This window comes from Cellulosimicrobium sp. SH8 (genome assembly GCF_025818875.1).
Classification (GTDB): Bacteria; Actinomycetota; Actinomycetes; order Actinomycetales; family Cellulomonadaceae; genus Cellulosimicrobium; species Cellulosimicrobium cellulans_D.
Window position 1 is genome coordinate 1 of sequence record NZ_JAMXMH010000006.1, and the last position, 56,643, is coordinate 56,643.

The following is a 56,643-nucleotide window of genomic DNA, read 5'->3' on the forward strand; positions in this document are numbered from 1 at the left end:
CGCCTTCACCGCCCAGAACGCCGCCCTTGCGGCATGATCACCACTAACCCCGTGTCAACCGTTCCTGCAGCAGTCCCTCGGTCACCTGTGGCGCTTCGAGCGCGAGGACATCCAACGTTGGCTGAACCGACACAAGAACCGTGACCCTCTCGCTCCGACGCCGTTGTCGGCGAAGCGCCAGGGGTGGGGATAGTTGGATATCCGCGGCCGTTTGGGCACGAATGTATGCCATTTGGCATAAATGCCCAGTAGATGGCGCTTCCGAGGTATGTTCCGTGGCATGACAACCACCAACGAGGCCCGCTCGAGCGGGCCTCGCCGCCGCTACAGCGTCCGCATCGGCGAGTGGAACGCGGACACTCTTCGAGACCGAGGGATCTCACAGGAACGAGCCGCCCTGGCCGCGGGCATGTCGCACCGCACCTTCTGCCGGCGGCTCGCGGGCGACGGCAGCTTCCGCATCGGCGAACTCGCGGCCCTGGCAGAGTTCGCCAGCTTCGACGCGGTAGATGCGTTGCGCCACGGTGAGGCCGAGCAGTGACGGGGCCAACGGAGGACGCACCTGAGCCCTTGTTCGACACGAAGGAAGCTGCCCGTCGTCTCGGGGTCTCTGTCACGTGGCTCCAAGACCACCGAGACGAAGTGCCCCACATCAAGATGGGCCACCTGGTCCGGTACTCGCAGGAAGGTCTTGATCGGTTCATCCAACAGAACATTGTCGAATGCCACCTCCTCGTAGCCGAGGAGCGCGAACGCCGGCGGCGGAGAGACGGCATCCTCGATCCGCGGCGACAGCCGAAGAGGCAGCCCCCTCGCTCCGGTCCCTATCTCTCGACGCAGGAGGTTGCGGCTCACCTCCGCGTAACCAGAGTCATCGTCGCCCAGTGGCTCGCCATCGGGTTACTTCCCGGCTACAAGGCGGGCAGCAAGTGGAGAGTCTCCAAGGCAGACCTGGACGAGTGGGACGAGCTCATCCGGTGGCTCGACGACGCCCCTACTGGCACGCGCCGAACGATTCTCTTGCGCACGACGATCGAGCGGGAGATCGCCGACCGGCTGGGCTACGTGCGGTCAGTCGGAGCTCTGAGGCGAAGCGGCGTAAACGTCTCGGTGTGGGTGCCGAGGCCTGCGCCCCGAGGGCCGCGATAAGATATCTCGTCACTCTCGCTCGGATGGTCCGCGGACCCAGCCGTGCGTCTCAAGACGAGTTCACCCGGGTCCTTGCTTCGCAAGCCAAGGAGTGCCTGCTACGTTCCACCCTCATGGTGCAGACCGCAGAGGAACGCTACAGAGAGCACTCCGTCTGGGAGATTCTGAAACTCAAGCGCGAGGCGCTCGAGTCCTCACGGTTCAGCACGAACGAACTCGAGCGCGATCGCCAAGCCGTCGCATCCCTCCTGGAGACGGCCGAAGCGTCTCAGCGCAACGCCCGCGCACACCTCTACGACGACCTCCTAGACGAACTTGCCAACTGGGTCAATGGGCTTGCAGCCGATGAGTCTAGCTTTGCCCAGCACATCTACCGCTTCGGTACGCCGTCCACCCTCGCAACACTTGTCCGGCAACTGCCGGGCCCTCCACCAAGGAACTTGCCCGCCTCCTACATGTCCGTGCTCGAAACCGCGGCCACCTTGCGGCAGGAAGAACTTGCCGCGCTCAAGGCCGAGGTAACCAAACTGCGCGGCCAACTCAGCATTGCCTCGACAGCACTGGAGAAATCCCAGAGCGCCGCCCAGTCGGCGAGAGACAGCGCCCGGAGCGCCGCGGATGCCGCGGGCCAGAGCGCTGATCGGCTGGAGAACGAGCTCCGAGGCGAATGGTCAAATCGCCTTGAGGCCTGGGAACTTGCGCGACTTGAGCGGGACGAAGCGGCGGACGCGTCGGCCGCGGAGCACCTTCGGATGCTCGGCCACGCGGCGCGCCTTGGCGACCGTCTCCTAGAGAACGCAACAGCTTCACTGGTCGCGAAGGACTGGGGTCAACGATCAACGCGGGAACGCCGTGCCGGCTGGCTGACTCGACTGTCGGGGCTCGTCGCCCTTGCAGGCGCTGCGATAGTTGGTGGCCTCATCGTCAGCCGGGCACTTGAGGACGGATTCGATCTAACCCTTGGCGACGGCATCTTGCGCGCAAGCCTCGTTTTGGCCATCGCGGGAATCGGTGCGGCACTGTTAGCCGAGTCGCGGCGCCACTTCCGTGAGGCAGACAGCTCCGAGGAGATTCAGCTCGCGCTGACAGCCATCGAACCGTTCTTCGCTAGCGACTCTTCGCAGCGGGAAGCAGCTCGGAAGGCGCTTGGAGACGCAGTCTTCGTTCGCAACGTTCTCTCGCGTTTCTCCCACCGCGACGCCGCGAAACATGCCGGCGTCTCCGAAGTGACCGTCTCCTCGGTAGTAGACGACCTCACGAAGACAGTCGACTCCGTCACTAAGGCCAGCAGTGTGAAGTGACTCTCACGTTCGCCTCACCCGTGGCCGCCTGGGAATCGTGCGGAACACGTCCTCGACTCGCAGCCACACGATGAGTTCGTGCTGGTTGTACGGCGGCGTGAGCGGCTTGATGACGACCATGGCGTGGGTGTCGGTCCACCGGATCGCGCGCGCCGGCAGGAGTTCCTCGTGTGTCTCCCAGAGCAGGCGGACGATCACGGGCAGGTCACCGGAGGCCGGACAGGCGCGCGCGGTGGGTCGTCGTAGTTCAGCGGGCGCCGCTCGGACCAGGGGCGGTCTTCAAGCTGTGTCGGACGTGGGGCCGACGCGGCGATCCCAGGCCGGTCGTCACGCTTGCGACGGATCAGCCGCCGTTCGTCGTCCTGCTCGCCCACGACTCGAAAGTACGCGACGATCGAACACATGTTCGAGTCGAGCTCTTCGCGCCTGGCCCCAAGACTGGTCGCTCTTGTCCCAGTCGATCTTCTTCCAACCCTCGAGCAGGCGGAACTTCGCGAGAGAAGATCCTTGCCCCGCCTGGGGGCAAGGATCTTCTCCGAAGCGCGCCTATGCCCTGCGATGCTCGCTTTCAAGTACCGCCTGGATGATTGAGACGAGCCCCTGAGAAAACTGGTCGCGCTCGATGACTATCACGTCTTCGGACGCAAGGTCTTCGCGAAGCTCCTGAACTCGACTTGCAGCCTCCGCTTCGCGATCCAGGCGTTCAAGCACCCAGCGGCGCATCAGCGCTGACGGCGCAACGCCTTGTCGATCGGCCACCTGGCGAAGTTCGGCGAGGCGATCAACGGGAATCCTCAACGAATAGACCTGCGAGGGGTCCTTTGCGACCCTTCGATTGCGGACATAGGTCCCCTCCGCAACTGGCAAAGACTCCGCGTCTTCGGCCTCCTTCGCGAGCATCTCTTTGATCGACATTTTATTCACCACCTCACTCCCTGTTGTACCTTCGAACATCTCGGCTGTCGGCTTCCCACGCCGACGCACCCCACCAAGCGCCCGTGTGCTGGACATCGTCCTTCGGGACCAGAATCACGACAAAGACTCTGTTCGCGGCTGGGCTCCGGCCGATGATGCGGATGCTCTTGCCGGACCTGCTGGCAGGGTCGGGCGCCTGGATAAGGCGCTCTGGATCGAATGCAGCCTCGGTGGCCCACTCGGGTTGGACGTCTCGCTCACCCGGCTTGCGCATGGAGCGTGCCAGATGTTCACGAGATTCCGTCCAGTCCACGTCCTCGATCGGGATGTCTGACACCTTCCAGCCAAGGAAGATGGGCTCACCCTCCCCAGCGGCCCCCGTCGGCGTGTCCATGTACTACAGCGTATTACGCCCTGGGGTGGATTGCAGTGTGTTCTAGGTCACAGTTCGGAGACGCCCTGATCTGCGTGTCCGCCATGGCGGCGGCAAGTGCGGCAGCGTCGGCGCCCGTCGGAGGGGTAGACGATCGTGTTCTCGGGCGTGTACTCGTGTCCGCGGGGGCAGCGTGTCTTTGCCCGCTGGTGGTCCGCACCGTCACGCCGATCGGTCGACCCGTGTCGGTCCCACCGGTTGTAGTGCATCCGACACATTCCCCGCCCTACGGCCAGGCGATCGCAACCGTCGGCCTTGCACGCGGCGGGGAGCGCGGCTCGCTTAGCAGACGTCGCGGCGAAGTGAGCTCGCGCGCCCGCTAGGTCGCCGTCGATCAGCCATGGGCCGGACTCGCCGGCACGGTCGACCTGCTCACGCAATCACCGACGCACGATCGACGCCGAGACGCCCAGTTCGTCCGCAAGCTGTCCGGGGGTCACTTGCTCACTCATCGCGCATCACCGGCCCGTGCCGCCACCTCGCCACTTCGCCTCGGCGAAAGCGCGAGAGACGCGGGGATGATGGCTCCGGCGGCGCGGAGACACTCCATATGCGCTCGTCGAACCGCGATCACGGCGACGTCAACCATCCAACGCGTCGCGCCGAGATCAGCGGAAGCCATTCCGTGAATCACGGGACCCCCGTCGTCCTCATAGTCGAGATGCCCGTGGATCAGATGCACCCAGGGTCGCGAGTGCGTGAACCCACTGCATGCCGCCCAGGCCGACCAGTGCAGCAATCCGGAATTGTGATCCATACCCGACGCTCTGACGATCTCGGATATGGATGTCCTCGCGGCCGCTTTCAGTGCCCGTCCATCGAACCCGAGACGCTCTCCGACTCGTAGGATCTCGTCCGAAAGCGTGTCGGCAAGTGCGATCTTTGCCCGCAGTTCATCATTCGGTGCAAACGGCACGCCGTTGAGTGCCGACCTGAGCGAACTCATGTCTCGTAACGCAAACCCTAGCGCCCGCAGTCGTCGGTTCTCGACACCGGACTCGACGGAAAGCCAAATCGCGTCGGCACTAGCCTCGATAACCGTTCGGATCAACGAGTAATGTGCAGAAATGTATACGTTGACCTCGTCGCGCGAACAGAATATCTCCCGCAGCAGGTCAAGGTTGTCGTAGGCGCTGAGGAGCGCAGACCGCACGTGCGGCGAAGGCCGCGCGGGAGCGCAGTCCTCATCGTCCGCGGCGAACTGCGAGTTGGGCATAACCTGGAATAGCCCACGCTCTGTCCGAGCCTGGTCGATGTGCGGTTGACACCAATTCAACACTTCTCGAACTGCCAGGATTGCTTCCTGATCTCGCTCTGCTCGATCGCGATGGTCAGTCACGGCATGGAGGCTACACACTCCTCCGGATGTGCGAAGCGCCCGCCCGGCTGGCGAACCGGGCGCATCGTGTTGTCAGTCCGGGGCGACGAGTGGGCGGACCCAGCGGTCGGGTGCATGCCGGGCTCCCACCCTGGTCCTCCAGGTGCACGGTCCAGTTCCTTGATCGCCTCGCGCAGCACCCAAGCCTGCGCGGCGACGGGAGCGCCACCGTTGAGACTCAGCGACAGGCCCTCGGGGCCACGACTCAGGACACCGTCGATCGCGGTCTTCGGGAACTTGGTGCGCCACTTGGAGACGTACATGTCGACCTGGATCCCAAGCCGGATCGCCTCGCGGACGCCGGCATCGACGTGCTCACTTGTGTACTCCTCAGGCATGGCCACATCCTGACGCCACCGCGTCAAGAACGCTCGGGGACGCATCCGGCGCCAGGGCGCAGCAGTCCTTGAGCTTGAGCGGGCCGCCGCACCAGCAAGGGTCGTTTCTCCTCGCGCGCGATGCAGCACTCCCGGTACGACTTCTCGCTCCCGCAGTCGCACGGGGCCGACTGCCCGAGTGAGTGCAATGTGTCACGCATGTTGGCCGCGAACTCGTCGCCAGAATCGTTGAACCGGTGGATGGTCCTCGTCGTCACGCTGTCGTGCTCGAGCCGGGTGTGGTGCAGTTCGCCCCCAACGAGCACCTTGAACTTCGACTGAGCGGTCAACGTCGAACGAGTCGCACGACTGTGCTCGGCGAGCGCAACCCAACCCTCGTCCGTGGTGGGGTGGTAGATCCCAACTGGAAGCGCCTCCACGCCCGCGAGATTGGCACTGTGCGCCGCCTCAACTCGCTCCCGAGTCGCCTCGTCCGGGTAACGCGTCCTGCCGCTCGCGAGAGCCTTCCGGTACCACCCGAGCTTATAGTCCGAGGGCCGCTGTGTAAGCGGGGACGGATGAATGAAAGGACCCACCACCTCCGACGGCCTGAACCCATCGAGCGAGGAGAACGACGTGCACGTGAAGCGCCCTCCCGTGGGCGAGAACCCGACGTGCAGAACCAGGACGTCTCCCAGGGAGTCCATCCGCTGATCGTCCAAGGCATCCCAGGACTCCTGGAGCTGATCCTGAGCGCCCTCGTTGAGGTCGTCCATGGATAGCATCGAGTCCGAGCAGTGAGCGACGTTCGCCGCCCAGAGGGCCCCGAACGACACGTCACCCTGGACCACGACAGCCCCAACGAGGTGGGGCATGGCGTACACCTTCGAAAGCCGACCGGGCGACTGAGAGTCTTGCTGTAGGACCAGGTGTCGGTGACGATCTCCGCGTGGTCCGTGCTGGTAGTGATTCCGATGAACGTCATGCTGCAAGCTCCAAGGTCGGGAACAGGTTGATGGGGGCCGCGGACGTGTAGGTCCGTGGGCCTTGGGCCGGGCCGCCGAGCGCGCAGCCGGGGATGGATGAGTTGGGGACGTAGAACCCGGCCGGCGGACGAATACCCGTCTCCTTGAACGCCGTCGTGATCTGCACCGTCCGGTCACGGATACCAGCCATCGCGGCCTTGAGATTCTCGATGTTCTGCATCGCCGAACCCGTGTTGGCGTAGATGTTGGTCGTGATCGTTTCCGGGATCAGCCCGTACTGGTTCGCGAGCTCGTTCGCCGCCTGCTCCGTCATCCCAGCGGCAACCGCCGCAGCGATGAACGCCTGCCGACCGCGCGCCATCTTGTCCCGCAGCACGTCCTGCGACGCCCCAGCCTTCTGGTCAGCCTCCACGACACCCCAAGCCGCGTCAGCAACGCCTCGAAGGGCGGCATCGTTCGCCCGACCCTCAGTCGTGTTCAGATCAAGCGTCACCGAGTTCTGTGCCACCGACTCCGAGGCCGGCGTGCTCTACCTCACGGGGACGGTCGTCCGGGAGAAGGGCGTAGGCCTGTTCCGGCAGGAGACGACGAAGGGCAAGAAGGTCACGGGCCTGTGGCTACCGGTGTGGGCCGTCGAGATGCTCGAGAAGCGGATCGTGAGCGTCCCGGCCGAGCCGCTCGGGCTCGTGTTCCCCTCGGCCGTCGACGGGCTACGCGACACGGCTGTCGTCGAGAAGCAGTGGCGGCGGTTCCGCGAGCGCCACTCGGAGTCGTCGTGGATCACGCCGCGCACGTTCCGCAAGACCGTCGCGACGGTCGTGCAGTAGGCCGCGGGCCTCGCGGCGGCCGCAGAGCAGCTCTCGCACAGCAGCGTGACGATCACCGCGCGGCACTACGTGCAGCGGCCAGAGGCAGCGACGGACCGCAGCAGCGTGCTCGAGGCGTTCTGGCGATAGCGCTGGGCTACCGCTGGATCGGGTACCCATACCGGGGACCCGGGTTGGTGCTCGTGCAGGTCAGAAGTGCCCCGTGCAGGACTTGAACCCGCGACCGAGAGATTATGAGTCTCCTGCTCTGACCAGCTGAGCTAACGGGGCGCGCGGGCGAGCATACCGCCCGTCCGGTGCGCGGACCCGGAGCGGCTACGGTGGGGACGTGTCCTGGTTCCGCCGCCCCAGCCTGCCTGACCCGGTCCGCCGCGCGCTCGACGTCCCGGCGAGCGATCGCGTGCTCGCCTCGGCCGAGCTGGCCGACGGCTCGTGGGCGGTCGCGACCCGCACCGAGCTCCTCACGAGCGACCCGACGGGCAGGGTGGTCGCACGACGCCCGTGGTCGGACGTGGACCGGGCGGGGTACGCGCCGGAGACCGCCACGATCACGGTCTCGTGGGTCGACGGCGCCCCTCCCCTGGCCCTCGCGCTCGCCGACGCGCGCCGCACGTCGCTCGCCCAGACGCTGCGCGAGCGCGTCCAGTCGTCGGTGGTGCTGTCGGAGACCGTGACGTTCGCCCCAGGGCTCACCGCCCGGGTCGCCGTACGGCGGGACGGTGACGGCGAGCTCTTCTCGCAGGTCGTCGCCGACCCGGGCGTCGACCTGACGGACCCGGAGGTCACGACCCGCGTGGACGCCGCCGAGGGGCGGGTCCGGTCGGCGTCCGGACTACCCCTCTGAGCCTGCTAGAGTTTTCCCCGGTCGCTGCGGTGCACACCGTGGCAGCCATGGTCGATCCCGCGTAGCTCAGCTGGCAGAGCATCCGACTGTTAATCGGACGGTCGTAGGTTCAAGTCCTACCGCGGGAGCCTCGAAAGCTCGGCCCCGGACCGCACAGCGGTCCGGGGCCGAGTCGTTTCTCCCGCCCGGTCCGCACGTCGACCCTGCGCGGTGGGGTGGCCGGGAATACGGGACCGTTGCCCGAGGCTTGCGTCTGTCGTGACCACGACGTCCTCCGCAGGGATCGGCCTGCGCTCCGAGCGCGGCCCCGTCCTCCTCGCGCTCATGCTGTCCACCGCGCTCGTCGCCCTCGACGCGACGATCATCGCGACGGCGTCGGCGACGATCGCGCGCGAGCTCGGTGGGTTCGCGCAGCTCCCCTGGCTCTTCTCCAGCTACCTGCTCGCGCAGGCGGTCGGGACTCCGGTCTTCGGCAGGTTGTCCGACGTCCTCGGTCGCAAGCGACTCATGCTGGCGGGGGTCGCCCTGTTCTTCCTCGGGTCGGTGCTGTGCGGGTTCGCGTGGTCGATGCCCGCGCTCGTCGCCGGCCGGGTGCTCCAGGGTCTGGGCGCCGGTGCGGTGATGCCCGTCTCCCAGACGATCGCCGCGGACATCTACACGCTCGAGGAGCGCGCGAAGGCGCAGGGCTACCTCGCGTCGGTGTGGGCGATCTCGTCCGTCGTCGGCCCGACGCTGGGCGGCGTGTTCTCGGAGTTCGTCAGCTGGCGCTGGATCTTCTTCGTCAACGTGCCGCTGTGCGCGCTGGCCGCGTGGATGCTGCACCGCCGCTACCACGAGTCCCCCCGCGAGGGTGCGCGCGAGCCCATCGACTACGTCGGCGCGGCGCTGCTCACCGCGGGCAGCACGCTCCTGCTGCTCGGTCTCCTCGAGGGCGGGTCCACGTGGGCATGGGCCTCCCCCGCCTCGGTCGCGGTCCTCGGTGCCGCGATCCTCCTGCTCGGCGTCTTCGCGGTGCGCGCACGCCGCACGCGCTACCCCGTCGTCGACCTCGCGATCCTGCGCCGGCGCGTCATCGGCGTCTCGACGGCGGTCTCGCTCCTCGTCGGGGTGATCGTCCTCGCCCTGTCCACGTACGTGCCGATCTACGCCCAGGGGGTCCTCGGCGTCGGGCCGCTCGTCGCGGGGTTCGCGCTCGCGGCGATGACGGTCGGCTGGCCGATCTCCGCCTCGAACGCCGGGCGTCTCTACCTGCGGATCGGCTTCCGCTGGACCGCCGTCATCGGGTCGGCCCTCGTCCTCGCCGGCACGTCGCTCACGCTGCTGCTGGGCGCGTCGTCGTCGGTCGTCGCGGTCGCCGCGACGACGTTCGTCGTCGGCGTCGGGATGGGGCTGACCGCCGTCCCGACGCTCATCGCCGCCCAGTCGTCGGCCGCGTTCACGGAGCGCGGCGCCGTGACGGGCACCAACATGTTCGCGCGGTCGCTCGGGTCGGCGGTCGGCGTCGCGGTCTGCGGCGCGATCATCAACGCCCGCACCACGCTCGGCGCCGACGGCACGCCCGAGGGCCCCGGCCTCATGAGCGCGATCCACGTCGTGTTCGTCCTGCTCACCGCGAGCGCCGCGGTCCTCGTCGTCCTCGCGGCCCTCATGCCGCCGGACCGGCAGGCGGCGCGCGACCGCCGGGCGACGACGACCGCCGCGACCGTGGACGCGACGGCCTGACCTCCCGGAGGGCTCAGGCGATCTCGCCTTCGCGCAGCGTGCGGCGCTCGGCCTCGACCGCGAGGAGCGCGGCGAACGCCTCCTGGTACGCGGCGAGGTCGGCCGTCGGGTCGAGGCGCTGGAGGCGGCTCTTCGCGTCGGCGACGCGGCGCGTCAGACCGAGGTCGACGAGGCCGCGCACGACGCCGGCGACGTAGCCGCCGACGACGTTCTCGCGGTCCTCGGGCAGGGGCGCGACGGCGAGCTCGGTGACGAGGCCGCGCACGGGCTCGGCGGCCTGCTCGACGACGGCCTCGACCCAGTGCCCTGCACCCAGCGTCGCCCCTTCGCGCACCCCGCCCGCGGCACGGATCGCGGCGTGGACGGCGCGCCAGGCCGGGACGGCGAACGCGTCCTCGCCGAGGTCGTCGAAGACCGGTGGCACGTGCTGGGGGTACTGCAGGACGGCGGCGAGCGCGAGACGCTCGCGGCGCGCCACGGGGTCGCGCGGGTCGGGTGCGGGGAGCGTCGGGACGGTGGGCTCGGGCTCCGTGCCCTCGCCGCCGGGGCGGGCGCCGTCGGGCCGCGACGTGCGGACCGGCCCGGGTGCGCTGCCGCGCTTGGCCGCCGCGGCGACCTCGCGCCGGACGCGCTCGGCGTCCATGCCGATCCAGCCCGCGAGCATGCGCGCGTACTCGGGGCGCAGCGCGGCGTCGCGGATCCCGGCGACGACGGGGGCCGCGGCGCGCAGCGCGCCGACGCGGCCCTCGGCGGTGTCGAGGTCGAAGGTCGCGAGGGTCGTGCGGATGACGAACTCGAAGAGCGGCTGGCGCCCGTCGACGAGGGCGCGCACGGCGTCGGGGCCGCGCGCCATGCGCAGCTCGCACGGGTCCATGCCGCTCGGCTCGACGGCCACGAACGTCTGGGCGTAGAAGCGCTGGTCCTCGCCGAACGCGCGCACCGCGGCCTTCTGACCCGCCGCGTCGCCGTCGAACGTGAACACGACCTCTCCGCCGACGGACGCGCCCGACGCGAGCTGCATGCCGCCCCCGGCGGTCGTATCACCGAGGAGGCGGCGCACGATGCGCGCGTGGTCCGAGCCGAACGCGGTGCCGCACGTCGCGACGGCGGTCGTCACGCCGGACAGGTGCGCGGCCATGACGTCGGTGTACCCCTCGACGACGACGACGCGCTTCTGCTTGGCGATCTCCCGCTTGGCGAGGTCGATGCCGTAGAGCACGTGCGACTTCTTGTAGAGCGAGGTCTCGGGCGTGTTGAGGTACTTGGGCCCCTGGTCCTCGTCGTAGAGGCGGCGCGCGCCGAACCCGACGATCTCGCCGGTGACGTCGCGGATGGGCCACACGAGGCGCCCGCGGAACCGGTCGTAGATGCCGCGCTGGCCCTGGCTCATGAGGCCGGAGGCGACGAGCTCGGGCTGCGTGAAGCCACGCCCCTGGAGGTGCCGTTGCAGGTTGTCCCAGCCGGTGGGCGCGTACCCGACGCCGAAGTGCTCGGCGTCCGTGCGGTCGAAGCTGCGCTCGGCGAGGAACGCGCGGGCCGCCTGCGCGCCGGACGCGAAGAGCTGCTCGGAGAAGTACTGGGCGGCGACACGGTGCGCCTCGAGCAGCCGCTGGCGCCGGCCCGGCTCCTCCCGCGGGCGCTGCGGCCCGCCCGAGTCCTCGTAGCGGAGCTGGATCCCGACGCGGTCCGCGAGGTACTCGACCGCCTCGACGAACGTCAGGCCGTCGATCTTCTGGACGAACGAGATGACGTCGCCGCCCTCGCCGCACCCGAAGCAGTGCCAGCGCCCCACACCGGGCCGCACGTGGAAGGACGGCGAGCGCTCGTCGTGGAAGGGGCACAGCCCCTTGAGCGAGCCGACGCCCGCGGTCTTGAGGGTGACGTGCGCGGAGACGATCTCGTCGATCCGTGCGCGGTCGCGGACGGCTTCCACGTCCTCGCGTCGAATCAGGCCAGCCACGGAGCGAGTCTATGCGCCCGGGCGGTGCCTCGGGGGTGGCTCGACGGCGTCGTCGGTCACCCGGGGTACGCCGTCGCGCCCGCCCCGACGAGCGCGTCGCGCGACGCGGCGCAGCGCCGCGCGTACGCCCCGGGCGTGGACCCGGTCGCGCGCGCGAAGTCGGTACCGAGGTGCGCCTGGTCGTAGTAGCCGACGGCGCTAGCGAGCGCCGCGAGGTCCTGGTCAGGGTCGGCGGCGAGCAGGTCGGCCGCGAGGTGCACGCGGTGGCGCTGCAGGGCCCACTTGGGGCTCACGCCGACGTACGTGGCGAAGAGCCGCTGGAGCGAGCGTGCGGAGGTCCCGACGACGGCGGCGAGGTCGGCGACGCCCGCGCCGGGCCCGAGGTCCCCGGCCACGAGAGCGGCGAACGCGCGGGCGACGCGATCGAGGTCGCGTGCCGTCCGCGCGTCGCGGACGCGGTCGGCGCGCGCCCGCAGCAGCGGCTCGACGCCGCGTGCGGCCTCCTCGTCCCGGCCAGCGACGGCGAGGGCGAGCGCGGCGGCGCCGGTGCGGTCCGCCGTCGGGCCGAGGAACGCGGCGGCGGGGACCTGCACGCCCGGGCGCACGGCGTCCGCGTGCCCGAGCAGCACCCGGAACGCGCCGGGTCGCAGCTTGGTCCCGACGACGGCCCCGGCACCGGTCAGGGTGCGCTCGAACAGTCCCGGTGGGATGCCGTGAGCCACGTAGCCGGACTCCTCCGCGACCACGTTGGCGACCGGGTGCGGCACCAGGACCTGCGTGAACGACTCCCCCGGCGGCAGGTCCCAGCGCACGACCCAGTGCCGCTCGACGAGGTCCGCGAGGTCCGGCGCCGCCTCGATGCGCACGAGCTCGAACCCGCGCCGCGCGGCGGTGGGGTCGACGAGCCCCCGCAGCGACGTCGTCGGGCCGCGTCGAGGCTCGGATCGCGCGTCGGCACGGCCGTCGGGTTCGAACACCTGTCGCATTCCTCCAAGACTGGCACGGGCTGCCGACACGAGCATGGTGGGACGGCCCGCACGTCGCGGGCGACCACGACGAGGAGGACACCATGGAGATGTCGGCACTGCACCCCAACGTCACCGTGAGCGGCGCGCGCGAGGCGATCGCGTACTACGAGGCGGCGCTCGGCGCCGAGGTGATCGACACGATCACGGCGGGAGACACGATCATCCACTCCGACCTGCGGCTGGTCTCCCCCGCCGGGACGTCCACGTTCACGGTCGCGGAGGCGTTCCCGCCCGACTCCGTCGCGCCCGAGGTCGGGTCGCCGACGCACGCGTCGTTCACGATCCCGGTCGAGGACGCCGACGCCTCGTACGCGCGGGCGATCTCGGCGGGCGGGTCGAGCATCGCGGAGCCCGCGGACTGGTTCGAGGGTTTCCGGCAGGCCGCGGTCCGCGACCCGTTCGGGCACCGCTGGTTCTTCGTGACCGTCGCGGACTCCGTGACGGTCGCGGACGTGCAGCGCGCCAGCGACGCCTGGATGGCCGAGCAGGGCTGAGCCGGCCCTCCGACCCGACCGCGTCGCGCCCGTCGGCCTCAGGCCGGCGGGCGCACGAGGCGTGCGTGGAACTGCATCGCGGAGACGTCGGTCAGCGAGGCGACCTGGTCGACGACGACGCGCAGCCGGGCCGCGTCGTCGGCCGCGACCTCCCAGTCCGCCGCGAACGACGGCTCGAGCGCGACGGGCGCGCGGTCGGAGAAGACGTGCACGAGGTCGGCGATGACCTCGCGCTGGCGCTGGTAGAGCGGCTCCTGCTCGCGCGGCGCCATGACGTAGGCGACCGCGACACCCTTGAGCACGAGGATCTCCGCGACCGTCTCGTCCGGGACCACGAGCCGCGCGGCGTACCGGGTGAGCGGCCCGTCACCGTAGAGGGCGCGTGTCGCGTCCTGCGCCGCGCCGGTGAACCGGCCGATGAGCTGGCTCGTCGCGTCCTTGAGCGCGGCGAGCGCGCGGCGCGACCCGTCGAACCCGGTGACCAGGTGTCCCGTGCCCTGGAGGCGCGTGATCGCGGCGTCGAGCGCCGCCTCGTCGTACGCGGTGCCGTACCAGGAGTGGACGGCGCGCACGACGCGTGCGCGCTCGTCGGGGTCGTCGAGGACGGCGAGCTCGATGCGTCCGCCCACGATCGCGTCCTCGACGTCGTGCACCGAGTACGACACGTCGTCCGCGAGGTCCATGACCTGCGCCTCGAGGCACTTCACCTGGCTCGGTGCGCCGGCGCGCAGCCAGTCGAACACGGGTCGGTCGTCCTCGTAGACGCCGAACTTGTGCGTCGGGCGGCCGTCCGCGCGCAGCGGCGCCTCCCCCGCGCCCCAGGGGTACTTCACGCTCGCGTCGAGGCTCGCGCGCGTGAGGTTGAGCCCGTACGACCGCCCGTCCTCGTCGACGACCTTGGGGTCGAGACGCGTGAGGAGGCGCAGCGTCTGCGCGTTGCCCTCGAACCCGCCGACGTCGACCGCGAGGTCCGCGAGCGCCCGCTCCCCGTTGTGCCCGAACGGCGGGTGCCCCAGGTCGTGCGCGAGGCACGCGGTGTCGACGATGTCCGGGTCGCAGCCGAGCGCCTTGCCGATCTCGCGCCCCACCTGCGCGACCTCCAGCGTGTGCGTGAGGCGCGTGCGGACGAAGTCGTCGCTGCCCGGCCCGAGCACCTGCGTCTTGGCGCCGAGCCGCCGCAGCGCGGAGGAGTGCACGAGGCGCGCGCGGTCACGCTCGAACGGCGTGCGCGCGCGGGACTTCGCGGACTCGACGAACCACCGCTCGGTGTCGGCGTCCGAGTACGACGCCGTGCCCTCCTCGCCGCGCGCCGGGCGCGGGCCGGTCCCCACGACCGCGGGGTCGAACGCCTCCTGCTCGAACGTCTGCACGGGCCCAGCGTAACGACGCCCGTGGGGCGTGGCGGGACCCGGGTGACGGGGATGCACCTTCGGTGTGCCGGGGGCTCGTCGCGCCGAGAAGGGAGTCCTTGCCCTCGATCCGAGCCGCTCAGGGGCAAGAAGTCCCTTCTCGGCGGCGCGCTGCCGGGCTGGGGCGTAGCCTCGCGCACATGGGTGCAGCGCACGCGCTCGAGCTGCGGGCCGTCACCGTCGACGGCCTGGTCGAGGTCGTCCCGTACGTGGACGGCCGCTCGCTCGTCGACCTCGTCGGACGGCACGAGTCGGCGTCCGGGTACTCCCCCGCCGGCGCGTACGGCGGGCTGGTCCCCGCGTTCTTCCGGTACGGCGACGCCGCGCACCAGTGGTACGGGCGTGGCCGGACACCGGCGGGCGGGCACGCGTGGGTGCTCGCGTGCGACTGCCACGAGGCGGGGTGCTGGCCGTTCGAGGTGACCGTCGCCGCCGACGCGACGACGGTCACCTGGCGTGACCTCACGCAGCCGTTCCGGCCCGAGTGGGACTATTCCGCGCTCGGCACGTTCACGTTCGACCGTGCCCGGTACGACGATGCGGTGCGCCAGGTCGCGCACCTCTTCGCCTGACCCGCCGGAGCACCGGGCGACCCCCCTGCGGCCGCCCGGACACGCGGCTCAGCCCAGCCGCCACACCCCGCCGGCCGGGCCGTCGCCCGCGAGCCGGGCGCCGCCGTCGTGCCGGGCGAGCTCCAGCGTGCCGTGCAGCCGCTCCGCCTCCCCGCGGCCCACGAGCGCCGGGTGCAGCGTGACGCCGTCCCACGGCGCGCGGGTGAGCGCGACGAGCACGCGCTCCTCGGGCGTCTCGCGCAGGTAGACGAGAGCGTCGTCGTCCACGTGCACCCAGCGCAGGCCGCCGTGCCGCAGCGCCTCCGAGCCGCGTCGCACGGCGATCAGCGCGCGGTACAGGTCGAACGTCGCGGCGTCCCAGCGCCCGGAGCCTGCGCCCGTCGTGCCCGCGTCGTCCCACGGCATGGTCGCGCGCCCGTGCTCCCCGTTCAGACCGGTGAGCCCCACCTCGTCGCCCGCGAAGATCACCGGCGTGCCGGGGTAGGTGAGCAGGAGCGTCGCCGCGACCTCGACCATCTCCCGCGAGCCGACGATCGAGCGCAGGCGCGGGGTGTCGTGCGAGCCCAGCATGTTCCACTGCGACGCCGTGACGCGCCACGGCAGCACGGCGTCGAACTCGCGCATGGTCGCGACGACGTCGCGGCCGCCGCGCCGGGGCGTGCGCACCGGCAGTCCCAGATACGGCACGGGCGAGTCCGCCGGGGACAGCCACGTCCAGGCAGGGCGCGTGAACGCCGAGTAGTTCATGTTCGCGTGCCAGCCGTCGCCCGCGAGGTCGCCCGACGCGTCGTGGAAGTGCTCCGCGACGAGCGCGGCCTCGGGGTTCGCGGCTCGCATGGTCGCGCGCAGCCGCCGCGCGACCTCGAGCGTGCGGTCCTCGGCACCGAACCGGCCGGTCATGTTCGCGACGTCGATGCGCCAGCCGTCGAGGCCGAACGGCTCGCCCAGGTAGCGGCCGACCACGGAGCCCGGGCCGTCGATCATCCGCGCCCCGAGCTCGGCAGAGCCGTACGACAGCTTGGGCAGCGACGCGTGCTCGAGCCAGCCCACGTACCCGGGCTCGCCGTCGGTCCAGTAGTAGAAGTCGCGCTCCGGCGCGCCGGGGTCGGCGAGCGCCCGCGCGAACCACTCGTGCCCGGCGCCGGTGTGGTTGGTCGTGAGGTCGCCCATGACGCGCAGCCCGCGCGCGTGCGCGGCGCGGATCAGCGAGGCGTAGGCGGCGTCGCCGCCGAGCAGCGGGTCGACGTGGTCGAACGTGCTCGCGTCGTACCGGTGGTTGGAGCGGCCCGGGAAGACGGGCGTCGTGTAGAGGGTCGTCACGCCGAGCGCGACGAGGTGGTCGAGCCGCTCCTCGACGCCGGCGAGGTCGCCCCCGTAGTACTGCGTCCCGACGTCGGGCCCCGACCCGTGCGGCTCGTCGCCCCAGGCCGCAGGGACGGCCCACTCCGGCAGCGAGCGCCCGCCGGCCGCGGCCGAGCGCGCGAACCGGTCCGGGAAGACCTGGTAGACGACGCCGTCGCGCATCCACGCGGGCGCGCCCTCGTGGACCGTGAGGCGGAAGTCCGCGGCGTCGGGCACGTCGCGGTCCCACACACCGCGGCCGTTGAGCCAGCGGTACCCGGAGGCGCCCTCGTCGAGGAAGAACCGGTACCCCGTCTCGGGGTTGTGCACGAGCACCTCGGCGACGTACCAGTCCTCGTGCTCGTCCGAGCGGTCGAGCCGCGCGGGGGCGAGCCGGGGCTCGCCGTCGCGCACGGTGCGCAGCCACACGTCGCGCACGCCCGCCGTGCCAGCACGCCGTGGCACGCGCACGCGGACGGGGACCGTGTCCCCGAGGGCAGGCACGCCCTCGGGGACGTACAGCGCCGAGCCGTCGTGGTGCGGGACGGGGGTCGCGACGTCGCGCACGCGGTCAGCCCTTCACGGACCCGGCGGTGAGCCCGCCGACGATGTACTTCTGGAGGAAGAGGAACAGCACGAGGATCGGGATCGCGGCGAGCACCGCCCCGGCGGCGAACAGGCCCCACGGCGCGTTGCGCTCGTCCGACGCCCACTGGTACAGGCCGACGGCGAGCGTGAGCTTCTCGGACGACTGCAGCACCGTCTTGGCGATGATGAACTCGCCGTAGGTCCCGACGAACGAGAGCAGTCCCACGACCGCGAGGATCGGTGCGACCAGGCGCAGCACGATCGTCCAGAAGATCTGGGCGTGCGTCGCACCGTCGATGCGCGCCGCCTCGTCGATCTCGCGCGGCACGGTGTTGAAGAACCCGTACATGAGGAACGTGTTCACGCCGAGCGCGCCGCCCAGGTACACCATGATCAGCGCGAGGTGGTTGTCCGTGCCGAGCGCCGGGAACACGTCGCCGAGCGCGAGCAGCAGCAGGAAGATCGCGACGACCGCGAGCATCTGCGGGAACATCTGCACGAGCAGCAGCGTGGTGAGCGTCGCGCGGCGGCCCGAGAAGCGGAAGCGCGAGAACGCGTACGCGGCCGCGCCGCCCATGAGCACGGTCCCGACCGCCGTGACGGACGAGACGAGCAGCGAGTTGACGAACCAGCTCGGGAAGTCCGTGCCGAACAGCTCGGCGTAGTTGGCGCGGTCGACCGTGCGGAACAGGTCGTTCGAGCCCGTGAGCGTGCCGCCCGGGTTGAGCGACGCCGAGAGGACGTACAGCAGCGGGATCACGCAGTAGACGATCGCGACGACGCCCACGACGTGGCGCCAGCCGATCTCCGACCACCAGCGCCGGCCCCGCGGGCGGCTCGTGTCGCGCAGCGGCGTGGAGGGCGTGCCCGAGCCGGAGCCGGGGCGGGACGACGTGGCGCTCGCGGGCGTGCCGGGCGCCGTGACGGTCAGGTCGCTCATGTCACAGCTCCTCGAGGGTGCGGGTCCGGCGGAAGCCGAGCCACGAGATCAGTCCGACGATGACGAAGATGAGCAGCGAGACCGCGCTCGCGAGCCCGTACTGCTTGACGCCCGAGTCGAACGCCACGGAGTAGACCATCGAGATGAGGATGTCCGTCGACCCGACGAGGATCGGCGACCCCTCGAAGTTCGGCCCCCCGCCCGTGAGCATGTAGATGAGCGTGAAGTTGTTGAAGTTGAAGGCGAACGACGAGATGAGCAGCGGCGCGACCGAGATCATCAGCAGCGGCAGCACGATCGAGCGCACCGTGCGCCAGCGGCTCGCGCCGTCCATGCGGGCCGACTCCAGGACGTCCGAGGGGATCGACTGGAGCGCGCCCGTGCAGATGAGGAACATGTACGGGAAGCCGAGCCACAGGTTGACGCCGAGGACGGAGAGCTTCGCGAGCCACGGGTCGGTGAGCCACGGGATCTCGGCGCCGCCGAGCAGGACCTCGTTGACGAACCCGAACCGCTCGTTGAGCATGCCCTTCCACACGAGCGCCGCGAGGAAGCCCGGGAACGCGTACGGGAGGATGAGGAGCGCCCGGTACACCTTGCGACCGCGCACGCGGGGGTCGTTGAAGGTCATCGCGAGGAAGAGCCCGAGCACGAACGTCGACGCGACGGACACGAACGCGAAGACGAAGGTCCACACGAGGATCTGCAGGAACGGCCCGGAGACGCGGTCGTCGGTGAAGATCTTGGTGAAGTTCTCGAACCCGACGCCGACGCGCCAGCCCGGCGTGAGCGCCTCACCCTCGGCGGAGACGAAGCTCCCGCGGTCGTTGGGCGTGTAGGTCGTGCCCGTCTCGGTGTTCGTGAACGTGTCGGTGGCCTCGTCGTACTGCAGCACCGGGAGGAAGACGTAGGAGACCGAGCCGTCCTGCGTGCGCAGGCCGCCGTCCGCCGGGTCGTCGGAGACCGGCACGCGCAGCTGCGTGATCTCCCCCGACCGGGCGGCGATCTGCGCGAAGTCGAGGACCTCGTAGCCGTCGACCGCCACGACGCGGTCGCCCTCGGCCTCGCCGTCCGCCGGGGCGAGCGGGGTCTCGGCGTCGCCGACCTCGACCTCGCCGTCGCGCACGACGGCGAACGCGAGGTCGTCACCGGACGTCACCACGGTGAGGGGGTAGGCCTCCGAGCCCTCGACGCGCCGCTCGTTCTGCGCGGAGATCGCCTCGATGGCGTCGGTCTTCGTCGAGTTGTGACCGTCGCCGTAGTTCGTGAAGGCGACGTAGCCCGTGTAGACCATGACGAAGAGCTGGTACACGAGCAGGAGCAGCAGGCCCGGGTAGAGGTACTTCGCCGGCACCATGCGGCGCGAGAAGTACACCCAGTCCGCGACCGCGACCGCGGCGACGAGCACCGCGACGATGCCCCACGACCCCACGGCTGCCGCCGTCCACACCCCGTACAGGCCGAGGGCGTTGACGAGGGCCATGAGGGCGAGCTTCACCCAGAACCCCGGGCTCATCTGCCGGGCGTGCGACTCGTTCCGTGGCGCGGCGTCGACCCGGGTGCCCGTCGGGCTGGTCGGGCTCGGCGCCGTCTCCTGCTTGCTCATTGCGCTCTCTCCGGTCTCTGGCGGCCGTCGGTGGCCGTCCTGCGCGGCGTCGCGGGATCGCGTGCCCGTGACGCGTGGCACGAGGCCCCGCCCACGACGGGCGGGGCCTCGCTACGACGCTGGCTGGGTCAGCCCGCGTCGATCGCCGACTGGATGTTGTCGACCATCGTCTGCCACGCGGCAGCCGGGTCGGCGGCCTGGCCGGAGATGATCTGGACCTCGGTCGTGCCCCAGAACTGCCAGACCGAGCCCATCTCGGGGATCGACGGCATCGGCGCGGTGCCGGCGGCCTCCGCGAACTGGGTCATGATCGGGTCGGTGATCATGTCGGCCGCGGCGGTGAGGGCCGGGGCGCGCCCGCCCGCCTGGGCGAGCTCGAGCTGGACGTCCTGCGTCCCGAGGAAGTTCACGACGAACTCGTTCGCGAGGACCGCGTTCTGCGTCTTGGCGCTGATGAACGCACCCTGCACGCCGACGAACGGCATCGCGGGCTCGCCGCCCGCGCTCGGGACCGGGAGGACCGAGATGTCCATGCCGGCCTCGGTGAACTCCGTCGCGTACCAGGGACCGGTCACGATGTACGGCGACTGGCCGTCGAGGAACGCCTGCTTGGCCTTCTCGCCGTCGATCGCCGGGTCGAGCACCTTCTCGGCGCCGAGCTTGGCGAGGTAGTTCGCGAACGCGGTGCCCTGCTCGCCACCCAGGCCGAGCTCGGTGCTGTAGGAGCCGTCCTCGTTCTGGACGAAGACCGGGGCGCCGAACGACGTCTGCAGCGGGTACAGGTGGTACGCGTCGCCCTCGTCGCCCTGCTGGATGATGATCGGGTACTGCGCGCCGGTCGTCGCGTTCTGCGCGACGAGCTCGTCGAACGTCGCGGGCGTCTCGCTCGCGAGCTGGTTGTTGCGGACCAGCGCGATGTTCTCGACCGCGTACGGCACGCCGTAGACGGCGCCGTCGTACGTGAACGCCGAGACGGAGACGTCGGAGAACTCGGCGGCCTTGTCGCCGAGCTCGACGGGCTGGACGACGCCGTTCGTCACGAACTCGCCGGTCCAGTCGTGCGCGCCGATGACGACGTCGGGGCCCTTGCCCGTCGGCACCTGCTGGACGAACTCCTCGCGGATGTCGCCCGAGGCCTTCTGGACGAGCTTGACGTCGACGCCCTTCTCCTCCTTGAACTGGGCGGCCAGCTCCTTGAAGACGTCGATGCGGGTCTCGTCGACCCACACGGTGAGAGAGCCGGTCGACGAGGTCTCCTCCGGCTCCGTGGTGCTGTCGTCGCCGCTGTCGCCGGACGAGCAGGCGGCGAGCGCCAGCGTCGTGGTCAGCGCGGCGGCAAGAAGGATGCTCCGTCGCATCGGGTCACTCCAAGCGTGTGGTGAGGGTGGTGGTCCGACCGACCGAGGGGTCGTGCCGGGCCCTGATGCGACGACGGTAGAGCGCGAGGTGGCACAGATGCAAGTCGTTGCGGTAACTTTCATGCAACGCTTTGCAGGGCGCCGTCCGGCGCCCACCCGCCTCCCCGGCCGACGAGTTCGCGCGCCTCCGCACGGAGATTCGCGACTCACCGACCGGACGACCAGGACGAGGAGGTCCGGTGTCCCCTACGCTTCCCCATGTGCGCACCCGTCTCAGCGATCTCGCCGCCCAGGCCGGCGTCTCCACCGCGACGGTCTCGCGCGTCCTGAACGGGAAGCCCGGCGTCGCGAGCGAGACCCGCCAGGCGGTCCTCGCCGCTCTCGACGTGCTGGGCTACGAGCGCCCCTCGACGCTGCGCACCCGCTCGGCCGGCCTCGTCGGCCTCGTCGTCCCGGAGCTGACGAACCCCGTCTTCCCGGCGTTCGCCCAGACGATCGAGTCGGTGCTGTCGGAGCACGGGTACACCCCGCTGCTGTGCACGCAGTCGCCCGGCGGCACGACCGAGGACGACTACGTCGACATGCTCATGGACCACGCGGTCGACGGCATCGTGTTCGTCTCCGGCCTGCACGCCGACACCCAGGCGAGTCACGAGCGCTACGAACGACTGCGCAGCCGCGGCATCCCGATCGTGCTGGTCAACGGGTTCGCCGAGGGCATCGACGCGCCGTTCGTCTCGCCCGACGACGTCGCGAGCGTCGAGCTGTCGGTGCGCCACCTCGTCTCGCTCGGGCACCGCAGCGTCGGGCTCGCCATCGGGCCCGACCGGTTCGTCCCCGCCCGGCGCAAGCTCGCGAGCTTCGCCGACTCGCTCGTGCGCCACGGCCTCGTGACCGACGTGTCCGAGGCGGCGCAGCACGTCGTCGTCACGCTGTACACCGTCGAGGGCGGGCAGGCTGCGGGCGGCGAGCTCATCGACTCCGGCCACACCGCGATCGTCTGCGGCTCCGACCTCATGGCGCTCGGCGCGATCCGCGCAGCCCGCTCGCGCGGCCTGCGGGTGCCCCAGGACGTCTCGGTCGTGGGCTACGACGACTCGCCGCTCATCGCCTTCACCGACCCGCCGCTCACCACGGTGCGCCAGCCCGTGAACGCGATGGCGCACGCCGCCGTCAGCGCGCTGCTCACCGAGATCGAGGGCGAGCGCGCCCCGCGCACCGAGCTGCTCTTCCAGCCGGAGCTCATCGTCCGCGACTCCACGGGCGCCGCTCCCGCGACGGGTTCGCCCACCGCCTGACGGCAGCACGACGCACGCCACGGCGTCGACGACCCACCCGCCGGCCCGCCGGACCGGGCGCCGTCGTCCCGCCACCGCAAGCGCTTACACTCGATGGAGGGTCGGCGTCACCCCCGCTCCGCCTGCGAGTGAATCCCCCCTGAAGAACCCCGACACCCCGCACGTGAGGACCGACAGCTCGATGACTCGTATCGATTCGACGCCGACCGCCAGCACCATCGCGACGGCCACCGCGCCCGCGCCCTTCAGCACCGGGGCGCTCGTGCACACCGGCCCGGGCGAGGCGCCCGAGTGGTGGCGCGACGCCGTGATCTACCAGGTCTACCCGCGCTCCTTCGCGGACGGCGACGGCGACGGCGTCGGCGACCTGCCCGGCATCACCTCGAAGCTCGACCACCTCGCCGAGCTCGGGGTCGACGCGGTGTGGCTGAGCCCGTTCTACCGATCCCCGCAGAAGGACGCCGGCTACGACGTCGCCGACTACCGCGACGTCGACCCGCTGTTCGGCACGCTCTCCGACTTCGACGAGCTGCTCGCGCAGGCCCACGCCCGTGGGATCCGCATCGTCGTCGACCTCGTCCCGAACCACACGTCCGACCAGCACGCGTGGTTCCAGGCCGCGCTGGCCGCGCCCGAGGGCTCGGTCGAGCGCGCCCGCTACGTGTTCCGCGAGGGCGAGGGGGAGCACGGCGAGCTGCCCCCGAACAACTGGCAGTCGATCTTCGGCGGCCCCGCGTGGACCCGCGTGACCGCGGGCGCGGGCGCCCGTCCCGTCACCGGCGCCGACGACGAGGCGCCCGGCCAGTGGTACCTGCACCTGTTCGACTCCACGCAGCCCGACCTCGCGTGGGACAACCCGGAGGTCCGCGAGGAGTTCGAGCAGGTCCTGCGCTTCTGGCTCGACAAGGGCGTGGACGGGTTCCGCGTCGACGTCGCGCACGGCATGATCAAGGCCGACGGCCTGCCCGACTGGGACGGCACCGTCTCGATGGTCGAGGGCACCGAGGCCGACCCCGGGGCCCCCGAGGACGGGTCGACGGGCGCCGGCAACTCCGGCCCGATGTTCGACCAGGACGGCGTGCACGAGATCTACCGCGCCTGGCACCGCGTCCTCGCCGAGTACGACGGCGACCGAGCCCTCGTCGCCGAGGCGTGGGTCGAGCCGCTCTCGCGCCTCGCGCGCTACGTCCGCCCGGACGAGATGCACCAGGCGTTCAACTTCTCCTTCCTCACCACCGCGTGGTCCGCCGCGCCGCTGCGCACCGTGATCGCCGCGTCGCTGCGCGCGAACGACGAGGTCGGCGCCCCCACGACGTGGGTCCTGTCGAACCACGACGTCGTGCGCCACGCGTCGCGCCTCGGACTCGCCGACCCCGGCCTGCGCCCGAACGGGATCTTCGCGCACGACGCGCAGCCCGACGAGGAGCTCGGCCTGCGCCGCGCGCGCGCCGCGTCGCTGCTCATGCTCGGCCTGCCCGGGTCGTCGTACCTCTACCAGGGCGAGGAGCTCGGCCTGCCCGAGCACACCGCGCTGCCCGACGACGTGCGCGAGGACCCTGCGTTCTTCCGCACCCAGGGCGCCGAGGCGGGCCGCGACGGCTGCCGCATCCCGATCCCCTGGCACGCGGACGCCGACGGGTTCGGATTCGGTCCGTCCGGGAAGACGTGGCTCCCCCAGCCCGCGTCCTACGCGCGCTACGCCGCCGACGCGCAGCGCGGCGTCGAGGGCTCCACTTACGAGACCTACCGCACCGCGCTCGCGACGCGCCGCGCCGAGCGCCTCGGCTCCGGCACGCTCGCGTGGGTGGAGGACTTCGCCGGCTCCGCGGACGTCGTCGCGCTCCGCAACCGTGACGTCGTCGTCCTCGCCAACCTCGGCACGGAGCCCGTCGTGCTGCCGCGCGGCACGGAGGTCCTCGTCGCGTCGGGCCCGGTCCTCTCGGACCGCTCGGCCGACCCGCAGGTCCGCGTCCCGTCCGACACGACGGTCTGGCTGCGCGCGGTCTGACAGGCGTCGCCACGACGGCCGGGCCCCGCGGGAGCGGGCGCCCGGCCGTCAGTCCGTCCGGCGCACGACCACGTCGACGGCCCTCGCGCCGGTCACGGACCCGCCCAGGAAGCCCCGCTCCCGCAGCCGCTCCTCCGCGGCGAGGAGCGCGAGGTCCTGGCTGGCCGCGACGGAGGCGCCATAGCCCTGGTGCGCATGGTTGGCCGCGACGTCCCACCAGTCGCCCGGGCTCGGGAGCGTGACGGTGACGTGCTGCGGGGTACGGTCGACGACGCCCGGCAGGCCAGGCAGGACCGGGACGTCCGGCCGGCCGGGGCTCGGGACGTACAGCGCACCCTCCAGGTCGAGCCGGGGCACCAGGTCGTTCGCGTGCTGGAGCGCGAGCACCGAGACACGGGGGTCGACGACGACGCCGTCGACGGGCGCCCCGAACGTCACCACGTCCGTCACGGAGAAGCGCGACACGATCGCCGGGTCGCTCGCGAGCTCGGCGACCGTCAGACCGCCCTGGGAGTGCCCGACGAGCAGGACCTCCGCACCGGGCGGGACGCCCGCGACGCGCATCGCCAGCTCGACCGCCGCCGTCATGGTCGAGGTCCCGCCGCCGGCCGAGACGAGGTTGCCCGTGAGGTCGACCGGGTTCGCCCCGGCGCGCGGGTCCCACGGCTGCGTCCCCGGGACGCTCACGATCACGCGGGGCCCGGACGGGGTGTCGAGAGTCGTCAGGCGTACGACGCCGTCCCCGGCACCGTACGCGTCCGTCACGCCGCCGATCAGATCCTCCACCCCTGCGGGCACCCTGACCTCGCCGCGCGGCACGACGACCGGGTCGCCCACGGACGGGTCGCCGTCGTCGAAGAGGTCGGTGGCCTGCCCGGTCAGCGTGGTGGCGAGCGCGCCGCCGAGCGCGCCCCAGAGCCTGAGCTGCGAGGCGACCACCGCCGAGGTCCGCGGCCAGCTCCCCTCGAGCACCGAGCCGCCCGTCGCGTCCCAGAGCTGGTCGACGGACTCGCCGACGTTGAGCCAGTCGTCGACCGCCGCGTCCCACCACCCGGCGGCGCCGGGCGGTGCCGCGCGCGGCTCGCGGTGCTCCGCGGGGTCGGCACGACCCATCGCTCGAGGAGCGTCTTCGGGGCCCCCACCGGGCGCCGACGCGGCCTCCTGCGCGTCCGCGTCCCCCCGGACGCCGCGCGAGGCGTCCCGCAGCGTCGCAGCGGCCCGCCCGAGCGACGGCGCGAGCTCACCGCTCCACCGCGAACGGAACGCGTCCATGTCCGGCCCGAGACCGAAGGCCCCCGCCAGACGGGCGTCGAGCTGCGTCCTCGCGTCCTCCAGGAGCCTCGCGCCATCGTCGAGCGCGGCGGCCAGACGGCGCACGGCCGTGACGTCCATCCCCCACGTCGTGCTCATCGGCCTCCTCCGGGGAGCGGCGCCGCGGCCGAGCGAGCTCTCGCCGCGCCGATGTGACGTCGGCCACACCGCTCGGGACGCTAGCAGCGCCCCGGCGGCAGAGACATGGGGAGGACTCCCCTCAGGCCAGCGCGACCCCCGAGGCGAACGCGGCCCGCACGACCTCCGCGGCGAACGCCGCGTCGTCGCCGTAGTCCGGGGAGCACACCACGACGCCCGGGCCGACGACCCGCCACCAGGGTCCCGCCACGGCGACGACGAGCACGGCGCCGCGCACCGCCCCGATCCCGACGCCGTGCGCGCGGGCCACGTCCGCGGCGAGCACGGCCAGCCCACGATGGTCGTCCGGCGTCACCCGTCGAGGCAGCGCCCCCGCGGGGGCCGCCTCGCGCCGCGAGAGGTCGCGGCGCGCGTCGGGGAAGAGGTGCACGACGGCGTCGCGCAGCGCGGGCAGGTCTCCCAGCGCCGCGAAGCCGGGCGCGGCGCCGATCGCCTCGTGCACGACGCCGCGCTCACGCACCCACGCGAGGAACGGACCCTCACCCGCGGGCGCCTCCACGAGGTGGCCCTCGCCGGCGAACGCGACGGCGGCACGCCACCACACGGCCCAGCGGCCGGCGGCCGCCGCGCGCTCGTCGTCTGCCAGCAGACCCGACCGGTCCGGCGGCCGCGGGACCGCACGGGGAGGGACGTCGTCGCCCGGGGCGACGAGCCCGAGCGCGTCACGGAACCAGAGCAGGAGGTCGAGGTCGTGACCGTCCGTCACGGACAGGCGCCACGACGGCTCCCCCGCCCGCTGCATCGCCACGCCCCCGCTCGCCCGCCGGACCGCCGTCAGCCGCCGGAGACGCTCAGCTCGGCCTCGCGCAGGCGCTCCTCGTGCTCGGCGTCGAGCTCGCGCGAGTCGAGCCAGCCGTAGGGCAGGTGCGGCGTCTTGGGCGACCCGGCGCGACCGCGCTGGCCCTCGGCGGCCTCGCCGGGGTAGGGCGCGTCCTGGTCGAGCGCGTCGAGGTGCCCGCGCAGCTCGTCGAGCGTCGAGACCATCGCGAGCGCGCGGCGCGCGTCGCCGCCGACCGCGTAGCCCTTGAGGTACCAGGCCATGTGCTTGCGCAGGTCGCGCATGCCCTTGCCCTCGTCGCCGTCGAAGTACTCGATCATGAGCTCGCCGTGGCGGTAGATCGTGTCGGCCACCTCGCGCAGCCCCGGCTGCACGCGTTCGGGGCGGCCCGCGAACGCGGCCGCAAGGTCGGCGAACAGCCACGGCCGACCCTGGCAGCCACGGCCGACGACGACGCCGTCGCAGCCCGTCTCCTGCACCATGCGGACGGCGTCCTCGGCGGACCAGATGTCGCCGTTGCCGAGCACCGGGACGCTGGTCACCGCCTCCTTGAGGCGGGCGATCGCGGTCCAGTCCGCGGTGCCGGAGTAGTGCTCGGCGGCCGTGCGCGCGTGCAGCGCGACCGCGGCGACGCCCAGGCCCTCGGCGATCCGGCCCGCCTCGAGGTAGGTGAGGTGGTCGTCGTCGATGCCCTTGCGCATCTTCACGGTCACCGGCACGCCGTAGGGGCGCGCCGCCTCGACGGCGCCCCGCACGATCGCGGTGAAGAGGTCCCGCTTCCAGGGCAGGGCTGCTCCCCCGCCCTTGCGCGTCACCTTGGGCACGGGGCAGCCGAAGTTGAGGTCGACGTGGTCGGCGCGATCCTCGGCGACGATGATGCGCACCGCCTCGCGCACGGTCGCCGGGTCGACGCCGTACACCTGCGCGGACCGTGGCGTCTCGTCCGCGCCGAACGTCACGATGCGCAGCGCCTCGGTGTTCCGCTCCACGAGCGCGCGGCTCGTCACCATCTCCGCCACGTAGAGCCCGGGGTCGTCGCCGCCGCTCGCGCCGGCCTCACGGCACAGCGTGCGGAAGGCGCGGTTCGTCACGCCCGCCATCGGCGCGAGCACGACCGGGGTGTCGACGACGATCGGACCGATCTGCAGCGGCGCGAGCAGCCGACCCGTGCCGGGGTCGGCGGCGGTCGTCGTGCTGAGGACGGTGGCGGGAGCAGTCACGCGCTCCATTGTCCCATCCGGCCGGAGCCCCGCGGCGAACGCCTCTGAGCGAGCGAGTGGACGCGACCCGTGTGACGGTGGGAAGGTCCGGCAATCCAGGCCGGACACGGACGAAAGGGACGACATGCCTCTCTGGCTCATCCTGGTCATCGTCGGCGCCGTGCTGCTCATCCTCGGTGTCGCCATCGAAGCCGCGAAGATCCTCATCTGGATCGGCATCATCGTGCTGGTCGTGAGCCTCGTGGTCGGCCTGCTCAACCGGGCGAAGGGGGCGGCCCGCTAGCGCGAGGCCGCAGGGGGCGACGCGTCCCGAACGACGCGACGGAGGGGCGGGACCGCGAACGGTCCCGCCCCTCCTGCGTGCCGGTCGCGCGAGGACTCCCCCGCACGCGACCGGACGGACGGTCAGGCGCCGAGCAGGTGCCCGGCGAGGTACTCGGTGACCTTGTCGAGCGCCACGCGCTCCTGGGCCATCGAGTCGCGGTGCCGGATCGTCACGGCCTGGTCGTCGAGCGTGTCGAAGTCGACCGTGATGCAGAACGGCGTGCCGATCTCGTCCTGGCGGCGGTACCGACGGCCGATGGCGCCGGCGTCGTCGAAGTCGACGTTCCAGTACTTGCGGAGCTCGGTCGCGAGGTCCTTCGCCTTGGGCGAGAGCTGTTCGTTGCGGCTCAGCGGCAGGACGGCGGCCTTGACCGGCGCGAGGCGGTGGTCGAGCCGCAGGACGGTGCGCGTGTCCACGCCGCCCTTCGCGTTGGGCGCCTCGTCCTCGGTGTACGCCTCGACGAGGAACGCCATGAGCGAGCGGGTGAGGCCCGCGGCCGGCTCGATGACGTAGGGGACCCAGCGCTCGTTCTTCGTCTGGTCGAAGTACGACAGGTCCTTGCCCGAGTGCTCCGCGTGCGTCTTGAGGTCGAAGTCGGTGCGGTTCGCGATGCCCTCGAGCTCGCCCCACTCCGAGCCGGAGAAACCGAAGCGGTACTCGATGTCGACCGTGCGGGTCGAGTAGTGCGACAGCTTCTCCTGCGGGTGCTCGTACAGGCGCAGGTTGTCGCGCGCGATGCCGAGGTCCACGTACCAGTCGGTGCGCGTGTCGATCCAGTACTGGTGCCACTCGGCGTCGGTGCCCGGCTCGACGAAGAACTCCATCTCCATCTGCTCGAACTCGCGCGTGCGGAAGATGAAGTTGCCGGGCGTGATCTCGTTGCGGAACGACTTGCCGATCTGGCCGATGCCGAACGGCGGCTTCTTGCGGCTCGCGCCCATGACGTTGGCGAAGTTCACGAAGATGCCCTGCGCCGTCTCGGGACGCAGGTAGTGCAGCCCCGACTCGTCCTCGACAGGGCCGAGGTGGGTCTTGAGCATCATGTTGAAGTCGCGCGGCTCGGTCCACTGCCCGCGCGTGCCGCAGTTGGGGCACACGATCTCGGCGAGGCCGCCCTCGGGCGCGCGGCCCTTCTTCTCCTCGAACTCCTCGATCATCTGGTCCTCGCGGAACCGCTTGTGGCAGTGCAGGCACTCCGTGAGCGGGTCGGTGAAGACGCCGACGTGGCCCGAGGCGACCCAGACCTGGCGCGGGAGGATGACGGAGGAGTCGAGGCCCACGACGTCGTCGCGGCTGGTGACCATCGCACGCCACCACTGCTTCTTGATGTTCTCCTTGAGCTCGGTGCCGAGCGGCCCGTAGTCCCACGCGGAGCGGGTACCGCCGTAGATCTCGCCCGAGGGGAAGACGAACCCGCGCCGCTTGGCGAGGGAGACGACGGCGTCGAGACGGGCGGTGGGTGAGGGCGCTGCGGCCACGGACATCACTCCTGGTGCTCACGGCCCCGCACGTGGCTCGTGGGGGCTGGACGGGTGGGCGACGCCCGCACGGGCGCCGACCGACCAGCGTACCCGGCCGTGACCCGCCTCACCGGGAACGGTTTTGACATTCATTCTCAAGAAGGCGGACACTGGTACCCATGCACCGCTCCACCGCCCGGCGCCGTCGCGCCCTCGCCACCACCGCCGTCCTCGCCACGGCCGCGCTCGTCGCGTCCTGCTCCCCCGGCGACTCCCCCGGCGACGGCGGCTCCGGCGGCGGCGACGACGGCCGGCTCCAGGTGCTCGCGTCGTTCTACCCGCTCCAGTACGTCGTCGAGCAGGTCGGCGGCGAGCACGTCGACGTCTCCAACCTCACGCCGCCCGCGGCCGAGCCGCACGACCTCGAGCTCGCGCCCGCCCAGGTGCGCGCGATCGGCGACGCCGACCTCGTCGTCTACCTCTCGGGCTTCCAGCCCGCGGTCGACGAGGGCATCGAGCAGCGGGCCCCGGAGCACGTCGTCGACGCCGCCGCGTCCGCCGGGCTCGAGGAGCACCCGGGCGGCGAGGGCGAGCACGCCGACGAGAGCGCGGAGGAGCACGCCGAGCACGCGGACGAGTCCGGGGACGGCCACGACCACGGCGCGACCGACCCGCACTTCTGGCTCGACCCGACGCGCCTCGCCGCCGTCGGCGACGCCGTCGCCGACGAGCTCTCCGCGGTCGACCCCGACCACGCCGACGACTACGCCGCCGGAGCCGCCGCCCTCACCGCGGACCTCGACGACCTCGACGCCGAGTTCGCCGAGGCGCTCGCGCCCTGCTCGGGGGCGACGCTGGTGACGTCGCACGAGGCGTTCGGCTACCTCGCGGAGCGCTACGACCTCCACCAGGTCGGCATCTCGGGCATCGACCCCGAGGCCGAGCCGTCTCCCGCGCGCCTGCGCGAGGTCGGCGAGGTCGTCCGCGAGAACGACGTGACCACGATCTTCTTCGAGACGCTCGTGAGCCCCAAGGTGACCCAGACGCTCGCCGACGACCTCGGCGTGCAGACCGCCCTCCTCGACCCGATCGAGAGCCTCGCGGAGGGGGCGACGGACTACCGTGAGGTCATGGAGTCCAACCTCGAGGCGCTCACCTCCGGCCTCGCCTGCTCATGACGGGCGCAGCGGAGCTCGTCGCCGCGCGCGACGTCCACGTGACCCTCGGCGGGAGCGAGATCCTGCGCGGGATCGACCTGACCGTCGCCGCCGGCGAGGTCGTCGCGGTCCTCGGCGCCAACGGGTCGGGCAAGTCGACGCTCGTGCGGGCGCTCGTCGGGATCGTCCCGCTGTCGCGCGGCTCCGTCGACCTGTTCGGCGCACCGCTCGGTCCGCGCCTGCCCTGGCAGCGGCTCGGGTACGTGCCGCAGCGCGTCGCAGCGCCGTCGGGCATGCCGTCCACGGCGTCCGAGGTCGTCGCCTCCGGCCTCCTCGGCGGCGGCCGCCTCCGGCTCCCCCGCGGCTGGCGCGCGCGCACGGTCGAGGCGCTCGACCTCGTCGGGCTCGCCGACCGCGCGGACGACTCCACCGCCGAGCTGTCCGGCGGCCAGCAGCAGCGCGTGCTCATCGCGCGCGCCCTGGTGCGCCGGCCCGACCTCCTCGTCCTCGACGAGCCCGTGGCGGGCGTCGACAAGCCCAGCCAGGAGGCGTTCGCCGCGACCATGACGCGGCTCGTCGGCGACGGGCTCACGGTGCTCGTCGTCCTCCACGAGCTCGGGGCGCTCGCCCCGCTCATCGAGCGCGCCGTCGTGCTGCGGCACGGCCGCGTCGTGCACGACGGCGCCCCGCCCCGCGCGTCGTCGACCCACGCGGGCGCCACGCACCAGCACCTGCACCCGCACGAGCCCGCGGGCACCGACAACCGCGCCACCGGCCCGGAGACCGGGCTCACCGACACGCTGAACCCCGACCTCGCCGCGGGCCACGCACCCAGGACGGCCTCATGACCACGTTGTTCTCCGAGATCTCCCTGATGCTCACCGACCCGCTCATGCAGCGCGCCCTCCTCGCCGCGCTCCTGGTCGGTGTCAGCGCGCCCGTCGTGGGCACCTACCTCGTGCAGCGCAAGCTCTCGCTCCTCGGCGACGGCATCGGCCACGTCGCCCTCACCGGGGTCGCGCTCGGCTGGCTCGTCGGGGCGGCGATGGGCGTCGTCCCGAACGACGCGCTCGCGATCCCGGGGGCAGTCGTCGCGGCCGTGCTCGGCGCGGTCGCCATCGAGGTCGTGCGCGAACGCGGCCGGACCAGCGGCGACCTCGCGCTCGCGCTCCTGTTCTACGGCGGCATCGCGGGCGGCGTCCTGCTCATCGGGCTCGCCGGGGGCTCCTCGGGGAGCCTCATGCAGTACCTCTTCGGCTCCATCTCGACGGTGACGTCGTCGGACCTCGTCCTCACCGTCGTCCTCAGCGCCGTCATCCTGCTCGTCGGCGTCGGGCTGCGCGCGGCCCTGTTCTCCGTGAGCCACGACGAGGAGTTCGCGCGCGCGTCGGGCCTGCCCGTGCGCACGCTCAACATCGCGGTCGCCGTCGTCGCCGCGCTCACCGTCACGGTGTCGATGCGGGTCGTCGGGCTGCTGCTCGTGAGCGCGCTCATGATCGTGCCCGTCGCGGTCGCGCAGCTCGTCACGCGCTCGTTCCGCCGCACCATGCTCGTCGCGTCGGTCGTCGGCGTCGTCGTGTGCGTCGTGGGGCTGTCCTTCACGTACTGGAACAACGTCTCACCGGGCGCGACCATCGTGGTCCTCGCGATCGCGACCTACCTCCTCGTCGCCGTCCTGCGGCCGCTGTGGGTCCGGCGACGCCCGCGCGTGGCGCACGACCCGCACCCGGACATCCCCGACGACGTCGAGCTCGACCTCGTACCCTCGGGGGCGTCGGACCGCACTCCCGGAGGTGACACGTGCAGCGCATGACCCGGCAGCGCGCCGCCGTCTCGGACGCGCTCGAGGACCTCGACGACTTCCGCAGCGCCCAGCAGCTCCACGAGATCCTGCGCACCCGCGGCGACAACGTGGGGCTCGCGACCGTCTACCGCACGCTGCAGAGCCTCGCGGACGGCGGCGACGTCGACGTGCTGCGCACCGAGGAGGGCGAGAACCTCTACCGCCGGTGCGAGCGCCGCGAGCACCACCACCACCTCGTGTGCCGCACGTGCGGCCGCACCGTCGAGATCGACGGCCCGACCGTCGAGGCGTGGGCCAACCAGGTGGGCACGTCGCACGGGTTCGTCGACATCCAGCACACGATCGAGCTGTTCGGCACGTGCGCGGGGTGCGCCCGCGCCTCCGCGCGGGACTGAGCCGTGCCCGACGCGCTGGACGGCGCCCCGTTCGCGGCGCTGTTCGCGTTCTTCTTCGCGATCGCGTTCGTGCGGACGCAGGCGACGTACTGGATCGCGCGGCTCGTCACGACGTGGACGCTCGACCGCACGCGGCCCGTGAAGCCGTGGGTCGCGCGCGTCCACGCCTGGCTGTCCGGCCGGTCGGCGGCGCGCGGGATCGAGACCGTCCGCCGCTGGGGCGTCCTCGCCGTCCCCGTGTCCTTCCTCGCGACCGGCACCAAGACGGTCGTCAACGCCGCCGCGGGCGTCGTCCGGATGCCGTTCGGTCGCTACCTCGCCGCGATGACGCTCGGGTGCGCGGTCCACGCGACCATCTACGCGACCGTCGGCTGGGCCGTGTGGACGGCCGCGTTCGCCGCCGCGACCGGGTCGCCGTGGGGTGTCGCGGCGCTGGTCCTGCTGGTCCTCGCCGTAGTCGTCGGGACGACCGTCATGGTTCGACGCCGCGCCGCCAGGGGATCGCTCTCCGTGGCGGGCGCGACGGCCCCTCTCGACGGGGACGGCCTCGTCCTCGACGCCGACGCCCGCGTCCAGGACATGACGGACACGCCGCACCTCGACCGATGAGATGACGCGCACCCGACCGTCCGAACGGGCATGACCACGTTCCTCCTGCTGCCCGGCGCCGGCGGCGACCCCGCGTACTGGGACCTGCTCGCACCGGAGCTCGTCCGGCTCGGACACCTCCCCGTCCCCGTCGACCTGCCTCAGCACGACGAGGCCTACGGGTGGGCGGACCTCACCGACGTCGCCGTCGCGACCCTGCACCGCGCTACCGGTCTCGCCGAGCGGGACGACCTCGTCGTCGTCGCCCAGTCCATGGGCGCGTACGTGGGACCGCTCGTGTGCGAGCGTGAGCCGGTCCGTCTGCTCGTGCTGCTCAACCCGATGCTCCCGCTGCCGGGCGAGTCGGGCGCCGACTGGTGGCGCACGACGGACCACGCCGCACGGCGTGCCGCGACGGGGCTCGGGGCGTTCGACCCCGTGGACGACTTCTTCCACGACGTGCCCGACGCGGTCGCGGTCGCCGTGCAGCAGAGCGACCGCGAGCCGTCCGAGCGCTCGTTCGCCGAGCCGTGGCCGGCTACCGCCTGGCCGGACGTCCCCACGGTCGTGCTCCAGGGTGACGACGACCGACTGTTCCCGGTGCCCTTCCAGCGCGCCGTCGCCCGTGAGCGCCTCGGTGCCGAGGTCGAGACGCTGCCCGGCGGCCACCTCGTGGCGCTCAGCCGACCGGTCGAGCTCGCCGCCCGGCTCGACGCGCTCGCCCGCTGACGGGCCGTCCCGGGACCGGCGACACGGCCACGGGACGAGCGGCCTGTCCGGAGGGCCCGGCGACGACCGCCTACCTCAGCCGACGTCCGTCGCCGGCTCCTCGGGCGCGCCCACGCAGAACTGATTTCCCTGCGGGTCGGCCAGCACCGCCCAGCGGTACCCGGGGATGGTGTGCTCCGCGACGAGCGTCGCGCCGTCCGCCACGAGCGCCGCGACGTCCGCCTCGCGGTCGGACGTCCCGAGGTCCAGGTGGAGCCGGTTCTTGCCGGGCGTCGGGTCGTCGACGCGCTGGAAGCCGAGCACCGGGGCGCTCACCCCCTCGGCGGGCACGACCTCGAGGAACCACCCGTCCGCCTCGTCGACGACCCGCCCGCCGAGCTGGCGTGCCCACCACTGCGCCAGCGGACGGGGGTCGGTGGAGTCCACGGTCACCATGCCGATGCTCAGAGCCATGCCGGGCACGCTACCGGTCGGCGCCGACACCGTCCCGGCGGCGACCCCCACGACGGTCCGTCAGGCGGTGCTGCCCACGGCGTCCACCGCGCCCCCGTAGCGGCGGTCGCGCCGCGCGTACTCCTCGACCGCACGCCACAGCGACCGCCGGTCGACGTCCGGCCACGGCTCCGGGAGGAACACGAGCTCCGCGTACGCGGCCTGCCAGATCATGAAGTTCGACGTGCGCTGCTCGCCCGAGCTGCGCAGGAACAGGTCGACGTCCGGCAGGTCGGGCTCGTCGAGGTGCTGCTGGACCGTGCGCTCGGTGACCTTGCCCGGGTCGAGCCGCCCGGCGGCGACCTCGCGCGCGATGGCGGCCGCAGCGTCGGCGATCTCCGCACGCCCGCCGTAGTTGACGCACATCGTCAGGGTGCAGACGTCGTTCTGCTTCGTCTGCTCCTCCGCGATCTCGAGCTCCTTGATCACGGACGTCCACAACCGCGGCCGGCGCCCGGCCCACCGCACGCGCACGCCCCACGAGTCCATCTCGTCCCGACGGCGCCGGATCACGTCGCGGTTGAAGCCCATGAGGAACCGCACCTCGTCGGGCGAGCGCTTCCAGTTCTCCGTGGAGAACGCGTACGCCGACACGTGCTTGACGCCGATCTCGATCGCCCCCGCGACGACGTCCAGCAGTGCCGCCTCGCCCGCCTCGTGGCCCGCGGTGCGGGGCAGACCGCGCGCGTTGGCCCAGCGGCCGTTGCCGTCCATGACGACCGCCACGTGGTTCGGCACGAACTGCGCCGGGATCGCCGGTGGTCGCGCACCGCTCGGGTGCGGGTACGGCGGAGCGTACGTCCGCTTCGCCATCAGGCGTCCGCCCCCGTTCCCCGACGGTCGGCGACGACGCCGACCGGTCCGGCGGGCGAGGCGGCAGGCGGGGCGACGGGCGCGTCCCGCTCGACCATGCGCAGTGATCGCAACGTTCTCTCCAGGTGGTATTGGCTGTAGGCGGCCACGAGGCCGCTCGCTTCCTTGCGGTGCCGGGCGTCCGACGCGTCGGCGGTCTCCCACTCCCCCGCGAGCAGCGCGGCGAGGAGGGCGAAGGTCTGGGGGGCGGGCGCCGTCGAACCCGGCGGGCGGCAGCGCGAGCACACCGCGCCTCCCTGCGCGACGGCGAACGCGTGGTGCGGGCCCGGCTCGCCGCAGCGCGCGCAGTCGACGAACGACGGCGCCCAGCCCGCGACCGCCAGTGCCCGCAGGAGGTAGGAGTCCAGCACCAGGCTCGGTGCGTGCGCCTGCTCGGACAGCGCCCGCAGCGCCCCCGCGAGCAGCCAGTACTGCTGCACCGCCGGTTCGCGCTCGTCGGCCACGAGTCGCTCCGCCGTCTCCAGCATCGCCGCCCCCGCGGTGTACAGGCCGTAGTCCTCGCAGATCCGCCGCGCGTACGGGCCGATCGTCTCCGCCTGCGTCACCGTGTCCAACGACCGGCCCGCGTAGAGCTGGACGTCCACGACCATGAACGGCTCCAGCCGCGCCCCGAACCGGGACGACGTGCGCCGCACGCCCTTGCCCACGGCGCGCACCTTCCCGTGCTCGCGCGTCAGGAGGGTGACGATACGGTCCGCCTCGCCCAGCTTCTGGGCGCGCAGCACGATCGCGTCGTCTCGGTACAGCACCACGCCCCTATTGTCCGTCACGCCGCCGACACGGCGCGCACCACCCGCCGACGGGGCTCAGGCCGGCGCGAGGCACGCGAGGACGGCCCGTACGCGGTCCAGCGTCGTCTCCGCGTCCTCGCCGGCCTCCACCTGGCGGGCCGCGGCGAGGACCACGGCGTTGACGAGCTCCGCGGAGCGCGCGGCGTCCGGGACGTCGAGCTGCTCCAGGGCCTCCACGAGCGGCACGAGGATCGTCGCGTGCATCGCCGCGCTCTGCCGCGCGAGCGCCTCGCGGCCCGCCTCGGCGCGCAGCGCGGCGACGACCGCGTGCTCACCCTCGGCGACGAGGAGCAGGTTCTCGCGCGCATAGGCGACGATCGCGTCCTCCGGGGAGGCCGCGGTAGCCACCGCGGCCGTGATGCGCGCCGACCAGCGCGGCACGACGTCGGCGACGACGGCGTCCAGGAGCGCCTCCCGCGAGCCGAAGTACTGGTAGACGCTCGACCTGGCGAGCCCGGCGCGCGCCGCGACCGCCGCGAGCGTGAGCCCGCTCCCGTCCTCACGGATGAGCTCGCGCGCGGCGTCGAGCAAGGTCCGCAGCTGCGCGGCGCGGTGCTCCGCGACCGTCGGAGCGGCGATCTTCGGCACGGTGCCTCCTTCTCCCCGGGCACGACGGCCCGGCCGGACCATCATGCCCGAGGACCGGGCGCGGGGGCGGCGCCGTCCTCTCCGGCGCCGCCCCCTTGAGCACCCGGCCGGTCACCCGGCGACGGCGGGGACCCCGAGGCGTCCGTCGACCATCTCGACCACGCGGTGGCAGTGCTCGAGCACGTCGTGGTCGTGCGTCACCATGAGCGCGGCGGCGCCGAACGCCTCGGCCTCGCGGGCCAGGAGGCTCACGACCTCGTGGCTGCGCGCCCGGTCGAGCGCCGCCGTCGGCTCGTCGACGAGGAGCAGCGCGGGGCTCGCGACCAGCGCGCGGGCGATGCCCACGCGCTGCCGCTCGCCGCCGGAGAGCTGGTCCGGGCGACGGTCCGCACGGTGGCTCATGGACACGGACTCCAGGAGCTCGCGGGGGTCGCGGGCGCGGGGGTCTCGCTCGTCGATCCGGGCGACCCGCAGCGCGAGCCGGAGCTGGTCGACGCTCGTGAGCGCGGGGAGGAGGTTGCCGGACTGGAAGACGAAGCCGATACGCTCGCGCCGCAGCCGGGCGCGCTCGCGCTCGCCCGCCGCCCCGAGGTCGACCCCTTCGAGGCGAACGGTCCCCGACTCGGGCGCCGTCAGCGCGCCGGCGACAGCCAGGAGGCTCGACTTGCCGGAGCCCGACGGACCGACGACGCCGACGAGCTCGCCCGCGGCGACGCTCAGGCTGACCTCGTCGAGCGCGACGACGGTCGAGTCCCCGTCGCCGTGGCGGACGGTCACCCGGTCGATCTCGAGCACGGGCGTGGCGGGTGTGGAGGTGGTGGTCATCGCTGCCCTCCCAGGGCGGTCAGGGGGTCGACGGAGGTGACGCGCGCGACGGCCACGGCCGCTCCGGCCATCCCGAGCGCGAAGAGCAGGACGCCGGCCAGGACGAGGTCGGGCGCCTGGAGCGCGAACGGCATCGGGGACGCACCGAGGCCCGCCCCGGCTGCGACGCCGAGGGCGAAGCCCACGCCGATCGAGGCGAGCAGGAGCACGGCGGCCTGCCCCAGGCTGTCCGCGAGCAGGAAGCGGCGCCGCGCGCCCATCGCCCGCATGACGGCGATCTCGTGCCGCCGCTGGATGACCCACACGGTGAAGAACGCGCCGACGACGAGCGCGGAGATGGCGTAGAGGAACACCTGGATGAGCAGGAGCGTCGCGGTCTCGGCCGCGTACCCCGGCGAGGCGTCGAAGGACTCGGTGAGCGTGCGCGTCACCGTGCCCGCCGCTGCGTCGGCGGACTCCCGGTCGAACGACCCGGGGTCGGTCCGCAGCGCGACGGCGGTCGCGACGTCCGGGACGTCCGCCCCCGGGTCCTCCGCGCCGGCGAACAGCTCCTGCCACGTGCCGAGCGGGAGGTACGCGACGTCGACGTGGCCGAACGTGTGCTGGTCCTCGAGGACGCCCACGACGGTGAGGGTGCGCTCCGGTCGTGCGAGAGCCACGGTGTCCCCGACGGAGAGGCCGTCGTCGGCGGCGGTCGCGGAGACGACGATCCCGTCCGCCGCACCGACCGGGTCGCCCTCCGCGAGGGCGGTGGGGGCGACGAACGAACCGGGCTCGACGCCCACGAGGGTGAGGTCCACGGGCGAGCCGTCCTCCTGGTGCGCGTTCGCCAGGAGCAGGCCGTAGGGGGCGGCCTCGAGCACGCCCGGCTGCTCGGCCATGGTGCCGACCTGGGCCGTCTCGATGACCGACCGGGTGAACGCGGCGTCGTTCCCGGTGCCCGCGTCGAAGGCGAAGTCGGTGACGGGAGTGCGCTTGAGGCCGGAGACGCCGTCGTTGACGAGGCCGGCCGACAGCCCGGAGAGCAGGACGACGAGGACCGCGACGAGCGCGACGACTCCGCCCATGAGGAGGAAGCGGGTGCGCGCGAAGACGAGCTCGCGCAACGCGAGGAACATGAGGGACCTTCCGATGTTATCGACAGTGCGTCGGCATCTTACCAACGCCGTGTCGACAAAACGCCGACGGCCCGGACGACGAGGTCGTCCGGGCCGTCGGTGAGATCGGCGAGGCGGTGGTCAGCCCTCCGCGCGCTCCGCGCGGTTCACGGCGGACACGATGGCCTTGAGCGACGCCGTGGTGATGGACGGGTCGATCCCGACGCCCCACAGGACGTCGTCGCCCACCTGGCACTCGACGTAGGCGGCGGCGAGCGCGTCGCCGCCCTCGGACAGGGCGTGCTCGGCGTAGTCGAGCACGCGGACGTCCACGCCCACCTGGGCGACCGCGTCGACGAAAGCGGCGACGGGGCCGTTGCCGGTGCCCTCGAGCGTGAGCTGCTCGCCACGGTCGACGACGTCGACGCTCAGCGTGTCCGGCCCGTCCTCGCTCGACGACGCGCGCGTGGAGCGCAGCTTGAGGCGACCCCACGGCTCCAGGCCGGAGTCGGCCTCGACGGGCAGGTACTCGTCGGAGAAGATCCGCCAGATGTCGTCGCCCGTGACCTCGGTGCCCTGCTGGTCGGTGTGGTGCTGCACGGCCTGGGAGAACTCGATCTGCAGACGGCGCGGCAGGTCGAGGTGGCGCTCCGACTTCAGCAGGTAGGAGATGCCGCCCTTGCCGGACTGCGAGTTGACGCGGATGACGGCCTCGTAGGAGCGGCCCACGTCCTTGGGGTCGATCGGCAGGTACGGGACGGCCCACACGAGGTCGTCGACGGTCTTGCCCTCCGCCTCGGCGTGGACGGCCATCGCGTCGAAGCCCTTCTTGATGGCGTCCTGGTGCGAGCCGGAGAACGCCGTGAAGACGAGGTCGCCGGCGTACGGGTGCCGCTCGGGCACGCCGAGCTGGTTGCAGTACTCGACGGTGCGGCGCACGTGGTCGATGTCGGAGAAGTCGATCTGCGGGTCGACGCCCTGGCTGAACAGGTTCATGCCCAGCGTCACGAGGCACACGTTGCCGGTGCGCTCGCCGTTGCCGAACAGGCAGCCCTCGATGCGGTCGGCGCCGGCCTGGTACCCCAGCTCTGCGGCGGCGACGGCGGTGCCGCGGTCGTTGTGCGGGTGCAGCGACAGGACGACGTTCTCGCGGTGGTTCAGGTGCCGGTTCATCCACTCGATCGAGTCGGCGTAGACGTTGGGCGTCGCCATCTCGACCGTCGCGGGCAGGTTGATGATGACCTTGCGGTCAGGGCGCGGCTCGAAGACCTCGAGCACCTCGTTGCAGATGCGCGCGGCGAACTCGAGCTCGGTCCCGGTGTACGACTCGGGCGAGTACTCGTAGTAGACGGTCGTCTCCGGGACGGTCTCCTCGAACTTCTTGCACAGTCGCGCGCCGTCCACGGCGATCGCGATGATGCCCTCGGGGTCGGAGCGGAAGACGACCTCGCGCTGCAGCACCGACGTCGAGTTGTACAGGTGGACGATCGCCTGCTTGGCGCCCTTGATGGCCTCGTAGGTGCGCGCGATGAGGTGCTCGCGCGACTGCGTCAGGACCTGGATGACGACGTCGTCGGGGATGCGGTCCTCCTCGATGAGCATCCGGACGAAGTCGAAGTCGGTCTGCGAGGCGGAGGGGAAGCCGACCTCGATCTCCTTGTAGCCCATCTCGACGAGCAGCTCGAACATGCGCAGCTTGCGCTCCGCGTTCATGGGCTCGATGAGGGCCTGGTTGCCGTCGCGCAGGTCTACCGCGCACCAGCGGGGGGCGGTCTCGATGCGCTTGTCGGGCCACGTGCGGTCGGGCACCGACACGTCGATCTGCCGGTGGAACGGCAGGTACTTGTGGATCGGCATTCCCGACGGCCGCTGCGGGTTCGCGTCCGTGGCGGTCGGCGTCGAGGAGGGGGCTGAGGCGTTCATCGTGGGTCCTTCGGGTCGTCTGATGGGTGTCAGCCGGCACACCGACCACCGCGACGAGGGACCGGCTAGAGAGCCTCGCCGCGGCAACGAAGGAGGAGCTGCCGCATCAGGTGCACGTCGCCCACTGTACTCCTCCGCCGTCCGTGCCCCGCGGACGTCCGCTCCTCGGGCACGTCGCGCGACCGTGCGCCCCGGCGGTCCGCGCGCGCCCCCCTCGTGCACGGCACGACGACGCCCGGCCGCCTCCGAGGGAGGCCGGCCGGGCGTCGTCGGTCGGTCAGCGGCGCGAGCGCAGCGCGGCGTCGACGGCGGGGTCGCCGAGGTTGCCGAGCCACTCCAGCAGCGCCGGGTACGTGGACGGGTTCGCCGCGACCTGGGGACGCAGGTGCGGTGCGTCCTGGACGATCTGCGCGAGGACCTCGAGCGGCGTCCCCGGGTCGAGCGCCTGGGCGGCCGTGAATCCCGGGGCCTGGGCGGGCTGTGCCGGCGGGGAGTACGACTGCTGCGGCTGCGCCGCGGGCTGCTGCCCGTACCCGGCGCCGTAGCCCTGCTGCGCCTGCTGGGGGTAGCCCTGCTGGCCGTGCTGCTGGCCGTACCCCTGCCCGTATCCCTGCCCGGGGTACCCGGCGCCGGGCTGCGCGGTCGGCTGCGGTCCGGTGCCCGGGTGCCCCTCCTGGTACGCCGGCATGACGGCGGTCGAGGGGCCCTGGTCGGGGTCCAGCCCCGGGCGCGCCGCGTACCCGCTGCGCTCGGGCTCGACCTGCTGGACCGGGAGGATCTCGGTCGCGTCGCCGCCCGCGGGCGCCCAGCGGTCCTGCCCGGGCTGCTGCGGGGCGATCGGTCCGGTGTGCGCGGCACCCGGGTAGGCGCCGGCGCCGTGCGGTGCCCCCGTGTAGGCGCCGGTCGGCTGTTGGGCCGCCGCCGGCCCGGTCGGGGCGACGGGTGCCGGGCGGACCGGCTTGGGCGCGGGCGGCTGCCAGACGTACGCCTGCGCCGCCTCCCCGGCGGCAGCGGCGGGCACCGGACGGTGCTCGGCGAAGTACGCGCGCACCTCGCGCGGCACGGTCAGGGCGCCGACGACGAGCAGCGGGAGCCCGAAGGCGAGGAGCACGTGCTCGACGCCGCCGCCGAGCACGACCCGGTTCGACGTCACGACGAGCAGGACGATGCCCAGCAGTGCGACGACACCGGCGCCGCCGAGGGCGAGCGGGCGGCCCGTCGTCGCGTCGCGGGCGAGCGAGCGGCGCGCGACGAACGCGACGGCCGCCGCGAGCACCCCCACCACGACGGCGAGCACGACGGGGACGCCGCGCGCGCCGTCGGCCAGCGTGAGCACGGCGCTCACGGCGACGTACCCCGAGACGACGAGCGCGAGGTCGAGGGCGTTCACGGCGACCCGCACCCAGGTCGTCACCGGGTCGGCCGCACTCATCGCCCGGTGCACGGCAGGCGCCGCGGCGATCGCGGCGAGCGCCGGGACGAGCACGAGGCCGAACCGGCCGCCGTGCGTGCTCTCGATCGTGACGAGTCCGTTGTTGCCCGAGCCGAGCACGAACGCCACCGCGAGGATGACGCCCAGGCCGACGAGCGTGAGGCGCGCCGCCTCGGAACGGCGCCACGTTCCGTACGTCGGCAGCCCGACGAGCGCGAGGACGAACAGCGCGGACACGAGCACGAGCAGGACGAAGAGCGCGCCGCCGAGGCGGGTCCCCGTGACGGTGAGGATGATCGTGAGGAGGACGGTCACCGCCAGGACGGCGGCCCCCACGAGGAGCGCCTGGAGCCAGCGGTTCGAGACCGCGCGGTCCTGGTCCTCGGGGCCCAGCTCGCTCTCGCGCGGCTGCGCCGCGAGGAGCGCGCCCGCGAGCCCGAGCGCGGCCGCGGAGCCGACGCCGCCCCAGCCGTCGCCGAAGTCCCCGCCGCCGACGACGTCGACCACGAGGTAGACCCCCACGAGCAGCACGTACGGGGCGTTGGCGAGGAGGCGGACCGTGCGCGTCGTGTGCACGGTCCAGGTCGCGGGGAGCACCCCGGTGCGTGCCAGGTAGGGCAGCGCGAGGGTGAGCAGGGAGAGGATCGTCAGCAGGACGACCTCGATCTTGTCGGACGCGCGGCTCGCGACGTCCCACGGCAGCGCGAGGGACACGAGCAGCAGGAGCGCGGCGACGCCGTCGCGCACGTAGTCGCTCACGGGCATCCCGGCGAAGGGCGAGACCGGACCCGGTGCGGCGGCCGCAGCGGCGGGCTCGGCGGGCGCCTCGGCCCCCTCCGTGCCACCCGGTCCGCCGTCGTCCCCGGCGCCCGGCTCCGTGGGCACCCCGTCCGGTGCACGCTCGGCCGAGGAGTCCCCGTCACCCACCGCGACGCCGTCGGGCGCCGTGGTCGGCCCGGTGCCCGCAGCGCTGGGCTGCGGGTCCTCGGCCGGCTCTGTCTGGTTGGTCATCGTGCACTCCCTACGCTGTCGCGCCGTGCCGTACGCACGCACGCCGGCCCGACGGGCCCCGACCGTTTCTACCGGTTCATCACGTGCGTCTTCAAGCGCCCACGCGGCGCAGCCCTCGATCCGCCGCGGCGGCTCAGGACACGGCCGTCAGCCGGTCGGCGCCGAGCAGGAAGAGCCGGCCCTCGACGGCGACCACGTGGTACGTGTCCTCGGGCAGGGCCCAGCGCCACTCGACGGCCCCGTCGTCGAGCGCGAGCGACACCAGCCCCTGCCCCTCGCGACCGCGCTCGGTCACGAAGAGCGAGCGTCCGTCCGTGAGCACCGGCCAGGGCCCGCTGTCGTCGATGTTCACGGCCCAGGCCTCCTCGCCGGTGCGCGCGTCGACGCTGCGGTAGGACGAGTCGGTCTGGACGACGACGCGCCCGTCGACGCGCGCCACGGCCCGCAGGCCGGTCCCCGGGAGGGACCAGAGCTCCGAGCCGGTCGCGGCGTCGACCCCCACGATGCTCCCGAACGTGTTCGTGACGATCACGCCCGGAGCGGAGCCGTCCGAGAGGGGAGCCTCGAGGACGCGGCCCTTGATCCGGAAGGCCGGCTCGCCCGCGGCCGTGAACACGGTCGCCGTGCCGCGCCCGTACTCGTTCCCCACGTAGCGCCCGTCCTGGAGTCGCACGATGGTCCACACGTCGTCCTCGACGAGCGAGCGGCCGTCCTCGGTGAGCGCCGCGGCGACGCCCGGGGCCAGGACGTCCACCACTCCGCGGCGGACGTCGAGCACGACGTCGCCCCCGCGCCCGAGCCCGTCGTGCTCGAGGGACAGGTCCCAGCGCACCTCTCCGGTCGCCGCGTCCTCGCGCACGACGGCGACCTCGCCGCCCCGCCACCACGCGCGCACGACGTCGGTGGCACCGACCGGCACGACGGACAGGCGACCCGCGGTCTCCACCGTCCGGTCCCCGACGACCTCGCCCGTCGCGGACCGGACGGTGACGAGCCGGGCGACCTGCTCGCGCCACCCCGACGGCACGGCGCACACGACCACCTCGCGGGCGGGCTCACCCTGGGCCGGCAGGCACGTGGCCCGGTCGCCGAGGCGCTCGGACCGCCAGAGCACCGAGCCGTCGTCGACCGAGTACGCCGTGAGGCCGCCGTCGACCGTGACGACGGCGCCCAGCGCCGGGACGACCTCGGAGCCCGGCACGACCGGGACGGACCACCGCGGCTCGGGCGGCTCCTCGAGGGGGCGCAGCCCGCCCGCGAGCGCGGTGACGTCGACGGGCCGCGCGTCCTCCATCGAGGCCGTGAAGGCGACCGAGCCCGCGAACGCGGCGGCGACCGCGACAGCGACCCACGGGACCGGGTGCGCGTACCAGGCTCGCCGCGGGACGTCCGTGCCGCCGCTCCCCCGGGACGGTCCACGGTCGCGCGCGGCTCGGGTGGAGCCTGCCGCGGGGTTCGAGGGTCGCGGCCCGGTCCCGCCGCTCCGGGGGTGCAGGCCACGCCGGTCGCCCGGGGTGCCCGGGGCCGTCCGCCCGGACCGGTCCCCGTCGCGCCCGGCCTCCGGCTCGCCGTCGAACACGGCGTCGAAGCGGTCGTCGGTGCGCAGCTCGGGGGGCAGGAGCTCGAAGCTGACGAAGCTCGCCGGTGCGCTGGCACCGTCCGTCGTCGGCTCGTGGGTGACGTGCCCGGCACGAGCCGCCCGGTCCTGTGCGAGCCGACGGCGCCTCACCTGTCCACGATACGCACGCGGAGGCGCCCGCGCCCGGGCGGACGGTCAGATGCCGAGCTGGTACACGCCCCAGTACGCGAGGATCACGAGGAGGATCGCCGCACCCGCGACGACGCACCACACCATGACGCGCGTCGTCACGCCCCGCGCGACCCGCAGCACCCCTGCCCGGCCCTCCTCGACGACGCCCGGGCCGGCCACGTCGGCGCGGTCCGTCGCGGCGCGCCGGGCCGCACGGACCTCGGCGGAGCGGTTGATGAGGAGCGCCGCGGCGACGAGCGTCGCGAGCCCGACGAGGCGCACCCCGACCCAGCCGCCCTGCACGACCCAGGCGTCCTTCTCGTAGTCCAGAGCGAGCCGGGCGACGGCGACGAGGTAGACCACGAGGGCCACCGTCGTCCCGACGGCTCCCACGCCGAGCCCGGCGAGCGGCGCGCGGAAGCCGGGCGCGAGACCGGCGGGCGCGCTCGGGCGCCCGCCGACACGACGCAGACGGCGCACGAGACCGCCGACGAGCCCGACGAGCGGCCCGAGCACGAGGAGGCCCACCGCGCCGAGCACGAGCGCGACCAGGAGGTCGCCGTTGCCGAGCCAGCGCGGGGTCGGGACCGGCCCGGCGAGGTACTGCTGGTTGGGCTCGGCGCCGGCGACCTGCGGCTGCGCGGTCGCGCTGTCGGGGAGGGACGTGATCCAGGCGCCGAGGTCACGCGGGAAGTCGGGGACGAGAACCTCGTCGATCTTGATCCCGTGGTTCGCGTCCTCGTAGAACCGGACGGTGGCGTCGGCACCCCCGGACACGGACGACGGCCCGGTCGCGTCGAGGATCTGCCGCGCCCCCTGCTCGACCGGCATCGACGGGTCCGCGGTGCCGTAGACCACGAGGACGGGCTGGGTGAGCCGCTCGAGGAACGGCTCGACGTCGAAGTCGGCGTACTCGAACCCTCCACCGGGGATCGCCATGCCGACCGCGCGCGGGATCGCCCGGAACACCCCGTGCGGGACGTCCGTGTTGCGCAGGTAGCTGTCGACCGCGAACGCGGCCTGCTGGCGCGGCGGCACGACCGGGGCGGACACGAGCACGGAGAACGCGATCGTCGGGTCCTCCACCGCCATGACGGGCACGATCCACGTGCCCTCCGACTCGCCGTACAGCCCCACCTGTTCCGGGTCGACCCCGGGCCGCGCGCGCAGCAGGTCGACCGAGTGCTCGTAGTCGCGCGCCATCGCCTCGTAGTCGCGGTGACGCGTCGTGTACGTGTCGAGGCGCTTGTCGGGCACGAGGGTGACGACACCGGCGCTCGCGAGGTCGGCCGCGACGTCCACGAAGGCCTCCGTCGCCAGGCCCGTGCCCGCGCCGTGCACGAACACCACGCCCGGGAGGTCGTCCCCCGCGTCGACGGGCTCGCGCAGGATGCCTCCGACCGTCGCGCCGTCGAGCCGGATCGTCACGTCCGTCTCGCGCACGGCGTAGGTGCCGACGGGGTCGGCGCCGCCGGGGGGCTGGCCGCCGATCGTCGTGTCGGGCGTCGCGGGCTCCAGGTGCTCGGTCACGGGCACCGGGTCCCACTGCGGTCCCGTGACCGCACCGACGATCGCGAGGACGATCGCGAGGGCGGCGGTGGTCGCGGCGGTCCGGAAGATCACCGGGGAATCGTACGTCGCGCCCCGGACGCGGGTCCCTGGTGCCGCCCCGACGACCGGACGGGGGATCTCCCCCGCCCGGTCGTCGGACACGTCAGAACCCGAGCCGGTGGAGCTGCTTGGGGTCGCGCTGCCAGTCTTTGGCGACCTTGACGTGCAGGTCGAGGTAGACGCGGGTCCCGAGGAGCGCCTCGATGCCGTGGCGGGCGCGCGTGCCGACCTCGCGCAGCCGCGAGCCGCCCCGGCCGATGACGATCGCCTTCTGCGAGTCGCGCTCGACGAAGAGGTTGACCCGCACGTCGAGCAGGGCCGGGCGGCCGGTGGCCTCGTCCCCGCTGCCCTCGCGGGGCACGATCTCCTCCACCTGGACGGCGAGCGAGTGCGGCAGCTCGTCACGCACGCCCTCGAGCGCGGCCTCGCGCACGAGCTCGGCGACCATCACGGCCTCCGGCTCGTCCGTGAGCTCGCCGCCCGGGTAGAGCTCCGGGCCCTCGGGCAGGTGGGACACGAGGACGTCGGTGAGGACGTCGACCTGGTAGCCGTCCTGCGCGGAGACGGGCACGATGTCCGCCCAGCCCCCCGCGATCTCCCCGAGCCGGTCCACGGCGAGCAGGTGCGCGGCCAGCGTGCCGCGGTCCACGAGGTCGGCCTTCGTCACGACGGCGACCACCGGTGTGCCGCGGCGCCCGCGCATGAGCTCGGCGAGCTCGTTCGCGATGAAGCGGTCGCCCGGGCCGATCTTCTGGTCGGCCGGCAGGCAGAACGCGATGACGTCGACCTCCGTGAGCGTCTCGCGCACGAGGTCGTTGAGGCGTTCGCCGAGCAGCGTGCGGGGCCGGTGCAGGCCGGGGGTGTCGACGAGCACGAGCTGCGCGTCGGGGCGGTGCACGATCCCGCGGATCGTGTGCCGGGTCGTCTGCGGCCGCCCGGACGTGATGGCGACCTTCTGGCCGACGAGGGCGTTGGTCAGGGTCGACTTGCCGGCGTTGGGCCGCCCGACCAGGCAGGCGAATCCGGAGCGGTGCTCGGGGGTGGTCGTGCTCACGGGGTGTCCTTCACGGTCGGGAGGGAGGGTCGGGTGTCGGCCGGGGTCTCCGGCTCGTGAGGCGCCGCGGGCGGCACCCCGGACGGCGCGGCGGCATGGGAGACGAGGACGGTCGCGAGCTGCTTGCGGCGGCCCTCGACCCGGTCGGCCTCGATCCGCAGGCCGTGGACGTCGGCCACGGAGCCGGGCAGCGGGACTTTGCCGAGGGTCTTGGCGAGCAGACCGCCGACGGTGTCCACGTCGTCGTCGTCCAGGTCGAGCCCGAAGAGCTCGCCGAGCTCGTCGACGCCGAGGCGCGCGGGGACGCGCAGCACGCCCTCGCCGAGGTCCTCGACCTCGGGCTCGGGCCGGTCGTGCTCGTCGGTCAGCTCGCCGACGATCTCCTCGAGCGCGTCCTCGATCGTCACGAGGCCCGCGATGCCGCCGTACTCGTCGACGACCATCGCGATGTGCGACGACGACGCCTGCATCTCGCGCAGGAGGTCGTCCACGGGCTTGGACTCGGGCACGAAGATCGCGGCACGCGCGACGTCGCCGACCGGCCGGGCGTCCGTCTCCGGGCCGCCCTGCAGCACCCGCACGACGTCCTTGAAGTAGGCGACGCCCACGAGGTCGTCCGCGGACGTCCCCGTCACGGGGATGCGGGAGAACCCCGAGCGCAGGAACAGCGACAGCGTCTTGCGCAGCGGCGTGTCCCGCGAGGTCGTGACCATGTCCGTGCGCGGCACCATGACCTCGCGCGTCAGCGTGCTGCCCAGCTCGAACACGGAGCGGATGAGCTCGCGCTCCTCCTCCTCGATGACGTCGGACTCGTTCACGCGGTCGACCATGTCCTGGAGCTCGCGCTCGTGCGCGCCCGAGTCGGGCGCGGGCGCGAGGCGCGTGAGCCAGCGGGTGGCGGCGACGATCCCCGTGAGGAGGCCGGAGAGCGCGAGCAGGACACGGACGGCGTGCCGGCGACCCAGCGACCGGGGGCTGACGCGCACCACGAGGAGACCGACGACGACGCTCACCGCGAGCGCGACGAGCAGGACCTGCCACCACGGCTCGAGCCACGCGGCGACCAGCAGCGTGAGGCACGTGATCGCGGCCACCTCGGCCACGACGCGCACGAAGCCGACGGAACGGGCCGTCGCCGCCGGGTCGACGAGCAGGGCCAGCGCACGGCGTCCCGAGGGCCGCGGCGGGGTCGTCAGGTCGTCGCCCAGCGCGGCCTCGCTCACCGCCGCGCGCGTGACACGAAGCACCGCCGCCTCGCCGGCGCTCAGCGCGGCGGCGAGCACGACCGTCAGGACGGTCAGGACCGCCAGGAGCGCGACGGGTTCGCCGCTCACCGGCCGGCGAGGAAGGTCAGGAGCAGCTTGCGCTGCAGCGCGAACATCTCCTTCTCCTCCTCGGGCTCGGCGTGGTCGTAGCCGAGCAGGTGCAGGATGCCGTGGGTCGTGAGGAGCAGCATCTCCTCCGCGGTGGAGTGCCCCGCGGTGACCGCCTGCTGCGCCGCGACCTCCGGGCACAGCACGACGTCGCCGAGCTGGCCCGGCCCGGACACCTCGCCGTCGCGGCCCGGCCGCAGCTCGTCCATGGGGAACGAGAGCACGTCCGTCGGTCCCGGCTCGTCCATCCAGCGCACGTGCAGCTCGGTCATGACGTCTTTGTCGACGAAGAGGATCGACAGCTCGCTCTGCGGGTGCACGCGCATCGCGTCGAGCACGTAGCGCGCGAGCGCCGCGAACTCGGCCTCGTCGACCTCGGCCTCGGTCTCGTTGTTGACCTCGATGCTCACGCGTCGTCCCTCGTCCGTCGGTCCCTGTCCGCGGGGCGTCCGCGGCGCTCGTCGTCGCGGCGGCGCGGTCCGCCGCCCGTCCCCTGTCGCGCCCCGGTGCCCGTCCCGTGCCCGGACGCGACGTCCCACCGCGCGTACGCGTCGATGATCTCGCTCACGAGCCGGTGTCGCACCACGTCCGACGAGGTGAGGCGGCAGAACTCGACGTCGTCCACGCCCGTGAGGACGTCCTCGATCACGCGCAGCCCGGACTGGGTGCCGCCCGGCAGGTCCACCTGCGTCGCGTCGCCCGTGATGACCATGCGCGACCCGAACCCGAGGCGCGTGAGGAACATCTTCATCTGCTCGGTCGTCGTGTTCTGCGCCTCGTCGAGAATGACAAAAGAGTCGTTCAGCGAGCGGCCCCTCATGAACGCCAGCGGGGCGACCTCGATCGTGCCCGCCTCGATGAGCTTGGGGATCGAGTCGGGGTCGATCATGTCGTGCAGCGCGTCGTACAGCGGGCGCAGGTACGGGTCGATCTTCTCGCTCAACGAACCGGGCAGGAACCCGAGCCGCTCGCCCGCCTCGACCGCCGGGCGCGTGAGGATGATCCGGTTGACCTGCTTGGACTGCAGCGCCTGCACGGCCTTGGCCATCGCGAGGTACGTCTTGCCCGTGCCCGCGGGCCCGATGCCGAACGTGATGGTGTTCGCGTCGATCGCCTCGACGTAGCGCTTCTGCCCGACCGTCTTGGGCCGGATCGTGCGGCCGCGGCTCGACAGGATGTTGAGCGTCAGCACCTCGGCCGGTCGCGACGCCGTCGCGGCCGTGAGCATCGCGATGGAACGCGACACGACGTCGGCCGTGAGCTGCGTACCGGCCTCCACGACCTCGACGAGCTCGTCGAGCAGGCGCGACGCGAGCGCCACGTCGCCCGGGGGCCCGGAGACCGCGATCTCGTTGCCGCGCACGTGCACGTCGACCGAGCCGAACCCCTCCTCGACGGCCCGGAGCACGGAGTCGCGGCTGCCGAGGAGCGCCACCATCGGCACGTGGGTCGGGATGACGATGCGGTGCTCGACCCGGTGCGGCTGAGGGTCGGGTTCTCGGGACAGTGAGGTCATGAGCCGGCTTGCGCCGCTGCGCTCCTTCGGTCGTGCGGTGGGGCCGGGGCCGCCACGGCCCCGCAGATCGCTTCCATCGTACCGAGCGCGCCCGGGCGTCACACGTCCTTTCGCGCAGGGCTCAGGCGGGAGTCCAGCCGAGCTCCGCGCCGGCGATGACGTGCCCGTGCACGTGGAACACGCTCTGCCCGGCGCGCGGGCCGGAGTTGAAGATGAGGCGGAACTGGCCGTCGGCCTGGTCGCCCGCGACCTCGTCGGCGAGCGCGACGACGTCGGCGAGCAGCGCCGGGTCCGCGGCGGCGAGCTGGGCGATGTCGCCGTGGTGGTCGCGCGGCACGACGAGCACGTGCACGGGCGCCTGCGGGTTGATGTCGCGGAACGCGATCGCGCGGTCGCTCGTCGCCACGACGTCGGCGGGCAGCTCTCCCGCGACGATGCGGCAGAAGAGGCAGTCCGGGTCCGTGCGTGCGTCGGTGCTCGTCATGACCTTGAGGCTAGTCCAGGCCCGGCGGCCACGCCCCAGCGGCCGAGCCGCTCGGCGAGGAGCGCGACGGCGACGGGACCGGCGGTCGACGTGCGCAGCACGTGCGGGCCCAGCCGGGCCGCGACGGCGCCGGCCGCGGTGAGGTCGGCGACCTCGTGGTCGGAGATCCCGCCCTCGGGTCCGACGACGACCAGCACCTCGGGCGCCGGCCCGCCGTCGTCGGCCGGGCCGTCGGGCAGCGTGACGTCGGCGAGCGGCGTCGCGGCCTCCTCGTGCAGCACGATCGCCCGCCCGCCGGCCGCGACGGCGTCGGACACCCGCGCGGCGAGGCCACGCGAGTCGACCGCCACCTCGACCTGCGGCAGGCGCGCGCGCCGCGCCTGCTTCGTCGCGGTGCGGACGGTCGCGAGCCAGCGCGCGCGGGACTTCGCCGCGCGCTCGCCGCGCCACACGACGACGGAGCGCTCCGCCTGCCACGGGACCACGACGTCGACCCCGATCTCGGTCGCCGCCTCGATCGCCATCTCGTCGCGGTCACCCTTGGCGAGCGCCTGCACGAGCGTCACGACGACGGCGGGCGCGGGCTCGCGGTCGACCTCCTGGACGAGCAGGGTCACGCGCCCCGCGTCGGCGTGCTCGACGACGCAGAGCAGGCGCAGGCCGGCACCGTCCACGACGTCGACCCGCTCGCCCGCTCCGCGGCGCTGGACGACGCCCGCGTGGCGACCCTCCGCCCCGTCGAGCACGTAGCGGTCGCCGGGCGCGACGCCGTCGAGCCCGGTCTCGGCGAGGAACACCGGAGCACTCATGCGCCCGCCCCGCTCAGCGTCCGGAGAGCTTGTCGCGCAGGCGGGAGAACACGCCCGGGTGCGCGGCGGACAGGCGCGGCTCGGGCCGCTCCTCCCCGCGCATCGCGGCGAGCGAGCGCAGGAGCTGCTCCTGCTCCTCGGTGAGCTCGCGCGGCACCTGCACCTCGATGTGGACGTTGAGGTCGCCGCGGCCGTTGCCGTGCAGGTGCCCCACGCCCAGGTTCTTCAGCGTGACGATCTGGCCCGGCTGCGTGCCCGGGCGCAGGTCGATCTCCTGCGCGCCGTCCAGCGTCTCGAGCTCGAGCACCGTGCCGAGCGCGGCCGCGGTCATGGGCACCTGGAGCGTGCAGTGCAGGTCGTCGCCGCGCCGCACGAACGTGTCGTGGTTGCGCTCGCGGATCTCGACGTAGAGGTCGCCGGCGGGGCCTCCGGCCGGGCCGACCTCACCCTGCGCGGTGAGCTTGATGCGCGTGCCGGTGTCGACGCCCGCGGGGACGTTGACCGTGAGGCTGCGACGGCTGCGCACGCGGCCCTCGCCGGAGCACTCGGCGCACGGCTCGGGGATGACGGTGCCGAAGCCCTGGCACGCGGCGCACGGGGCGCTCGTCATGACCTGGCCGAGGAAAGAGCGCGCGACGCGCTGGACCGTGCCGCGGCCGTGGCAGACGTCGCACGTGCGCGGCGAGGTGCCCGGGCGACAGCACGAGCCCCCGCACGTCCCGCACACGACCGCCGTGTCCACCTGGAGCTCGCGCTGCGCACCGAACGTCGCCTCGGACAGGTCGATGTCGAGCCGTACGAGCGCGTCCTGGCCGCGCCGGGCGCGCGGGATGGGACCCTGCTGCGCCTGCCCGCCGCCGAAGAACGTCTCGAAGATGTCCTGGAAGCCGAACCCGCCGCCCATGGGGCCGGCGCCGCCGCCGGGGGCGCTCGGGTCGACGCCGAGGTCGTACTGCTGGCGCTTCTCCGGGTTGGACAGCACCTCGTACGCGCGCGCCACGTCCTTGAAGCGGTCGCCCGCCTCCTCGCCCGCGACGTCCGGGTGCAGCTCGCGCGCGAGCTTGCGGTACGCCTTCTTGATCTGGTCCTGGCTGGCGTCGCGCGCCACGCCCAGGATCTCGTAGTAGTCGCTCACACGTCACTCTCTGCTGGTGCGGGTCGTGAGGCCGGCACGGGGCCGGTCGTGAAGGGTCTGGGGGGTCGTGAGACCGGCGCGAGGTCGGTCGTCGTGGATGCCCGCCGCGTGCGGGGAGACCGCGGCGAGGCTCACGTGCCGAGCACCCGTGACAGGTAGCGCGCGACCGCGCGCACCGCAGCGATGGTCCCGGGGTAGTCCATGCGGGTCGGCCCGATCGAGCCGACGAGGGCGACCGTGTCACCGTCGTTACCGTAACCGGTCGTCACGACGGAGGTCTCCGCGAGGCCCTCGAGCTGGGTCTCGTGCCCGATTCGCACGCTCACGCCGGACTCGGCCGCCATCTCCGTGAGGAGTCCCAGGAGGACGACCTGCTCCTCGAGCGCCTCGAGGACCGGGCGCAGCGCGTGCTCGAACCGCATGCCCGCCCGGGCCAGGTTCGCCGTCCCCGCGAGCACGATGCGCTCCTCGCTCTCCTCGGCGAGCGTCTGGGCGACGAGGTCGCCCACCGCCCGCACGAGCGGGGCGTCGTCGGGGTGGAAGCTCTCCGTCACCGCGGCGAGACCGGTGGCGAGGTCCGTGAGGCGCTTGCCGGCCGCGGCGGCGTTGAGCCGCGCGCGGACCTCGACGAGGGTGCCCTCGTCCGGCACGCTCGCGACCTCGAGCGTGCGTTGCTCGACGCGCCCGGTGTCGGTGATGATCACGACGAGCAGGCGCGACTCCCCGACCGGCACGAGCTCGAGGTGCCGCAGGCCGGACCGGCTCAGGGACGGGTACTGCACGACCGCGACCTGGCCCGTGAGCTGCGCCAGCAGCCGTCCGGCGCGCGCGATGACGTCGTCGAGGTCCACGCCCTCCGAGAGGAACGTCTCGATCGCGCGCTTCTCCGGCGCGGACAGCGGCTTCACGCCCGACAACCGGTCGACGAACAGCCGGTAGCCCCTGTCCGTCGGGATGCGGCCCGCCGACGTGTGGGGCTGCGCGATGTACCCGGCGTCCTCGAGGGCCGCCATGTCGTTGCGGATCGTCGCGGGCGAGACACCCAGGCCGTGCCGTTCCGTGAGCACGCGCGACCCCACGGGCTCACGCGTGAGGACGTAGTCCTCGACGATCGCCCGCAGCACCTCGAGCCGGCGCTCCTCGCTCAAGTCCACCTCCGTGCGCCGCGCCGTCGACGCCCCGGGCGGGCGCGCGGGCGTCGGCACTCTCGACCTCCGAGTGCCAATCCTACGCGTCCGCGCGGCCCGTCCCGCGGTCCTCCGCTCGTCGCGAACGCAGGTCGCCGATCCCGACGACGAGCGCGAGGGCGACGAGCACGATCGTCACGAGCAGCGCCCTCCCCGTCGCGTGCGCCGCGGTGTCGCCGCCCGCGAGGCCCCCGTAGTACACGGAGAGCACGATCGAGATGCCGACCGCCGACCCGATGCGCTGCCCGAGCTGCAGCATGCTCCCCGCGACGCCCGCGCGGCTCACGGGCACCTCGGACAGCGTGAGGGTCTGGTTCGGGGCGATGACGGTCCCGCTGCCCGCCCCGGCGACCAGCAGGGCTCCCGCGAGCGCCGGCCCGACGGCGGCGGGGTCGTCCCCCAGGAGGCGCACGACGGCGTCGGCCACCACGACCCCGACGAGGACGAGCGCCAGCCCGCCGACGACGAGCTGCCGGCCCCAGCGCGCGACCCAGCGCCCCGAGAACCACGCCGACACCCCCGATGCCACCGCGAACGGCGTCCCGACGAGCCCCGCCTGGAGGGGGGTGTAGCCGAGCTCGTCCTGCAGGTAGAGGGTGACCACCAGGAAGATGCCGGTGAAGCCCGCGAAGTAGGCGAGGCCGAGGAGCGCGCCGTTGCGGAACGACCCGAGCCCGACGACCTGCGGGTCGAGCACCGCCTCGCCGGTGCGCCGCTGGTACCGCCGCTCCCAGACGACGGCCGCGAGCCCCGCCGCGACGGCGACGACCAGCCACCACCAGCGCGAGGCGTCGTCGCCGCGGCCGGTCGTCGTGACGAACGGCATCATGACGCCGAGCGTCGCCGCGCCCAGCAGCGCCAGCCCGACGAGGTCGAGGCGACGCGGGCCCCGCGCCGTGCGTGCGGCGTCGGGCGGGGGCGCGGGCACGAGCCGCCACGCGAACGGCAGCAGGACCGCGACGACCGGGAGGTTCACGAGGAACACCCACCGCCACCCGGACGCAGAACCGGCCGCCGCGATGATGAGGCCGCCGAGCAGCGGGCCGAGCGCCGTCGAGACCCCGATCGTCGCGCCGAACATGCCGAACGCCCGGCCGCGCTCGAACCCGGAGAACTGCTGCTGGATGAGCCCGACGACCTGCGGGTTGAGGACGCCGGCGCTCACGCCCTGCAGCAGGCGCGCGACGGCGAGCCACCCGTCCGTCGGCGCGAGCCCGCACGCGAGGCTCATGAGCGCGAACCCGACCAGACCGGCGATGAACAGGGCACGGCGGGCACCGGCGTCGCCGAGCCGGCCGGCGGGCACGAGCGCGAGCCCGAACGCGAGCGTGTAGCCCGCGACGACGAGCTGGAGCTGCGTCGGCCCCGCGTCGAGCGACGACTCGATCGACGGGAGGGCGACGTTGACGATCGACACGTCGAGCGTCGTGATGAAACCCACCGCGAGGCAGACGGGCAGCACGCGCCAGCGGTTCGGGTCCGGCTCGGCGCGCTGCGGGCTCACCGCTCCGTCGTACCACCCGCCCCCGGTTCCGCGCGCGTCGGGCGCCGCGTGCCGAGACCGGCCCGAGCGTCCGGGATCGACCCTCGGGAGGGTCGATGTCGCGACGCACGGGCCGATCTCGGCGGCGCGCGTCCGGCGCTGACCTAGGGTGACGGCGTGTCCTTCGACCGTTACGGCTCCGACGTCCTCGGCGGCACGCCCGCCCCCGCCCACCACCGCGCCCGACCGGTGTCCCGACCGCAGGCCGCCGAGCGGGGGCTCGTGGTCGAGGAGGTGCAGACGGGGTGGGTCGGCGCCGTCGTCCGCGTCGAGAAGTCGGGCGGGATGCACGTCGTCGTGCTCGAGGACCGCGCGGGCCGGACGCGGACGTTCCCGCTCGGGCCCGGGTTCTGGGTCGACGGCGAGCCGGTCGAGCTCACGGCGCCCGTCACCTCCCGCGCCCCCGCCGCGCCCACGCGGACCGCGTCCGGGTCGCGTGCCGTCGTCGGGCAGCGGGCGCGCGTGGCCCGCGGCAGCCGCATCTGGGTCGAGGGCAAGCACGACGCCGAGCTCGTCGAGAAGGTGTGGGGCGACGACCTGCGGGTCGAGGGCGTCGTCGTCGAGCCCCTGCACGGCGTCGACGACCTCGCGGCGGCGCTCGCGGACTTCGGCCCGACGCCGCAGCGGCGCGTCGGCGTGCTCGTGGACCACCTCGTCCCCGGGAGCAAGGAGCGCCGCATCGCCGACGAGGCGATCCGCCGCTCCCCCGCGGGCACCGTGCTCGTGCTCGGGCACCCGTACGTCGACGT

The 56,643-nt window shown here is 72.9% G+C and carries 55 protein-coding genes and 2 tRNA genes (1 of these 57 only partly in view); 19 read left to right on the plus strand and 38 right to left on the minus strand.

What is annotated here, in order from left to right; translation table 11 throughout:
* The first annotated feature begins 280 nt into the window (after positions 1-280).
* The 3 genes from NF338_RS09510 to NF338_RS09520 all read left to right on the plus strand — a co-directional run bounded on the left by NF338_RS09510 (position 281) and on the right by NF338_RS09520 (position 2,450).
* Positions 281-541, plus strand: coding sequence for a hypothetical protein (locus tag NF338_RS09510; RefSeq protein WP_264030542.1), 261 nt, complete (start codon positions 281-283; stop codon positions 539-541).
* On the plus strand, positions 538-1,149 hold the full coding sequence (locus NF338_RS09515; RefSeq protein WP_412846508.1) for a helix-turn-helix domain-containing protein: 612 nt from the start codon (positions 538-540) through the stop codon (positions 1,147-1,149). The genes NF338_RS09510 and NF338_RS09515 overlap by 4 nt, the downstream gene beginning before the upstream one ends.
* Positions 1,150-1,262: 113 nt before the next feature.
* Complete coding sequence (locus tag NF338_RS09520; RefSeq protein WP_264030544.1) at positions 1,263-2,450, plus strand: hypothetical protein; 1,188 nt, start codon at positions 1,263-1,265, stop codon at positions 2,448-2,450.
* Between the two features lie 3 nt (positions 2,451-2,453).
* On the opposite strand, the gene NF338_RS09525 is transcribed toward NF338_RS09520, so the two are convergent.
* The 7 genes from NF338_RS09525 to NF338_RS09555 all read right to left on the minus strand — a co-directional run bounded on the left by NF338_RS09525 (position 2,454) and on the right by NF338_RS09555 (position 6,891).
* Complete coding sequence (locus NF338_RS09525; RefSeq protein ID WP_264030545.1) at positions 2,454-2,648, minus strand: hypothetical protein; 195 nt, start codon at positions 2,646-2,648, stop codon at positions 2,454-2,456.
* A gap of 348 nt (positions 2,649-2,996) precedes the next feature.
* Positions 2,997-3,365: a hypothetical protein gene (locus NF338_RS09530; protein WP_264030546.1), complete on the minus strand. Its 369-nt coding sequence runs from the start codon at positions 3,363-3,365 to the stop codon at positions 2,997-2,999.
* Between the two features lie 13 nt (positions 3,366-3,378).
* Complete coding sequence (locus NF338_RS09535; protein ID WP_264030547.1) at positions 3,379-3,759, minus strand: hypothetical protein; 381 nt, start codon at positions 3,757-3,759, stop codon at positions 3,379-3,381.
* A gap of 487 nt (positions 3,760-4,246) precedes the next feature.
* On the minus strand, positions 4,247-5,137 hold the full coding sequence (locus tag NF338_RS09540) for a hypothetical protein (RefSeq protein ID WP_264030548.1): 891 nt from the start codon (positions 5,135-5,137) through the stop codon (positions 4,247-4,249).
* On the minus strand, positions 5,134-5,514 hold the full coding sequence (locus NF338_RS09545) for a hypothetical protein (protein ID WP_264030549.1): 381 nt from the start codon (positions 5,512-5,514) through the stop codon (positions 5,134-5,136). Before NF338_RS09545 ends, NF338_RS09540 begins: the two co-directional genes overlap by 4 nt.
* Positions 5,507-5,710 carry an SEC-C metal-binding domain-containing protein gene (locus NF338_RS21030; RefSeq protein WP_412846512.1) on the minus strand — a complete coding sequence of 68 codons (204 nt, stop codon included), beginning with the start codon at positions 5,708-5,710 and terminating at the stop codon, positions 5,507-5,509. The genes NF338_RS09545 and NF338_RS21030 overlap by 8 nt, the downstream gene beginning before the upstream one ends.
* A 764-nt stretch (positions 5,711-6,474) precedes the next feature.
* On the minus strand, positions 6,475-6,891 hold the full coding sequence (locus NF338_RS09555) for a hypothetical protein (protein WP_264030551.1): 417 nt from the start codon (positions 6,889-6,891) through the stop codon (positions 6,475-6,477).
* A gap of 61 nt (positions 6,892-6,952) precedes the next feature.
* Here NF338_RS09555 and NF338_RS09560 point away from each other — a divergent pair, with 61 nt between their 5' ends.
* Positions 6,953-7,306, plus strand: a complete 354-nt coding sequence (locus tag NF338_RS09560) for a hypothetical protein (protein WP_264030552.1) — start codon at positions 6,953-6,955, stop codon at positions 7,304-7,306.
* A 196-nt stretch (positions 7,307-7,502) separates the two neighbouring features.
* Here NF338_RS09560 and NF338_RS09565 read toward each other — a convergent pair.
* Positions 7,503-7,576, minus strand: a tRNA-Ile gene (locus tag NF338_RS09565).
* A 58-nt stretch (positions 7,577-7,634) separates the two neighbouring features.
* Here NF338_RS09565 and NF338_RS09570 point away from each other — a divergent pair.
* The 3 genes from NF338_RS09570 (at position 7,635) to NF338_RS09580 (ending at position 9,872) form a co-directional block, all read left to right on the plus strand.
* Positions 7,635-8,150, plus strand: coding sequence for a hypothetical protein (locus NF338_RS09570; RefSeq protein WP_264030553.1), 516 nt, complete (start codon positions 7,635-7,637; stop codon positions 8,148-8,150).
* 55 nt (positions 8,151-8,205) lie between these two features.
* Positions 8,206-8,278, plus strand: a tRNA-Asn gene (locus NF338_RS09575).
* A gap of 130 nt (positions 8,279-8,408) precedes the next feature.
* Complete coding sequence (locus NF338_RS09580) at positions 8,409-9,872, plus strand: MDR family MFS transporter (protein WP_264030554.1); 1,464 nt, start codon at positions 8,409-8,411, stop codon at positions 9,870-9,872.
* A 13-nt stretch (positions 9,873-9,885) separates the two neighbouring features.
* On the opposite strand, the gene dnaG is transcribed toward NF338_RS09580, so the two are convergent.
* Together dnaG and NF338_RS09590 are read right to left on the minus strand one after the other, a co-directional pair.
* A complete protein-coding gene (dnaG, locus tag NF338_RS09585; protein ID WP_264030555.1) occupies positions 9,886-11,832 on the minus strand; it encodes a DNA primase in 1,947 nt (648 codons plus the stop codon).
* Positions 11,833-11,888: 56 nt separating this feature from the next.
* The gene (locus NF338_RS09590) at positions 11,889-12,809 is read right to left on the minus strand and encodes an AraC family transcriptional regulator (RefSeq protein WP_264030556.1); all 921 of its coding nucleotides are present in this window, start codon (positions 12,807-12,809) and stop codon (positions 11,889-11,891) included.
* A 92-nt stretch (positions 12,810-12,901) separates the two neighbouring features.
* Here NF338_RS09590 and NF338_RS09595 point away from each other — a divergent pair, with 92 nt between their 5' ends.
* Positions 12,902-13,354 (plus strand): VOC family protein, encoded by a 453-nt coding sequence (locus NF338_RS09595; protein WP_264030557.1) that lies wholly within the window; start codon positions 12,902-12,904, stop codon positions 13,352-13,354.
* A 38-nt stretch (positions 13,355-13,392) separates the two neighbouring features.
* Here the strand turns inward: NF338_RS09595 and NF338_RS09600 are convergent, their stop codons facing one another.
* The gene (locus NF338_RS09600; RefSeq protein WP_264030778.1) at positions 13,393-14,685 is read right to left on the minus strand and encodes a deoxyguanosinetriphosphate triphosphohydrolase; all 1,293 of its coding nucleotides are present in this window, start codon (positions 14,683-14,685) and stop codon (positions 13,393-13,395) included.
* 218 nt (positions 14,686-14,903) lie between these two features.
* On the opposite strand from NF338_RS09600, the gene NF338_RS09605 reads away from it, so the two are divergent.
* On the plus strand, positions 14,904-15,335 hold the full coding sequence (locus NF338_RS09605; protein WP_087469256.1) for a hypothetical protein: 432 nt from the start codon (positions 14,904-14,906) through the stop codon (positions 15,333-15,335).
* A 48-nt stretch (positions 15,336-15,383) separates the two neighbouring features.
* Here the strand turns inward: NF338_RS09605 and NF338_RS09610 are convergent, their stop codons facing one another.
* The 4 genes from NF338_RS09610 to NF338_RS09625 form a co-directional block, all read right to left on the minus strand.
* Positions 15,384-17,243, minus strand: coding sequence for a glycoside hydrolase family 13 protein (locus NF338_RS09610; protein WP_264030558.1), 1,860 nt, complete (start codon positions 17,241-17,243; stop codon positions 15,384-15,386).
* 4 nt (positions 17,244-17,247) lie between these two features.
* Positions 17,248-18,204: a sugar ABC transporter permease gene (locus NF338_RS09615; RefSeq protein ID WP_264030559.1), complete on the minus strand. Its 957-nt coding sequence runs from the start codon at positions 18,202-18,204 to the stop codon at positions 17,248-17,250.
* 1 nt (position 18,205) lies between these two features.
* A complete protein-coding gene (locus tag NF338_RS09620; RefSeq protein WP_412846517.1) occupies positions 18,206-19,810 on the minus strand; it encodes an ABC transporter permease subunit in 1,605 nt (534 codons plus the stop codon).
* Between the two features lie 128 nt (positions 19,811-19,938).
* Positions 19,939-21,168, minus strand: a complete 1,230-nt coding sequence (locus tag NF338_RS09625; RefSeq protein ID WP_264030560.1) for a maltose ABC transporter substrate-binding protein — start codon at positions 21,166-21,168, stop codon at positions 19,939-19,941.
* A gap of 260 nt (positions 21,169-21,428) precedes the next feature.
* Here NF338_RS09625 and NF338_RS09630 point away from each other — a divergent pair, with 260 nt between their 5' ends.
* Together NF338_RS09630 and NF338_RS09635 are read left to right on the plus strand one after the other, a co-directional pair.
* Positions 21,429-22,466 carry a LacI family DNA-binding transcriptional regulator gene (locus NF338_RS09630; protein WP_264030561.1) on the plus strand — a complete coding sequence of 346 codons (1,038 nt, stop codon included), beginning with the start codon at positions 21,429-21,431 and terminating at the stop codon, positions 22,464-22,466.
* A gap of 181 nt (positions 22,467-22,647) precedes the next feature.
* Positions 22,648-24,474 carry a glycoside hydrolase family 13 protein gene (locus tag NF338_RS09635; RefSeq protein ID WP_264030562.1) on the plus strand — a complete coding sequence of 609 codons (1,827 nt, stop codon included), beginning with the start codon at positions 22,648-22,650 and terminating at the stop codon, positions 24,472-24,474.
* A 48-nt stretch (positions 24,475-24,522) separates the two neighbouring features.
* Here the strand turns inward: NF338_RS09635 and NF338_RS09640 are convergent, their stop codons facing one another.
* From NF338_RS09640 to dusB, 3 genes are all read right to left on the minus strand, one after another.
* Positions 24,523-25,884, minus strand: coding sequence for a hypothetical protein (locus NF338_RS09640; RefSeq protein WP_264030563.1), 1,362 nt, complete (start codon positions 25,882-25,884; stop codon positions 24,523-24,525).
* A 121-nt stretch (positions 25,885-26,005) separates the two neighbouring features.
* A complete protein-coding gene (locus NF338_RS09645) occupies positions 26,006-26,692 on the minus strand; it encodes a hypothetical protein (protein ID WP_264030564.1) in 687 nt (228 codons plus the stop codon).
* A 26-nt stretch (positions 26,693-26,718) separates the two neighbouring features.
* Positions 26,719-27,951 carry a tRNA dihydrouridine synthase DusB gene (gene dusB / locus NF338_RS09650; RefSeq protein ID WP_264030565.1) on the minus strand — a complete coding sequence of 411 codons (1,233 nt, stop codon included), beginning with the start codon at positions 27,949-27,951 and terminating at the stop codon, positions 26,719-26,721.
* A 115-nt stretch (positions 27,952-28,066) separates the two neighbouring features.
* Here dusB and NF338_RS09655 point away from each other — a divergent pair, with 115 nt between their 5' ends.
* Positions 28,067-28,225, plus strand: a complete 159-nt coding sequence (locus NF338_RS09655) for a hypothetical protein (RefSeq protein WP_157759413.1) — start codon at positions 28,067-28,069, stop codon at positions 28,223-28,225.
* A 122-nt stretch (positions 28,226-28,347) separates the two neighbouring features.
* Here NF338_RS09655 and NF338_RS09660 read toward each other — a convergent pair whose 3' ends face one another.
* The gene (locus NF338_RS09660; RefSeq protein ID WP_264030566.1) at positions 28,348-29,745 is read right to left on the minus strand and encodes a glycine--tRNA ligase; all 1,398 of its coding nucleotides are present in this window, start codon (positions 29,743-29,745) and stop codon (positions 28,348-28,350) included.
* A gap of 161 nt (positions 29,746-29,906) precedes the next feature.
* On the opposite strand from NF338_RS09660, the gene NF338_RS09665 reads away from it, so the two are divergent.
* The 6 genes from NF338_RS09665 to NF338_RS09690 are packed head-to-tail and all read left to right on the plus strand — an operon-like array spanning position 29,907 to position 34,400.
* Positions 29,907-30,905 carry a metal ABC transporter substrate-binding protein gene (locus NF338_RS09665; protein WP_264030567.1) on the plus strand — a complete coding sequence of 333 codons (999 nt, stop codon included), beginning with the start codon at positions 29,907-29,909 and terminating at the stop codon, positions 30,903-30,905.
* On the plus strand, positions 30,902-31,732 hold the full coding sequence (locus NF338_RS09670; protein ID WP_264030568.1) for a metal ABC transporter ATP-binding protein: 831 nt from the start codon (positions 30,902-30,904) through the stop codon (positions 31,730-31,732). The genes NF338_RS09665 and NF338_RS09670 overlap by 4 nt, the downstream gene beginning before the upstream one ends.
* The gene (locus NF338_RS09675; RefSeq protein WP_264030569.1) at positions 31,729-32,697 is read left to right on the plus strand and encodes a metal ABC transporter permease; all 969 of its coding nucleotides are present in this window, start codon (positions 31,729-31,731) and stop codon (positions 32,695-32,697) included. The genes NF338_RS09670 and NF338_RS09675 overlap by 4 nt, the downstream gene beginning before the upstream one ends.
* A complete protein-coding gene (locus tag NF338_RS09680) occupies positions 32,694-33,083 on the plus strand; it encodes a Fur family transcriptional regulator (RefSeq protein WP_087472417.1) in 390 nt (129 codons plus the stop codon). Before NF338_RS09675 ends, NF338_RS09680 begins: the two co-directional genes overlap by 4 nt.
* Positions 33,084-33,086: 3 nt before the next feature.
* Positions 33,087-33,692, plus strand: coding sequence for a DedA family protein (locus NF338_RS09685; RefSeq protein ID WP_264030570.1), 606 nt, complete (start codon positions 33,087-33,089; stop codon positions 33,690-33,692).
* Between the two features lie 30 nt (positions 33,693-33,722).
* Positions 33,723-34,400 carry an alpha/beta fold hydrolase gene (locus tag NF338_RS09690; protein ID WP_264030571.1) on the plus strand — a complete coding sequence of 226 codons (678 nt, stop codon included), beginning with the start codon at positions 33,723-33,725 and terminating at the stop codon, positions 34,398-34,400.
* A 75-nt stretch (positions 34,401-34,475) separates the two neighbouring features.
* Here NF338_RS09690 and NF338_RS09695 read toward each other — a convergent pair whose 3' ends face one another.
* The 19 genes from NF338_RS09695 to NF338_RS09785 form a co-directional block, all read right to left on the minus strand.
* Complete coding sequence (locus tag NF338_RS09695; RefSeq protein WP_264030572.1) at positions 34,476-34,853, minus strand: VOC family protein; 378 nt, start codon at positions 34,851-34,853, stop codon at positions 34,476-34,478.
* 60 nt (positions 34,854-34,913) lie between these two features.
* Positions 34,914-35,705, minus strand: a complete 792-nt coding sequence (locus NF338_RS09700) for an isoprenyl transferase (RefSeq protein ID WP_264030573.1) — start codon at positions 35,703-35,705, stop codon at positions 34,914-34,916.
* Positions 35,705-36,517, minus strand: a complete 813-nt coding sequence (gene recO / locus NF338_RS09705) for a DNA repair protein RecO (RefSeq protein WP_264030574.1) — start codon at positions 36,515-36,517, stop codon at positions 35,705-35,707. Before recO ends, NF338_RS09700 begins: the two co-directional genes overlap by 1 nt.
* Positions 36,518-36,571: 54 nt before the next feature.
* Complete coding sequence (locus NF338_RS09710; protein ID WP_264030575.1) at positions 36,572-37,144, minus strand: TetR/AcrR family transcriptional regulator; 573 nt, start codon at positions 37,142-37,144, stop codon at positions 36,572-36,574.
* 111 nt (positions 37,145-37,255) lie between these two features.
* Entirely contained in the window at positions 37,256-37,969 is a 714-nt protein-coding gene (locus tag NF338_RS09715; protein WP_264030576.1) for an ABC transporter ATP-binding protein, read from the minus strand.
* Positions 37,966-39,087 carry an ABC transporter permease gene (locus tag NF338_RS09720; protein WP_264030577.1) on the minus strand — a complete coding sequence of 374 codons (1,122 nt, stop codon included), beginning with the start codon at positions 39,085-39,087 and terminating at the stop codon, positions 37,966-37,968. The genes NF338_RS09715 and NF338_RS09720 overlap by 4 nt, the downstream gene beginning before the upstream one ends.
* Positions 39,088-39,207: 120 nt before the next feature.
* Positions 39,208-40,989 (minus strand): 2-isopropylmalate synthase, encoded by a 1,782-nt coding sequence (gene leuA, locus NF338_RS09725; protein WP_264030579.1) that lies wholly within the window; start codon positions 40,987-40,989, stop codon positions 39,208-39,210.
* Positions 40,990-41,266: 277 nt separating this feature from the next.
* Positions 41,267-43,432 carry a hypothetical protein gene (locus NF338_RS09730; RefSeq protein ID WP_264030580.1) on the minus strand — a complete coding sequence of 722 codons (2,166 nt, stop codon included), beginning with the start codon at positions 43,430-43,432 and terminating at the stop codon, positions 41,267-41,269.
* 133 nt (positions 43,433-43,565) lie between these two features.
* Complete coding sequence (locus NF338_RS09735) at positions 43,566-45,161, minus strand: PQQ-binding-like beta-propeller repeat protein (protein WP_264030581.1); 1,596 nt, start codon at positions 45,159-45,161, stop codon at positions 43,566-43,568.
* 45 nt (positions 45,162-45,206) lie between these two features.
* Positions 45,207-46,805, minus strand: a complete 1,599-nt coding sequence (locus NF338_RS09740) for an alpha/beta hydrolase family protein (RefSeq protein WP_264030582.1) — start codon at positions 46,803-46,805, stop codon at positions 45,207-45,209.
* Positions 46,806-46,896: 91 nt separating this feature from the next.
* Entirely contained in the window at positions 46,897-47,847 is a 951-nt protein-coding gene (gene era, locus NF338_RS09745) for a GTPase Era (RefSeq protein ID WP_264030583.1), read from the minus strand.
* Positions 47,844-49,181: a hemolysin family protein gene (locus tag NF338_RS09750; protein ID WP_264030584.1), complete on the minus strand. Its 1,338-nt coding sequence runs from the start codon at positions 49,179-49,181 to the stop codon at positions 47,844-47,846. Before NF338_RS09750 ends, era begins: the two co-directional genes overlap by 4 nt.
* Entirely contained in the window at positions 49,178-49,630 is a 453-nt protein-coding gene (gene ybeY / locus NF338_RS09755) for an rRNA maturation RNase YbeY (RefSeq protein WP_264030585.1), read from the minus strand. The genes NF338_RS09750 and ybeY overlap by 4 nt, the downstream gene beginning before the upstream one ends.
* On the minus strand, positions 49,627-50,736 hold the full coding sequence (locus NF338_RS09760) for a PhoH family protein (RefSeq protein WP_264030586.1): 1,110 nt from the start codon (positions 50,734-50,736) through the stop codon (positions 49,627-49,629). Before NF338_RS09760 ends, ybeY begins: the two co-directional genes overlap by 4 nt.
* A gap of 121 nt (positions 50,737-50,857) precedes the next feature.
* Positions 50,858-51,220 carry an HIT domain-containing protein gene (locus tag NF338_RS09765; RefSeq protein WP_204542331.1) on the minus strand — a complete coding sequence of 121 codons (363 nt, stop codon included), beginning with the start codon at positions 51,218-51,220 and terminating at the stop codon, positions 50,858-50,860.
* Positions 51,217-52,029, minus strand: a complete 813-nt coding sequence (locus tag NF338_RS09770) for a 16S rRNA (uracil(1498)-N(3))-methyltransferase (RefSeq protein WP_264030587.1) — start codon at positions 52,027-52,029, stop codon at positions 51,217-51,219. The genes NF338_RS09765 and NF338_RS09770 overlap by 4 nt, the downstream gene beginning before the upstream one ends.
* A 13-nt stretch (positions 52,030-52,042) precedes the next feature.
* Positions 52,043-53,164 carry a molecular chaperone DnaJ gene (gene dnaJ / locus NF338_RS09775; protein WP_264030588.1) on the minus strand — a complete coding sequence of 374 codons (1,122 nt, stop codon included), beginning with the start codon at positions 53,162-53,164 and terminating at the stop codon, positions 52,043-52,045.
* 131 nt (positions 53,165-53,295) lie between these two features.
* Positions 53,296-54,312: a heat-inducible transcriptional repressor HrcA gene (gene hrcA / locus NF338_RS09780; RefSeq protein ID WP_264030589.1), complete on the minus strand. Its 1,017-nt coding sequence runs from the start codon at positions 54,310-54,312 to the stop codon at positions 53,296-53,298.
* 79 nt (positions 54,313-54,391) lie between these two features.
* Positions 54,392-55,855, minus strand: coding sequence for an MFS transporter (locus NF338_RS09785; protein ID WP_264030590.1), 1,464 nt, complete (start codon positions 55,853-55,855; stop codon positions 54,392-54,394).
* Positions 55,856-56,011: 156 nt separating this feature from the next.
* On the opposite strand from NF338_RS09785, the gene NF338_RS09790 reads away from it, so the two are divergent.
* On the plus strand, positions 56,012-56,643 hold the 5' portion of the coding sequence (locus NF338_RS09790; protein ID WP_204542337.1) for a DUF3097 domain-containing protein. The gene runs 232 nt beyond the window's last position; 632 of the gene's 864 nt are visible here — the first part of the coding sequence; its start codon is at positions 56,012-56,014; its stop codon lies off the right edge, out of view.

Bases quoted from the DNA above. Each gene is read 5' to 3' on its own strand.
- NF338_RS09640 (WP_264030563.1), bottom strand. From the start codon at position 25,884: ATGAGCACGACGTGGGGGATGGACGTCACGGCCGTGCGCCGTCTGGCC.
- NF338_RS09605 (WP_087469256.1), top strand. From the start codon at position 14,904: ATGGGTGCAGCGCACGCGCTCGAGCTGCGGGCCGTCACCGTCGACGGC.
- leuA (WP_264030579.1), bottom strand. From the start codon at position 40,989: ATGAACGCCTCAGCCCCCTCCTCGACGCCGACCGCCACGGACGCGAAC.
- NF338_RS09520 (WP_264030544.1), top strand. From the start codon at position 1,263: ATGGTGCAGACCGCAGAGGAACGCTACAGAGAGCACTCCGTCTGGGAG.
- NF338_RS09765 (WP_204542331.1), bottom strand. From the start codon at position 51,220: ATGACGAGCACCGACGCACGCACGGACCCGGACTGCCTCTTCTGCCGC.
- NF338_RS09625 (WP_264030560.1), bottom strand. From the start codon at position 21,168: ATGCGACGGAGCATCCTTCTTGCCGCCGCGCTGACCACGACGCTGGCG.
- NF338_RS09700 (WP_264030573.1), bottom strand. From the start codon at position 35,705: ATGGCGAAGCGGACGTACGCTCCGCCGTACCCGCACCCGAGCGGTGCG.
- NF338_RS09730 (WP_264030580.1), bottom strand. From the start codon at position 43,432: ATGACCAACCAGACAGAGCCGGCCGAGGACCCGCAGCCCAGCGCTGCG.
- NF338_RS09760 (WP_264030586.1), bottom strand. From the start codon at position 50,736: ATGACCTCACTGTCCCGAGAACCCGACCCTCAGCCGCACCGGGTCGAG.
- NF338_RS09720 (WP_264030577.1), bottom strand. From the start codon at position 39,087: ATGTTCCTCGCGTTGCGCGAGCTCGTCTTCGCGCGCACCCGCTTCCTC.
- NF338_RS09665 (WP_264030567.1), top strand. From the start codon at position 29,907: ATGCACCGCTCCACCGCCCGGCGCCGTCGCGCCCTCGCCACCACCGCC.
- NF338_RS09670 (WP_264030568.1), top strand. From the start codon at position 30,902: ATGACGGGCGCAGCGGAGCTCGTCGCCGCGCGCGACGTCCACGTGACC.
- NF338_RS09635 (WP_264030562.1), top strand. From the start codon at position 22,648: ATGACTCGTATCGATTCGACGCCGACCGCCAGCACCATCGCGACGGCC.
- dusB (WP_264030565.1), bottom strand. From the start codon at position 27,951: ATGGAGCGCGTGACTGCTCCCGCCACCGTCCTCAGCACGACGACCGCC.
- NF338_RS09695 (WP_264030572.1), bottom strand. From the start codon at position 34,853: ATGGCTCTGAGCATCGGCATGGTGACCGTGGACTCCACCGACCCCCGT.
- NF338_RS09595 (WP_264030557.1), top strand. From the start codon at position 12,902: ATGGAGATGTCGGCACTGCACCCCAACGTCACCGTGAGCGGCGCGCGC.
- NF338_RS09620 (WP_412846517.1), bottom strand. From the start codon at position 19,810: ATGAGCAAGCAGGAGACGGCGCCGAGCCCGACCAGCCCGACGGGCACC.
- NF338_RS09535 (WP_264030547.1), bottom strand. From the start codon at position 3,759: ATGGACACGCCGACGGGGGCCGCTGGGGAGGGTGAGCCCATCTTCCTT.
- NF338_RS09690 (WP_264030571.1), top strand. From the start codon at position 33,723: ATGACCACGTTCCTCCTGCTGCCCGGCGCCGGCGGCGACCCCGCGTAC.
- NF338_RS09770 (WP_264030587.1), bottom strand. From the start codon at position 52,029: ATGAGTGCTCCGGTGTTCCTCGCCGAGACCGGGCTCGACGGCGTCGCG.
- NF338_RS09715 (WP_264030576.1), bottom strand. From the start codon at position 37,969: ATGACCACCACCTCCACACCCGCCACGCCCGTGCTCGAGATCGACCGG.
- NF338_RS09680 (WP_087472417.1), top strand. From the start codon at position 32,694: ATGACCCGGCAGCGCGCCGCCGTCTCGGACGCGCTCGAGGACCTCGAC.
- NF338_RS09655 (WP_157759413.1), top strand. From the start codon at position 28,067: ATGCCTCTCTGGCTCATCCTGGTCATCGTCGGCGCCGTGCTGCTCATC.
- NF338_RS09530 (WP_264030546.1), bottom strand. From the start codon at position 3,365: ATGTCGATCAAAGAGATGCTCGCGAAGGAGGCCGAAGACGCGGAGTCT.
- NF338_RS09675 (WP_264030569.1), top strand. From the start codon at position 31,729: ATGACCACGTTGTTCTCCGAGATCTCCCTGATGCTCACCGACCCGCTC.
- NF338_RS09615 (WP_264030559.1), bottom strand. From the start codon at position 18,204: ATGAGCGACCTGACCGTCACGGCGCCCGGCACGCCCGCGAGCGCCACG.
- NF338_RS09545 (WP_264030549.1), bottom strand. From the start codon at position 5,514: ATGCCTGAGGAGTACACAAGTGAGCACGTCGATGCCGGCGTCCGCGAG.
- NF338_RS09510 (WP_264030542.1), top strand. From the start codon at position 281: ATGACAACCACCAACGAGGCCCGCTCGAGCGGGCCTCGCCGCCGCTAC.